We start from the raw sequence: 56,790 nt of genomic DNA on the forward strand, positions 1-56,790 counted from the left end.
AAGCAGGGCAAGAGCATCATCCGCGTGACGATCGAGAGCTGGGGTCCGATCGCGAAGGGCGGCTTCCCCGCCGAACTAGCCTGACCGCCCGCGCAGGAACGGGCAGCCGACCAGCCGGCGCAGCTCCGACGCGAGCTGCGCCGGGCTGTCGACGGACTTCGAGAACGCCAGCCGCACGTCGTGGTCGCCGGTGTCGGACTCGACGCGCAGCCGCAGCCCGAACCGGTCGAGCCCGAGCGGGCGGATCCGGCCGCCGCGCAACGCCGGCGGCAGGTGCTTCGCCAGCTGCTCGACGACGTCGGAGTGGTCGCTTTCCAGGTGCCGCAGCCACTGAGCCTCGTAGTCGTGGAACGGGTCGGGCGGCGCCGCGCTGAACATGTGCGGGCGCAGCGAATGCGTGCCTTCGGCGTCGGCGAGCACGAGGGACGCCGGGGTCAGCCGCAGCAGCGTGACGCCGTGGCCGACGTCGAGGAGCCGTTCGTCCGGCCGCGTCTCGGCGATCGCCACCGCCCGCGCGCGGGCCGAAACCGGCGACAGCGGCCGCAGCCAGCCGGTGATCCACAGCAGCCCGCGGATCGGTTCCCGCAGGTCGACCGGGGCCTGGTCGGCGATTTCCACCATCACGGCCAGCTCGCCGCGATGGGTCTGCTTCGCCGCGCGGACCATCGGGTGGTCGTCGGGCAGCAGCACGCTGACGCTGCCGCTGTGGTACACGTGGTGCAGGATCGGCACGACGCGCTCGCCGCCGGAGTCGGCGCGGTCGCAGGTCGGCAGCAACGACGCGGGGCCGTTGCGGGTCGCGATCGTCTTCGCGCGCTCGGCGGGATTCGGCGCCGGCGGGCGGCGGACGGATGTCGGGGCCTCGGTCACGGCTCACCTCCTACTTAGGTGAGCCTAACCTGAATCCGACGGTCTGGGTAGTCGTGGCGCGCACGTCCCACCCGCTGATCGGCACATCCGGTAACGCCGGTGCCCACTTTGCCGAAAAGCGGTTAACAACCCGACCCCCTGGGGGTTCCGCGTGCCGATCGTCCCGTTCCCCGAGCGCGTCCGCGCTTTCGAACTCGACCCCGCCATGCCGTCCGGGGCCCTCCCGATCTTCGGCGAGTACCTCGACCGCCTCGGCCGCAACGCCGCCAACCAGCGGCTGCTGTCCTGGTTTCTCCTGGCGTTCGGCGTCGCCCAGTTCTTCACCGGCGCCGGGGTGGTGCTGCCGGTCGGCATCCTCGCGCTGGTGGGCTCGGTCGAGGCGTGGTGGCGGTACCGCGCCTACGTCCGCGTGCCCGACACCCGGCTGAAACGCGAGGCCTTCCGGCAGGTCGACATCGCCGCCGACGGCCTGGTCGCCGCCGGGCGGTCGGTCGGGGTGCGGCTGCCCGACGGCCGCTGGCTGCGCGTCCGGCTCGACGAGCCCTACCGGCTGCTGCTGGCCGCGCACCGGCGGGTGTGGCTGCTCGGCCGGGGGCCGAAGGTGTTCGTCGGGTTCCCCGGTGTGATGCGGGTCCGCCGCGCCCGCATCTTCGACGCGCCCCCGGTGGACGCGGCCGTCGTGCCACCCGCGGCGGGGACGTATTCGCCCCGGCTCGACCCGGTGCTGGCCGCACACCGGCTCCGGATCGCCCGCGACCACCGCGCGCTGGCCGCGTTCCTGCTGGTCCTCGCCGGGTTCGCGGGCTGGGTCCGGCTCGACTTCCCGGCCACCGGCTGGATCACCTGGACGCTCGCGGGCGCGGCCCTGCTGACCGCGCTGGTGGCGGCGGCCCGGTCGATCGCCTACCACCGCCCCCTCCCGGCCGACCACTGGACGGAGCTGCGCGCGGTCCTGGACGGTCCGGTCCGCATCGGTCCCCGCGGCGCCCGGTTGAGCGGCTTGACGATGCTCGCGGACGGAACGGTGATCGGCTTCCGCATGCCCACGGCGGACCCTTCGATGGCGGCGAACGTCGCGGCCACCGGCCGGCTCTGGATAGCGGGCGTCCCCCGCCCCGGCGGCGCGACGGCGGGCGTGCCGGGCTACCCGGTGCTGGGCACGGTCTGGCTCGGCTGAACCGGCGTCCGGTCGTGACGGGGCAGCAGGAGCGGCGTCGCCAGCACGAGGACCCCGGCGATCCCGATCGCCCAGCGCGGGCCGGTGAAACCCGCGAGCACACCCCAGAGCGCGGTCAGCGTGGCGATCGACGCCTTCGTGCTGACCGACCACGCCGACAGCGTCCGCGCGACGCGGTCCGCCGGGAGCTGCTCGAGCCGGTAGGTCGCGAGCACCGGGTTGAACACGCTGCAGCTGACGATCAGGCCGAGCTCGACGGCCATCACGTACGCCAGCCCGCCGGTGCCGGGGATGAAGGCGAGCGCGAGCAGCCAGCAGGCCCGGACCGTGCCGGCCGTGACCAGGACGCGGTGCCGCCCGAACCGCGCCACGAGCCTCGGGGTCAGCCGTGAGCCGGCGAGCCCGCCGAGGCACGGGACGGCGAACGCGAGCCCGTACTGCCACGGCGTGAACCCGAGCTGGTTCAGCATCAGCACGGCGAGCAGCGGCTCGGTGCCCATGATCAGCCCGTTGAAGAGCAGGACGTTGCCGAACAGCGGCCGCAGTCCCGGGTGCTTCAGCACGAACCGCCACCCGTCGGCCAGGTCCCGCGCGCGCAGCCGGGTGGTGGTCCGCGGGCGGGGTTCGCCCCCGCCGATCGCCCGGATCCCGAGCGCGGAGAGCAGGAAGCTGACGGCGTTGGCGGCCACCGAGGTCACCGGCCCGAACAGCGCGAACGCGGCCCCGCCGAGTGGCGGTCCGAGCGCGGTGGCGGTCCAGTTCGTGGCCTCGAACCGGCCGTTCGCGACGAGCAGGTCTTCCGGGGGCACCAGGCCCTTGAGGAAGGCACCGCTCGCGGAGGTGAAAGTGATGTCCGCCGCGGCGACGACCACCGAGACGGCGAGGAGCTGGCCGAAGCTCAGCACCCCGAGTGCGTAGGCGGCCGGCACGCTGACCAGCGCGGCGAACCGGACGAGGTCCATGGCGATCAGCACCGGCCGCTTGCGGCGGTGGTCGACCCACGGCCCCAGCGGCACGGCCACCAGGGCCCCGACGGCGGGCCCGACCGCGGCCAGCGCCGAGACGGCCGTGGGCCCGGCGTGCAACACCAGGATCGCGAGCATCGGGAAGGCGCCGAAGCCGAGCCACGTCCCGAACGCGCTCACCGCGTAAGCCGACCAGAGCCACCCGAACCGCGGCCCCAGCGACCGCCCGCGCATCACGTCGGAGATCAAAGCCGGGAACGGCCGCGCGCGGCAAACAACCGACGCGGCGGCGAGCCACAACGCCGCGTTGTGAATCTAGAGTCGGTCGTCGTGGACCTCGACGCCGTGCGCACCTTCGTCGCCGTGGTGGAGGCGGGCCGGTTCCAGGACGCCGCCACCGACCTGGCGATCACGCAGCAAGCCGTGTCGAAGCGCATCGCCGCGCTGGAGAAGGTGCTCGGGGCGCGGCTGTTCACGCGCACCGCCCGCGGCGCCGTGCTGACCGGGGACGGAACGGCCTTCCTGCCGCACGCCCGCGAGCTGCTGGCGGCCGAGCTGCGTGCGCTGGCCTCGGTGCGCAGCGGGCCGCTCCGGGTCGACGTCATCGGCAGGCGGCTGTGCCCGGCCACGTTGCTGCGCGAGTTCCACGAGGCCCACCCGGACGTCGCGCTGGAGGTCGCGACGCTCTTCGACACCGCGATCGGGGCGATCCGGGAGGGCTCGATCGACGCGTCGTTCCGCGCGGTCGTCACGCTGCCCGAGGACCTGGACGCGCAGTGGGTGCTCGACGAGCCCATCCAGCTGTTGTGCGGCCCCGCGCACCCGCTGGCGGAATCGTCCTCGGTGACGCCGGCCGAGCTGGCCGGGCTGCGGATCCGGCTGCCCGGCGTGGTCCCCGGAACCGAGTGGGGCGCGTACTACGCCGAGTTCGCGGCCGCGTTCGGCCTGTGGATCGACGCCGCCGGGCCGAACTTCGGCATCGAGGTGGTGCTGGACACGATCGCGGCGTCGGGGGAGGTGGCGACGTTGCTCGGCGCGGGCAGCCGGGTGTTGTGGCCGCCCGGGCACGACCTGCGGCGCGTGCCGATCGAAGACCCCGTGCCGGTGTACCCGCATTCGCTGGTGTGGCGCCGGGGCAACGCGCACCCCGGGCTCACGGCGCTTCGGCGTCACCTCGCGAAGAGCGAGCGCGTCGCCGGCGCGTGGCGGCCGAGCTGGGCCGCCTAACCCAGCGGCTTCCGCGTCGCCTGCTCGGTTTCCAGGACGCCCTGTCGGATGCCCTCCAGCTGGTCGCTCAGCTCCCGCACCGCGCCGGTGTCCACCGCGACGTCCGTCGTCGCCGCCGTCAGTTCCGCCACCCTGGCCACCAGGCTGTCCAGGCCGAGCGCGCCGGACTGCAGCTGGGCCAGCAGCTTGTCCCGGGCGCCGGACAGCCGCGTGTGCACGTCCGCCTGGGCCTGGACCGCCGTCAGTGCCTGCTCCAGGTCACCGCGCACCTCCGGCCGGGCCGTGCGCAACTCGCGCTGCAGCCGGCGCCGTTCGTGCGCGACGGCGTCGAGGTCGACCCTCGCCAGCGCCTGGCCGGTCGCCGAAGCGCGGCCCGCCAGCCGCTGCAGCGTCGACAGCGTCTCGCGGACCACGGGCTCCATGTCCGCGACGCGCTCGGCGAGCGGGCCGGACGCCAGCGAGCCGCTCAGCGACGCGAACCCGTCCGCCGCGGCCGACGCCCGGTGCAGCCACGTCTCCTCGGCCGACCCAGGCGTGACGTCCGGCAGCCGCGCTTCACGCGGGGGCGGTTCCTTCTCGCGGGTGGCCACCGCCACGCCCGCCCACGCGGCGAGCACCGCCACGCCGACTCCGACGGCGGCGACGACCGGCAGCTGCACGGCCCACGCCACCCCGGCCGACGTCGCGGCGAGCAGCAGCCCCCACGGTTCGGCGAGCTCACGGGCGAACTTCATGTCAGAAATTGGAGATCACGGAGGTGAAGACCTGGTTGATCGAGTCCGGTTTGGACGAATCGTACTCCGATCCCGCGGTCGCTTCCGCGATCTGCTTCAGCACGTCCTGGTCGGCGTCCGAGCCGTAGGCGATGGTGAACAGCCGGACCGCCTCCGCGTTGCCCTCCGGTCGCAGCTGCGGCAGCAGGTGCTCGAGGTCGACGCCGCCGGAGTCCTCGTTGCGGCCGTCGGTGAGCACCACCACCGCGTTGATCGCCGTCGGGTCCAGGTGGGCGTTCAGGTACTCGTACGCGGCCAGCGACGAGTCGTACAGCCCCGTGCCGGACTGGGGCGTCAGCCCGCTCAGCCGCATGGCCAGGGTCTCCTTGCCGCTGGTCCCGAGCGCCTGGACCGGGAGCAGCTCCTGGTAGTCCTTGTCGCCGTCGAGGTGGGCCGAGAACTGCCAGAGCCCGACCTGGTCGCGGGGCACGAACTGGCCGAGCGAGTCGATCGCGGCCTGCTTCGCCAGGTCGATCTTGCTCTTGCCGGTGCCCTTCACCTCCTCGCCCATCGAGCCTGAGACGTCCACCACGAGCAGCACGTTCGCCTTCTTGCGCAGGTCGGTCCACGACGTCAGCAGCTTCGACAGCACCGACGGCGACGGCGGCCGCAGGAAACTGATCTTCGCGTCCGGCTGGACGCCGTTGGCGGGCGTCGCCTGCGGTCCCGGCTTGCCGTCGAACGACCGGAAGCCGAGGGCGGCGAACTTCGCCTGGGTCTCGTCCTGGCGCAGGTAGCCGAGGAAGTCCGCAGCGATCTGCTTGCGCGTCTGATCCGCCCAGTTGAGCGTGACGAACGGGTGGTCGGAGTTCAGCGTCCCGTCGCCCGGGTAGATCGCCACCAGCGGTACCTTCGGCGGCCCGTGCTGCCCGACCTTGGCCGGGTCGTTCGTCGGGTTGCCCTGGTTGTAGCCGATCAGCGAGTTCTCCTCGACGGTGACCGCCGAGATGTACGACAGCGCGGCGCCCTTGTCGTCGGCCTTCTGCAGGTTGGTCAGGAAGGTGAGCGTGGTGTCGCCGTAGTGCACGATCGCCTGCTCGATGTTCGTGACGAACTGCTTCGCGTCCGGCTTCTCCAGCGCGGCCGCGGTGAGGTCGGACGACGTGCCGGTGGCCGCGTAGTAGGCGCCGATGGTGGCGTTCAGCCCGGACGTCGAGATGGTCGGGTTCGTCTTGCCCAGCCGGAACCTGCCCCACTCCGGGTGGCCGTACTTCGCCCAGCCAGCCGGGTCGGTGGCCAGCCCGGCGAGGTCCTTCCAGCCGATCGATTTACCGGGCCAGCCCAGCGCCTCGGCCATCGGCTTCGGCATCGCGACGACCAGCGGCGCGTTCGCGACCGAGGGCGCGTCGCCGTCCGGCACGAGCGAGCCGGTGTCGCCCTTCGCGTTGACCCGCAGCAGGTTGACCCAGCCGCTCGCGGCCGGCGTCCAGACGTCCGGGCGCGGCCCGTCGGCGGCTTCGTTCCAGCCGTTCGCCAGCGCCTGCATCGCCACGCCGGACGACTTCGATTTCACGATCACGTCGACGCAATGGCCCGCGACCGACCGTCCGGAGTAGGCCTTCGCGGCCTCTTGGACGATTCCGGCCTTCTCCGGAGAAGACGCGACGGTGAGCGCGATCGCGTCCGAGCCCGAGCACTTCGGCGCGTCGGCTTCGTCGCTCGAGCTGCTGGTCCAGTACCGGATGCCGATGATCAACGCGATGGCGACCACGATCGCGGCCAGGAACGGGAGAATCTTTCTCCTGCGCCGCGTTGGTTGGGAATTGATCATCGAATCCTCCCCGTTCCGCCACCCGGAAGTTCATTATCCGGGCGCCGGAACGGGGAAGGGGACGGTAATTCCGAAACTTGACTAGGACTTAGGGCCGCGGCGCGACCACGTCCACGCGTAGCCCGGGTCCTCGGACGCATCGGCGGCCTCGCCGAGCTCCAGCGGCGCGAACGTGTCGACCATGACGGCCGTCTCGTCGAAGAACTCCGCGCCGATCGACGCCTCCGCCGCGCCCGGCTGCGGGCCGTGCGTGAAGCCGGACGGGTGCAGCGAGAGCGAGCCGATCCCGATTCCGGAGCCCTTCCGGGCCTCGTAGTTGCCGCGCACGTAGAACATCAGCTCGTCGGAGTCGACGTTCGCGTGGTTGTACGGCACCGGGATCGCGCCTTCGTGGTAGTCGACCTTCCGCGGGCAGAAGGAGCAGACCACGAAGTTCGGGCCCTCGAACGTCTGGTGCACGGGCGGCGGCTGGTGCACGCGGCCGGTGATCGGCTCGAAGTCGTCGATGTTGAACACCCACGGGTAGAGGCAGCCGTCCCAGCCGACGACGTCGAAGGGGTGCGTCGCGTACGTGTAGCGGGTCAGCCCGGCGCGGTGCCGCACGAGCACCTCGACGTCTTCGCCGTCCTCCAGCAGCGGCTCCTCGGGCCCGCGGATGTCGCGCTCGCAGTACGGCGAGTGCTCCAGGAACTGCCCCTTGGCGGACAGGTAGCGCTTCGGCGGGCCGATGTGGCCGCGCGCCTCCAGCGTGAAGAGGTTGACTTCGCCGTGGGGGACGACCCGGTAGGTGCACGACGTCGGGATGACGACGTAGTCGCCGTCGCCGACCTCGAGGCGGCCGTAGATCGTCTCGAAGGTGGCCGAGCCGCCGTGGACGTAGAACAGCTCGTCGCCGGCCGCGTTGCGGTACAGCGGGCTGGGCGCGGTGGCCGTGACGAACCCGATGGTGACGTCGTTGTTGCCGAACAGGCGGCGGCGGTCGGTCACCGCGTCGGCCTCGCCGCCGAACTTGAGGTCCTGGGTCTTGAACGCCCGCGGCTTGAGCGGGTGGTTCGGGGTGAGCGACCCGCGGTCCTCCTCGACCGCCACCGCGTCGACGATCGCCGTCGGCAGGCCGCGGTGGTAGAGCAGGGCCGAGTCCGCGGAGAAGCCCTCGACGCCCATCAGCTCTTCGGCGTAGAGGCCGCCGTCCGGCTTCCGGAACGCGGTGTGCCGCTTGTGCGGGAGCTCGCCTACTCGCCGGTAGTAAGGCATCGACGTCCCCTTCTGACGTGTCCGTTGTGCGAACGATTTTGTCCTCATGTCGTACGCTACTAGCGTGTCAGTCGTGTCAAGCGCTGTGGAACTCACGCCCCCCGGCCCCCGTGGAATTCCTCCCCTGTTCGCGAGGCTCGTCGACGACTCGGCGCTGTTCCCTCCGGTCGGTGCGGCCATGCCCGAAGCGCTGCGTGCGCACTTCGCCAGCCGGGACTCCGAACACGCCGGTGTACTGGGGGTTTTCCTCTGCCAGGCGTCGCGGCTGCCCGAGCTCATCACCGAGCTGATCAAGATCAAGCCGAAGCAGCCGCTGCCGCTTTCGCTGATCATCGACACCGGCCTCGGCGGCGTCCCGAAGGCCATCTCGATCGTCGAATCGCGCAGTGAGCTGCTCGCGCTGCGGATGGTCGAGATGCCGGCGCCGTCGGACGTCGACGAGGTCTGGCTGGAGCGCGTCTCGGAGTTCGTCCCCGAGGACGTCATCCGGGTGGTCGAGCCGCGGCGCGGCGTCGGCTGGCTCGACGGCGTCCGCAAGGTGATCGAGCACGGCAGCTGGCCGAAGATCCGCTGCGGCGGCCAGGCGGGCGAGAACTTCCCCAGCGTCGACGAGGTGGCGGACTTCCTCGCCGTCGTCAGCGGGTCCACCGGGGCGTCGTTCAAGGCGACGAACAGCCTGCACCGCGCGGTCCGGCACACCGACCCGGACACCGGGTTCGTGCACCACGGCTTCCTGAACCTGCTCGTGGCCTCCGCGCGCAGCCTCGCCGGCGGCGACGTCCGCGGGGCGCTGGAGTCGACCGACGCCCAGGCGCTGGCCGACGAGGCCCGTGCGCTGTCCGAGCCGGCCGCGAAGGCCGTGCGGGCGCTCTTCGCGTCCTACGCCGCGGCGTCGTTCGAGGAGCCGGTCGCCGACCTGGGCGAACTCGGCTTGCTGTGACCAGCCGGGAGGGGTCGCTGACGCTCGACCGGGGCTTGGCGCTGCTGCAGGCCGTGGCCGACGCCGGTGGCGACGCGGCGACCATCTCCGAACTGGCCGTGGCGATCGGGGCCAGCCGTGCGGCCGTCTACCGGCTGCTCGTGCCGCTGTCCGAGCGCGGGCTCGTCTGGCGTGACGGCACGAAGGTCCGGCTCGGCGTCGGGCTGCTGCGGCTGGCCGGACAGGTGCTCCCGCAGCTGCGGGACGCCGCCGGCCCGGTGTTGCGCGAGCTGGCCGAGAAGGTCGGCGCGACCGCGCACCTGTCGGTCGCGCAGGGGACGCAAGCGCTTGCGGTGGCCGTCGTCGAGCCGTCGTGGACCAATTTCCACGTGGCCTACCGGGTGGGCAGCCGGCATGCGCTGACCGCCGGCGCGGCCGGAAAGGCGATGTCGCTGCGGCCGGGCGGCGACGGCTGGGTGACGTCGGCGGGCGAGCTCGAGGCCGGGGCGTCCGGCGTCGCCGCGCCGGTGCGCGGGGTGCCGGGGCTGCGGGCGAGCGTCGGCGTCGTCTCGATGGAGCCGCTGAAGGCGGCCGAGGTGGGTCCTCAGGTCGTTCTGGCCGCCACCCGGCTCGCCGACATCCTGAAGACGGACGGTTAACGCCGCGAAACCGCCACCAGCGGCCGGACCATCGTCAGCAGCAGGGCGACGTCGACGGTGAACAGCAGGCGCTCGAACAGGCCGAGCGTCAGCGTGAAGACGAACCCGCCGAGCACCACGCCGACGGCCGCGAGGCTCGCCGTCGCCAGGCGCCGGATCGTCGTCCGGCGAGGCTCCCAGGGGCAGCGCTCGCGGTTCTTCTTCGTCAGCACGAAGGCGGCCGTGGGCAGGGCGATGAACGCCGTCAACGCGGCGACGTTGTGGACCTGCCCGGCGAGCGACCGCGCCTGGCCGTCCGGGTCGACGGGCACCAGGCCGCACACGAGCAGCCCGGCCGACCAGACCCCGAGCAGCACGCAGACGGCCGTGGTGCCGGGACGGTGGGCCTTCGCGATGCCGGCGAGCAGCGCCACCGAGCCGAGGGACAGCGCCAGGCACATGACGCTGAACAGTGGAGCGGCCGAGGACGTGCCGAGCTTGCCGTAGACGTACTCCGACAGCGTCTGCCAGATCGGGCTGACCTGGCCCGACAGCCGCAGGTGCAGGTCGATCGAGATGGCCACGGCGACGCCGATGCCGCCGAGCGCGACCCGGCCGTGCAGCGGCGAGACGGCGTGCGAGTTCACCTGGTGCTCTCCCTTTCGTTTCCGAAAGGTTACCGGGCGAACCTGTGAAAGATCGGTCAGAAGGCCAGTTGGACCAGGGCGAACGTCGCGAACCCGGCGAACGCGAACCCGGCGCAGCGCTGGATCAGCTTCGGCTTGATCCGGCTGCGGATCTTCGCGCCGATGAACACGGCGAGCCCGGCGACCACGACGAGCGCGGTGAAGGCGCCGACGCCGACGGCGAACGGGTTGCCGATGCGGGCGGCGAGGCTGGCGGTGGCGAGCTGGGAGGCGTCACCCCACTCGGCGGCGAAGAGCACACCGAAGGACGTCATCGCCGAGCGCGTGAAGGACAGCGGCGAGGGGCCGGTGCGCGAAGCGTCTTCGCCTGCTTCGTCGGCTTTGCTGAATCCCTCGCGGAGGAGCATGAAAGAGCCGAGGCCGAACATCGCCGCGACGACCAGCGAAAGGACAACGTCCGGTAACAGCGTCAACACGCTGCCGAACGCGACCGCTATGACGCATTGCACGGCGAACGCGGCGCACACCCCGGCGAAAACCGGCCAGCCGCGGAAACGGGTGGTCAGGACGAGGGTGGCGACGAGCGTCTTGTCCGGCAGCTCCACGGCGAGGACCAGGCCGAACGCGCTGATCAGCGCCACCATAGCGGCAGTCATGAGTATTGTTTCGCCCCTTTCACTGCAACGATAAAGGGGAGTTCGGGAAGTGTGCAAGCAGATGGCTTCCGCGAAATTGCCGGATCGGCGGCCATGAAATTGACGTCGAGGGGTGTCGCACAAATTTCTTCGGCATGCCTGAATTTCGGTTGTGGCCTGCGGTAGGTTCACCGGCATGGGGTCACGGGCGCGGGCTGCGCAGGTCGAAGAGGTCATCCGCCGGGTGGAAGCTCACTACGTCTTCCCGGACGTCGCCGAGAAGCTGGTGAAGCTGCTTCGCGCGCGTCTCGACGAAGGCGCGTACGCGAACCTCGACGACGCGGAATTGGCGACGGCCGTCACAGCGGACCTGCAGTCGGTGAACGACGACAAGCACCTGCGGCTGCGTCACCACGTCGACCCGGTGGCCGAGGACGGTGACGCGGAGCACGCCTCCGAGGACTTCCGGCGTTCCGCCGAGCTGGAGAACTTCGGGATCGCGGCGGTGCGGCGGCTGCCGGGCAACGTCGGCTACCTCGACACGACCATGCTCTACCCGATCGGCCTCGCGGCGCAGTCGTTCGCGGCGGCGATGACGCTGGTCGCGCCGGCCGACGCGCTGCTGCTCGACGTCCGGCGCAACCGCGGTGGCGACCCGGAGACCAGCGCGTTCCTGCAGAGTTACCTCGTCGACGAGCGGACCCACTACCTCGACTTCTATGAGCGCGACGGCGACCGCGTCACCCAGATGTGGACGCTGCCGTACGTCCCGGGGCCGAAGTTCGGCGGCACCAAGCCGATCTGGGTGCTCACCGGCCCGGTGACGTTCTCCGGTGGCGAGGACCTCGCCTTCTCGCTGCAGCGGCAGGGCCGGGCGAAGACCGTCGGCGAAGTGACGCGCGGCGGCGCCCACCCCTGCGACCGGTACAAAGTGGACACCTACTTGGACGTGACCGTGCCGATCGCCCGCTCGTACGACCCGAAGTCGGGGGAGAACTGGGAAGGTTGCGGCGTGTCGCCGGACGTCCCGGTCGCCGCGGACCAGGCGTTCGACACGGCGTACGCGCTGGCCCTGCGGCACGTCCTCGAGCTGGGTGAAGAGGGCCCGCGGCGGGTCGTGGCGGAGGAGGCGCGGAAGGCGCTCGACCAGCTGTAGGACGTTGGTCCCGCCGCGAACGGGACCAGTTGATCTGGCCGCGTCACCAGGCCCGGAGCACGCTGGACCACGTGGAGGTCCTTGAGCTAGCGCGGTGGCAGTTCGGCATCACCACCGTCTACCACTTCCTGATGGTCCCGCTGACCATCGGGCTGTCGATCCTGGTCGCGGCGATGCAGACCCGCTGGGTCCGCACCGGTGAGCTGCGGCACCTGAAGATGACCAAGTTCTGGGGCAAGCTGCTGCTGGTCAACTTCGCCATGGGCGTGGTGACCGGGATCGTGCAGGAGTTCCAGTTCGGGATGAACTGGAGCGCGTACTCCCGGTTCGTCGGCGACGTCTTCGGCGCGCCGCTGGCGATGGAGGGGCTGGTCGCCTTCTTCGTCGAATCGACGTTCCTCGGACTGTGGATCTTCGGCTGGGACCGCCTGCCGAAGAAGGTCCACCTGGCGTGCGCGTGGGCGTTTTCGCTGGCCACGATGGCGTCGGCGTACTTCATCCTGGCCGCGAACTCGTGGATGCAGCACCCGGTGGGCGTGACGTTCGAGAACGGCAAGCCGACCATGAACTCGATCTGGGCGGTGCTGACGAACAACACGGCGCTGGCCGCGATCCCGCACACCCTGGCCGGCGCGTTCTCGGTGGCGGCGGCGTTCCTGGTGGGCGTCGCGGGCTGGCACCTGTGGCGGCGCGGCTCGGATCAGGACGTCTGGCGCTCGTCCCTGCGCCTCGGCGGCTGGGTCGGCGTGGCGGCGTTCGCCGTCCTGGCGATCACAGGTGACGCGCAGGGCAAGCTGATGTTCGAGCAGCAGCCGATGAAGATGGCGTCGGCGGAAGCGCTGTGCCACACGGAACAGCCCGCGAGCTTCTCGATCATCGCGATCGGCGACGTGTCGGGCGCGAACTGCGAGGACGTGAAGACGTTCAACGTGCCCGCGTTGCTGTCGTTCCTGGCGCACAACGACTTCACGACCGAGGTCAAGGGCGTGGAGAACCTGGTCACGGAATACCAGGCCAAGTACGGCACGAACTACCCGGACGACCCGGCGCTGGGGTCGCTGGCGGGCAAGCCGATCGACTACGTGCCGAACCTCCCGGTGACGTACTGGGGCTTCCGCATGATGATCGGCTTCGGCGCGGTCTCGGCGGGCATCGGCGTCCTGGCCCTCTGGCTGACCCGCCGCGGCCGCGTCCCGACCGCCCGCTGGTTCCCGCTGCTGGTCCTCGGCGGCATCGCGACGCCGTTCCTGGGCAACAGCGCGGGCTGGATCTTCACCGAGATGGGCCGTCAGCCGTTCGTGGTGGTCCCCAACCCGACGGGCGTGGACGGCGTGTGGATGTTCACCGCCCAGGCGGTGTCCCGGCTGACCACGGGCGAGGTGTGGACCTCGTTGATCGCCCTGACGACGGTGTACGCGGCCCTCGGCGTGGTGGAGGTGTTCCTGATGCGCAAGTACATCCGCGGCGGCGTGGACGCGGTGATGCCCCCGCCGCAGAAGGACTCCGATGAGGCTGAAGGCGACACGCTCGCCTTCGCGTACTGAGGAGGTCACGATGACAAAACCCCAGCTCAGCGGCTATGCAACGGCCCCTGTCTTACCAAAGACAGCCCCCGCCCTTCCCGGGGGGCGTCCCCGAACCCAGTGTATCGGCTCGATCACTCTCCAGGGTTACCCACAGCAAATCTGTGGACAACTCGACCCGTTGTGGATAACTCATCGCAACCGGGCCGCGGAAGGCGGGACCCGATGACCCTCGCAATCGTCTGGTTCGCCGTCATCGCCTTCTTCTGGCTCGGCTACCTCTTCCTCGAAGGCTTCGACTTCGGCGTCGGCATGCTGCTGCCCGTCCTCGCCAAGGACAACACCGAGCGGCGCGTCATGGTCAACACCATCGGGCCGGTCTGGGACGGCAACGAGGTCTGGCTCATCGTCGCCGGCGGGGCCATGTTCGCCGCCTTCCCCGCCTGGTACGCGGGCCTGTTCTCGGCCGCCTACCTGCCGCTGCTGCTCGTGCTGCTCGCCCTCATCGGCCGCGGCGTCGCCTTCGAATACCGCGGGAAGGTCGACTCCGACCGCTGGCGGCGCAACTGGGACCGGGTCATCACGGCCGGCTCGTGGATCCCGCCGCTGGGCGTCGGCCTCATCCTCGCCACCACCGTGCTCGGCCTGCCGCTCGACGCAGACGGCAACCGCGTCGGCTCCGCGTTCGCCGCCGTCCGCTGGGACACCCTGCTCGGCGCGGTCGCGATCGCCGCCTTCTCGATCACCCACGGCGCCGCGTTCCTCGCCCTCAAAACCAGCGGTGACCTGCGGGAACGGGCGCGCACGTTCGCGCTGAGACTGCTGCCGGTCGCCATGGTGCCGATGGTCGCGTTCCTCTCGGTCGTCCAGTGGCGCGCTGGGACATTGTGGACGCTGCTCTCGTTCGGGATCAGTGCTCTCGCTGCGGCCGTCGCGTGGCTGCGGCTGCGGGCCGACCGCGACGGGCAGGCGTTCGCCGCGCTCGGCGTCGTCATCGCCGGGGCCGCGGTGGTCATGTTCGGCTCGCTGTTCCCGAACGTCCTGCCGTCGACCCTCGACGCCGCCAACACGCTGACCATCGAGGGCGCCGCATCGAGCCCGTACACGCTGACCGTGATGACCTGGGTCGCCGTCTTCGGCGCCCCGGCGGTGCTGATCTACCAGGGCTGGACGTACTGGGTGTTCCGCAAGCGGATCGGCACCCAGCACATTCCGGCGGTTCACGCACCATGAGCAAACTTCCCGGACGCGTCACCCTTCTCGCCTCGGAGTCCACAGTGGACTCGGCGCGGCCGGGAAAGGGCCCGCTCGGCGCGCTGCCGGCCCTCGTGCCGGCCGTGCGCCGGGCGCTGGCCCTGGTGGGATTCCTCGCCTTCCTCAACGCCGCCGCGCTGGTGGCACAGGCATTCCTGCTCGCCGACGTCCTCGCGGCGATCGTCGGAGCAGGTTCCGGGGGACGCACCGCCCAGCTGGCCGCGCTGCTCGCGCTCGTCGCGACGCGCGCGCTGACCGGCTGGGCGGTGCGCACGGTCTCCGCCCGCGCCGCCGCGACCGCGCAACGCGAGCTGCGCACCAAGGCCGTCGACCACGCGCTGCGCCTGGGTCCCGAGTGGATCGCCCAGCGCGGCCACGGTGAGCTGACCGCGCTCACCACCCGCGGCCTGGACGCGCTCGACGCCTACTTCCGCGAGTACCTGCCTGCCTTGGTGACGGCGGCCGTCGTGCCCCTCGGCGCCGGCGCGGCGATCCTGTTCGCCGACTGGCCGTCCGGCGTCATCGTCGCGCTGACCGTCCCGCTGCTGCCGATGTTCGCCATCCTCGTCGGCAAGTACACCGCCGACCGCGTCGCCGGCGCGACCGACGCGACGCACCGGATGTCCGAGCGGCTCCTGGAACTCGTCCGCGTGCTGCCGGTGCTGACCGCGTTCCGCCGCGCCGCGGCGCAGGCCGAAACCGTCCGGCGGCTGTCCGAACGCCACCGCCGCGCGACGCTCAAGACGTTGAAGGTCGCCTTCTCCTCGGCGTTCGTGCTCGAACTGGTCGCGACGCTGTCGGTGGCGCTGGTCGCGGTCGTGATCGGCGTCCGGCTCGCCGGCGGCCACCTGCCGCTGGCCATCGGGCTCGGCGTGCTGATCCTCGCGCCGGAGTGCTACCAGCCGCTGCGCGCGGTCGGCGCCGCGTTCCACGCGAGCGAGGACGGCGTCGAAGCGGTCCGGCGCGTCGCCGACCTGCTGGCCCTCCCGGTGCGCGCCGAAGGAACCGCGACGCCGGCTCGCGGCGAACTGCGCGTGTCGTCCCTGCGCGTTGCGCGCCGCGACGGGTTCGCGCCGGACGGCGAGTCGTTCTCGGTCCGGCCGGGCGAGACCGTCTGGCTCCGCGCCCCGAGCGGCGGCGGCAAGTCGACGACGCTCTCGGCCCTGCTCGGCTTCGTCCCGGCGCACGACGGCGCCATCACGGTCGGCTCGACCGACCTCGCCGACGCCGACCTCGCGCGCTGGCGCGAGCAGGTCGCCTGGGTGCCGCAGTCGCCGGTGTTCACGGGCGGGACGGTCCGCGACGAAGTGGGTGCCTCCGGCACGGTGCTCGCCGAACTCGGGCTGGCCGGACTCGAGGACCGGCCGGTTTCCCAGCTGTCGCTGGGGCAACGCCAGCGCGTCGCCGTCGCCCGGGCGCTGCACCGGGTGCAGCGCGGTGCCTGGCTGCTGCTGCTCGACGAGCCGACGGCGCACCTCGACGAGGCCAGCGCGCGCCTGGTGCTCGACGCGGTGCAGCGCGCCGTCGACAACGGCGCCGCGGCGATCATCGCGGCCCACGAGCGCACGGCGGCCGTCGACTTGCCGTCCGACGTCACTGCTCCCACCGATACGTCCACAGTGGACTCCTCGGGCGCGCCGCTGAAGTGGCGCGCGCTTCTCGACGGACGGCTCTTCGGCGGCGCCGCGCTGGGCGCGCTGGCGCTGCTGGCCGGGGTCGCGCTGACGGCGACGTCGGGCTGGCTCATCGCCAAGGCGTCCCAGCAGCCGCCGATCCTCACGTTGACGGTGGCGGTCGTCGGTGTCCGCGCGTTCGGCCTCGGCCGCGCGGCGCTGCGGTACGTCGAACGGCTGGTCACGCACGACGCCGCGTTCCGCATCGCCGGGCGTCTCCGCGTGCGCCTGTGGAATTCGCTGGTCCGCCTCGGGCCGGCACGTGGCCTGCGCGCGGGTGAGGGCCAACGCCGGCTGGTCGGCGACGTCGACACCGTGCGCGACCTCCTGCCGCGGGTGGTGTCGCCGTTGCTGGTGGTGACGCTGGTCGCGGCCGGGGCGATGGCCGTGCAGACGTGGGTGCTGCCCGCCGCCGGGTGGACGCTCGCGGCGGCGGTGGCACTCGGGCTGTGCGCGCCGTGGGTCGCCCTGCGTGCCGAGCGCCGGGCGACGTCGGCGCTGGCGGACGGCCGTCGCGAGGTGGCCTCGCGAGTGCTGGTGATGTTCGAAGCGGCGGCGGAGCTGCTCGCCTTCGGTACGGCTCGTGAACACCGTCGAGCCCTCGCGGACGCTGACACCCGCCTGGTGACGCAAGCGCGTCGGCAGGCGTTCGGCGCGGGCGCGGCAGAGGCGCTGGTCACCCTGGCCTGCGGCGCGGCTGCGGTCATCAGCACTGCGCTCGCTGCGACGGCGGTGGCGAGTGGACGGCTCGATCCGGTCCTGGCGCCGCTGCTGGCCCTGGTGCCGCTCGCGCTGGCGGAGGTCTTGGCGCTGCTCCCGCCGGTGGCGCAGCACTGGGACACGCTGGACCGCGCCCGTCGCCGCCTCGCCGACGTGCCGGAACGGCCCTCGCCGGTGCCGGGAACGGCGGTTGCGCTGCGGGGAGCGGACCTCGGCTGGCCGGGCGGACCGGTGGTGCTGCACGACGTCGACATCGAGCTCGCACCGGGCACGTACACGGCGGTGGTCGGCCCGAGCGGCGCGGGCAAGTCGACGCTCGTCGCGGCGTTGCTGGGGTTCCTCGCGCCGCGGCGTGGGGTGGTCACCGTGCCGGAGGGGGTGGCTTGGGCCCCGCAGGAGCCGATGCTCGCGGCGACGACGATCGCCGAGAACCTCCGCCTGGCCCGCCCGGCGGCGACGGAGGAGGAGCTGCGTTCGGCGTTGCGCGGCGCGGCGCTGACCGACGTCTCGCCGGAGACGGTGCTCGGCAGCGGCGGCAGCGGACTGTCCGGCGGCCAGGCCCAGCGGGTGGCGCTGGCGCGGGCGTTGCTCGGGGCGTCGTCGGCGGGGCTGGTGCTGTTGGACGAGCCCACCGCGCACCTGGACGAGGAGACGGCCCGAGTTGTCCGGGCGCACCTGCGTGAGGCGCTGGCGGGCCGGACGGTGGTGCACGTGACGCACCGCGCGGACGAAGCGGACGGAGCGGACGTGGTCCTCGAGCTCCGCGACGGCCGGGTCGTCACCCGGGTGCCGGTGCCGTGATCGATTCCGGCTGTGTCCTTGCCGCGCCGCCACCGCGCCGCGCGATAATGACGGAACTCATGGATCCGACGCTAGCCGCGCGGGCACTGTCCGCCGCCACAGAGATCACCAGCACCGCCCTGTCCGGCGATGACCCGGGAGCGGTGCTGGACACGGTCGTGGCCCGAGCAGCCGAACTCGCCGACGCCGACCTGGGTCTGGCGATGGTCAGCACGGAGGACGGCCGGGTGGTGGTCGAGGCCGCCCACTACGCCACCAGCGAGCCGTCCGGCAGCGAATACGCGCGACCCGACGAGGCGAGCGCGGGACCGGGCGCCTCGGCCGCCGGTCCCGAAGCTGACGCACCCGCCGACGACACGTCCGGCTCCGGCGGTAATCCCTCCGCCGACCGGATGTCGGGCGAGGCCCTGCGTGGCCTGGCTCTCCCCGCCGACTCCGCGGCCGGGCAGGTCGCCCGGGGTGGGGAACCCGTCTCCAGCGAGGACTTCACCGTCGATCCGCGGACCGCTCCCTACGTGCCCGCCGAACTCCAAGGCTATGGCCCCTTCGCGGCCGCGCCGTTCGGGTCCGGGGGGCGGGTTCTCGGGTCGCTCACCGTCTACCGGAAGCGCGGGCGGGAGCCCTTCTCCGCCGGGACCGTCGAGATGCTCGTCGCCTTCGCTGCACAGGCCGGCGTTGTGCTCGCCCTCGCCGAAGGCGCCAACGCGCGCCACCGGGTCGCCCTCTACGAAGAGCGCGAGCGCATCGCCCGCGAGCTGCACGACGTCATCGTCCAGCGGCTCTACGGTGCCGGGATGCAGCTGGACCGCGTCCGGCGCAACATGCGCAAGCGGTTCGCCCAAGCCGATGGGGCCCGGCTGTCCGACGCCATCGACCAGCTCGACCAGACCATCGAGGAAATCCGCGGCACCGTGCGCGCGCTGCGGTCACCGGAGCCTCGCCACGACACCGGCACGCCCACCGACCTCGCCGAGTCGGCGCGCGGCGAGGTTCGCATCGCCGGCGAGCTGCTCGGCTACCCGCCGACCCTGGAGCTGTCCGGCGAATTCGCCGACATCCCCGCGGAACGCGCCGACCACATCCGGGCCGCGCTGCGGGAAGCACTGTCCAATGTGGTCCGGCATTCCGGCGCCAGCGAAACCCGCGTGACGCTGACCAGGGACTCCGGCGGGGTCAAACTCCGCGTGCGGGACAACGGTTCCGGTGTTCCCCAAGGCGTGGCCACCCGTGGCCTCCGCCATCTCGCCGAACGCGCGGACGCCGCGGGCGGGAAGTTCTTCCTGAACTCCTCACCCAGCCTCGGCACCCTCGTCGCGTTCGACCTGCCGCTCGACTGACCTGCGTTTCCGCGAATCATCCTTCTCGGGTCATCCAGCCTCCCTTCCACGCCCTCGCCGTTGATCTTACCGGCTCGTCGAACATATATTCGACTCACGTTAGGGTGAATCTCTGCTGGTGAATAGCCTGATCGACGTGGCGGACCGTGACGAGAGGACGAAAAGGTCGCAGCGAACGGCGGATTGCGGCCACGCCGGCCGCGGACGGTTACTTCTCGCGCCGTGCGATCCACGCGGCGGCCTGCGTCCGGCGCTGCATGCCGAGCTTCGCCAGCACCGACGTGACGTAGTTCTTGACCGTCTTCTCCGCGAGGAACAACCGCTCCGCGATCTCGCGGTTCGACAGGCCCTGGCCGATCAGCTCGAGCACGTCGCGTTCGCGCTCGGTGAGCGTCGCCAGCTCGTCCGTCGGCGGGTGCCGCATCTTGTCCAGCACCCGCGCGGTGCTCACCGGGTCCAGCAGCGATCGCCCGGCCGCCACCTCGCGGACCGCGTTCACCACGTCCTGGCCGCGCACCTGCTTGAGCAGGTAACCCGCGGCCCCGGCCATGATCGCGCCGACCATCGCCTCTTCGTCGTCGAACGCGGTGAGCATCAGGCAGGCCGGCGGGTTCGGCTTCGACCGCAGTTCACGGCAGAGCGTGATGCCGTCGCCGTCGCCGAGGCGGACGTCGACCACCGCGACCTCCGGCTCGACGTGCATCGCCACCGCCAGTGCCTCTTCGACGGTGCTCGCTTCGGCGACGACCTCGATGTCGGGCTCGTCGCCGAGGAGGTCGCGGAGCCCGCGGCGGACCAGTTCGTGGTCGTCGACGAGCAGTACCTGGATCGGCATACCTCGAGGTTACGGGGTGCGCGGACGCCGCGGTGGCGGCCGGTCGGCACCGTCACACGTGAATTACCTCAAAGTGTGACCGGGTAACCCGTAACATTCCGGCCGGTACGCATTCCCGGGCGGCAAATCAGCAGGTCAAAGCGGAAACGGCGAAGAATCACCAGACGCGTCGTTCTTCGTGGAGCGCTGGCATTTCCGAAATTCCGGAATGGTCCGTAACGGCACCGCCGACGCGGCGATAGTAACCACGCAATCGCACCGAAATCCGTTCGGAAGGAATTCCGTTGTCCCTGTTTCGCCGTGCCCTGACGACGGCCGCCGCCGTCGCCGGGCTCGCTTTCCTCGGCCCCGTCCCCTTCGCCTCCGCGCAGCTCGCGACGCCTCTCGCCGGCGACAAAGACTGCTCGGACTTCCAGTACCAGGAGGACGCCCAGGCCGTTCTCGACGCCACCCCGGGCGACCCCAACCACCTGGACGACGACAAAGACGGATTCGCCTGCGAAACCCTGCCGTCCCGGCCGAAACAGCCGGCCACCACCGCCACCACACCGCCGACGGCGACGAAAAAGCCCACGCAGACCGCGCCGAAGACGACCACCAAGAAGCCCGCCACCGGCGGCCAGGTGAAGGTCAAGCCGGTCGGCGGCGTCGCCACCGGTGGCGGTGAGCCGGACGACGACGTCCCCGCTTTCCTCGTGCTCAGCGGCACGCTGCTCGCCGCGACGGCGTCCGGCGGCATGGTGCTCTACCTGCGCCGGCGCCCGAGTTGAGGCACCCGCGCCTGTGGCCCGCGGTCACGGCGGTCGTCGCCGCGCTCGGTGTGGTCCTGGCCGTGGCCCTCGTCCTCGTCCTGTCACCGAAGGCGCCGCAGGAGATCGCCCCGCCGAGCCCGGCCGCCACGAACCCGGCGGGTACCGCGAGCGTCACGCACACCCCGCCGCCGTCCGCCGACGGCCTGCCCGCGGCGAAACCGGCGTCACTGACGATCCCGGCGATCGGCGTGCGGGCCGAGGGAATCAAGGACCTCGGCCTCACGCCGGACGGCGCGCTGGAGGTCCCGGGCGACGCCACGACGGTCGGCTGGTTCACCGGCGCGCCGTCGCCCGGGGAGGTCGGCCCGGCGGTGCTGGCCGCGCACGTCGACTACAAGCACGTGCCCGGCGCCTTTTCGCGGCTGAAGGAACTGCGCCCCGGCGAGCAGGCCAGGGTCGGCCGCGCGGACGGCCGGGTCGCCGTCTTCACCGTCTACCGCGTCGACCGCTACCCGAAGGCCACGTTCCCGACCGACGCGGTCTACGGCGACACCCCGGACCCCGAACTGCGGCTCATCACCTGCGGCGGGGCGTTCGACCGGTCGAGCGGCAACTACCTCGACAACGTCGTGGCCTACGCGAGGCTCACCGCCGTCGAGGCCTGAGCCAGCTCGATCCGCGCCAGCTCGAGCCGCCGGTAGGTGCGGTCCCCGAGCGACCAGACGTCCAGGACGTCGCCGTCGAGCTCGGGGTAGGCGATGACCAGGTGCTCGTCGCCGTACGCGATGTCGACCGGCAGCCCGGCTTCGAGCTGCCAGCAGAGTTGCTGCTGCTTCGGGGTGAGCCGTCCCGCGTAGCGGTCGCTCATCGCCCGCGCGAGCTGCCCGCGCAGCAGGACCGGGCCGCTCGACGGGGCGGCCAGCAGCCGCTCGGCGTGACCGGCCGGATCGGGCGGCCCTTCGCCGGGTTCGGGGTCGCGGACGGCCACCGTCGGCTCGGCCTGGTCACGGGCGGGCAGCACGATGCTGCCGTCCGCGGCGTGGCGGGTCGGCGCGTAACCGGCTTCGCGCAACGCCGCCAGCGTCCGGTCGGCGTCCACAATGGACGTCAGCACGGTCGGCGCCACCGCGCGCAGGCCGAGTTTCGCGAGCTTGCGATGCGCCGCGAGTTCGGCCAGCACGGCGGGTTCGCCGACGACGACGCTGGCGACGTCGACCACCTGCGCCTCGCCGTGCCGCCGGGCGACGTCGTTGACCAGGTACACCAGGGGCTGCGGCAGCTCGCCCGTGGCGACGGCGCGCAGGTCCTCGAGCAGCTCGCCGGTCGTCGAACCCTGGTCGAACGCCCGCCGGACGGACGCCGGGGAGAACCGCCAGCTGGTCGCGGTGCCCTGCGCTTCACGGTCGGCGACGCGGTCGAGCAGGGCGGCGAGCCGGGCGTCGGGCGAGCCGGGCACGATCGCCGTCAGGTCGGTGCCGAACAAGGCGGTCGTCCGCGCCCGCGAAACCAGTTCGTCGGTGACTTCGACGAGCCGGTCCGGGGCGAGCAGGGCGCGTCCGGCCGCGGTCGCGGCGCCGTGGGCGAGGACTCCGAGCAGCTCACCCTCGCCGAGCGCATCCCGGACCCGGCCGGCGAAGTCGTCGGACGGCAGCATCGGCGCGTGCCACTCGGCGAGCCGGACCAGCGCGTCCACGTCGGTGATCGCATCGCCGGGATCGAGCCGTGCCGCCAATCGGACGACCAGCCGCCGCACCAGCGCGTCGACGTCCACCTCGAACTCCGGCGGTGCCGGGTCCCACCAGGTCGTCAGCAGCAGGCGGTACAGCAGCGCGGGCGCGGGCCGGGCGAGGTCCGGATCGAGCACGAGCGTGGGCGCGGGTGCCTTCTGGCCGCGGCGCGGCGGCGGAGGCTCGTCGGCCACCAGCAGCCCGGCCTGCGCCGCGAGGTCGATGGCCAGCTCGATCTCCGCCGGGGTGGCCCCGGTGTCCTTGGCGAGCTTCTTGACCAGCCGGGCGCCGATCGTGCCGTCCTTCAGCAGGGGCAACGGCTCCGCGGCGGCCAGGTCGAGCACCGCGGACACCCGGTCGAGCAACCGCAGCGCGGCAGCCGACGCCGCCGCTTCGGCCGCTTCGGCGCCCGTGTGGGTGACTTCGAACGCGGGTTCTTCGGGGGTGAACGGCAGCTGGTGGTCCGGCCCGCGCAGCGCGAGCGACACCTCGATCGGCATGGCCACCGTGCCGTAGAAGGTGCCGTACAGGAAGCCGTGGTCGAACGCCCAGCCCGCCGGGACGAGGCCCTGGACCTCGGGAACGCCGCCGGCCATGTCCAGCAGCAGTTTCCGCGTCTCCTCGGGCGCGGTGGCGAAGAGCTCGCGGACGCGCTCGCCGTCACGGAAGAAGCCGACGAGCCCGAGCAGGAGTTCCGGCTTGCGCGCGGCATCGGGCAGTCCGAGGGCCTTCGACAGCTTCGCCAGCCGGCTCGTGCCGAGCTCGCCGAGCAGGTTCGCGACGGGCTGGCCGAGGCCTTCGGCGGCGAAGCTGTTGCGGCGCAGCGGTTCCGGCAGGGCGATGCCGTCCGCGTCCCACCACAGCAGTGCGCGCTCGGCCAGTTCGTCCACATAGGACCCGACGTCGGCGGCGCCGAGCAGCCGGGACACGTCCTCGACGGGCGCCGGCCGCCGCCCCAGCGCGTAACACAGCTGGACGGCCCGCAGCACCTGCACCAGCGGCATCGGCAACCGCAGCAGCGCCGCATCGATGGACTCGGGCGCCGCCAGCCGCGCGGCGACGACGTCCAGCCGGCGCGGCCACGGCTCGTCGAGCACGTCCGGCCGGTGGGCCAGCACCTTCGCGAGTGCGTCCTTGTCCAGGGCCGCGAGCCGGCCGAGCAGTTCGTCGGCGGTGGTCATCGGCCCAGGCTAGATGCGGTCCACCGGACTGGTCCTAGGGGGTCCGGCCGTTGTTCCTGGGGTCGGTGTCGGTCACCAGTGTCTTGTCGAGCGAGTCGCGCAACCGGTTGAGCTCGCTCTCGCGGCCGCGGTCGGTGAGACTGGACAGCCAGGCCAACCGCATCTCGTGGAGGTCGAAGTCGTCGGCTTCGCTCATCATCCGGCCGACGGCGTTGCGGAACGGGTCGTTGGCGTCGAGCACGGAGCGCCCGACCGGGATGTCGTAGGTGTGGATTTGGCTGAGGACGTCCTGCACCGCTGAGGTGTCGTGGCTGAGCATCATCGCGAGAAGGCTGACCTTGCCCGAATCGATCACCTCGGCGTAGAAGTTGATCCGCTCCCTGTCCATGTCCCGTCGTTCCCGGTCGACGATGCGGGCACGCCGGATCTCCTCCAGGGAGTAGCGGTGCAGTGCACCTTCACCGGTCAACCGGAATTGGGAGTCGACCCGGCCCCAGGAGATCGTCCCCCCGGACAGAGAACGCATGGCCTTCAGCTTCTCGTCGACCTTGATCGCCAGCTTTTCGACCTCGTCGAGGGTCGTCTTGCGCACCAGCGGGCGCAGGATGTCCTCCATGTCGGCCCGGATCACCTCGACGTGATCCGCTTTCGGCTGTTTGATCAGGGCGACCGGGTCCGTGATCCGCCACCGCACGGTGATGGTGCCCTCGACGATCGCGCCTTCCTTGTCGGTTTCGAACACGGTGTGGAAAGTCGACGAGCTGTCGGAAACGTCGACTTCGTACAGCCGGAGAATGCTTCTGGCCAAGCCGAATCCCAGCTTTTGGACCTGCGTTGTAGCGCCGAGGTGGAGGTCGCTCGAAGCCCACCGGCCGTCGTCGCATTCGGCGATGAGGACGGTGCTCCGGCGCTTCCGCAGTTGGTGTCGCAGAATGCTCCGCCTCGGGCGGGTGCAACGGCGCACGCCGCGCCACATGGCGGTTTGGGCTTCTTCATGCATCGGGCAGCTCCCTGAGGACTTCGGCGGTCAAGGCGGAGAGCGGGGCGGTGGCTTTGCGGTTTTCTTCGAAGTACTTGCGCAGGAAGTAGGCGAATCGCTTCACGAGGATTTCGTCCGGTGCGCCCAGCAGCAACTTGAGCACACGGCCGACGTCTCGGCGCAGAGTGGGTCGAGTGCCGGCCCGGATCGCCCAGGTGGTGAGGGCGAACAAGACCACCTCACGATGGCGGGCATCCTCCAGCAGAACGGTGAACAGGATCCGGACGGCCAGGGCTTCCTGGTCACCGAATTGCAGCGGAGTGCTCCCTTCCAGGGAGAGCGCGTGCACGGCGCAACGAGTGGCGATTTTCTGTTGTGTCGCACCCCCGTGGAGGATCCACACGGGAAGCGTGCTGAGGACGAGTCCGCGGTTGCTCGGCTCACCCAGCATCGACTTCAACGATCGGACGATCTCGCGCTGCAGGAAGTCCTCGCAATTGCGGGTCAGCTTCCTCAACTGGGCCAGCGCGAATTCGGGGTGGTTGCGCCCGAAGGTGTTGCGGCACACCAGCGCCGCGGTGAACCGGGTTCCTTCGTCGACCCAGTGGCGCGACCACGAATTCACCCGGTTCTTCGTCCCCTGTACGTAAACGCTGTTTTCACAGAGCCCGCTCAGGATCAACGCGGCCATCGACTGCTGGAAGCGTGTGCCGTCCACCCAGGGCCGGACCCAGCCGAACGGGTTCGGTTCAGCGGCTTTCGCCAGCATCCGGCCGAAGCGGCTCATGGCTTCGTCGTGCCGCGCCGACATCCGGGGCAGTTCGTCGTTCAGATCACCCATCCACGACTGGAGTATCGGCCGGATGCGCTCGTACTCCTTCCAGACGTAGGCCAGCAGCCTTTCTCCCCACCCTGGTCTGCAGAACCTGACTGGTTCGGGGTCGGTCTGCTGCCAGGTTTCGGGTGGCTCGAGCAGCGCGCGTATCCGGCGCAGTCGTTCGGCGCGGGTCTCCGCGAAGAGATCAGGGGGCAGGTAGGGCCACAGTTCGTCGTTTTCCGGGTTGCTGAGGAGGTCCTCGAGCTTCTTCGCCGAGGCTGCGACGACGTTGAAGCCGCTCCCTTCCATCAAGGCAACGGTGATCGCCAAGGCACGGGCGGGGATGTCGGTGTTGTCGGTGAACCACGCGGCGACGTCTTCGTCGCCACGTCGGCGGATAGCCGCCTTGACGTCGTCTTCCGAGAAGCGCCCGTCGTCCATCGCCCCCAGGAGGCGCGCTATCTCGCAGGCTCTCCACGGAGAACAGTCCTTCAAGTCGGCTTCCTGGTCGAGCATCTTCAGCAGGCCGGTGTCGTACCCCGAGGCACGGAGATGGGCACGGACCATGTCGGCGGGGTCGGCCGGTGCCAGTTCGGCGACGTAGGGGCGGGCGCGTTCGAGATCGATGTCTTCGTTGGCGAACGTGACGACCAGGTAAGAGTCGAGTTCGACGAGTGCGTGAGCCAACTGCCCGAGGACGTGGGTGTCGAGTTCGCCGCACCACGCCTCGGCGTTGACGTCGTCCCAGAGATAGCCGCCCGAGTGCTCGGTCCGTCGCAGGTCGAGCAGTTCCCGGGCACTTCGGGTCGGGTCCAGCCGTTTCAGTTCGTGCAGGTTCGCGTCGATCAGCAGCCGAACCCCGGCCAGGCTGCGACCGCTGGACCGGCCGCACAGGAGGACCAGCCGGTGTTCGGCCAGGATCCGGCTGGCTTGGCCGTAGCCGGACGGCGCGCAGAAGGGACCCACCGCCTGTTCGACCAGCGAATCCGAGATCGGCCCGTAGACCAGGCCGGTCTTGACGTCCTCATCTTCGTCCGGCTTCCCCGCGGTGTAGAGGTGGTTGGCGTAGATGCCGTTGTTCGTCAGAACCGTCGGGTTCTCCGGTTCCGGCTTGGCGCCCTCGGACGGGGCCTGATCCGCCGGTGCGGCCACGGGCGGATCCACCTCGGCTGCGGCGGTCATGGGCGGTGCTGGCCGAGCTGGTTGTAGACGATCGAACCGGAGTTCGTCCCGATGATCCCGGTTCCGTGCACCTCGCCGTTGATCACCTGACTGCCTCCGGCCGGGGAAGGCGTGCCCGGTTCGGCCGCCGGTCGATCTGCGGTGGGAGTGGCGGTGGCGGTGGTCAAGTCACCGGCGGCCACGCCGGGTATCCAGACCCACGCCGTCTCTTCGAACTCCTTGTCGGCGACCTGGAGCATGCTGAATTCGTGCGGGTGCAGCCGGTGCGTGTGACCGGCCAGGACCGCCGTCCGGTAGGCCTGCGCCGAGAGAATGGTGGCGACGGTGACCGGATGCCGGTCGGCGAGACGCCGCACTACGTCCTTCACCACCGCGGCGTCCAAGAGGCGGGCGAGTTCGATCACCGGTCGCTGGAAGCTGTCGCCGTCCACCACCGTGACCGGCGCGGCGTGCACGGCGAGCCGCAGGCCGATCGTCGGAAGCATGCGACGGTTGCGCAGGTAGACCTGGCCGTGGAGGAAGTGAGCTGCGTCGACCAGGGCAGGCAAGCTCTCTTCGGGGAACGCCGCCAGGTAGCCGTCCCCGGTGGCCGAGTAGTTGACCCGGGCCGCCACGTCGACGCCGGTGTGCTCGAACGCTTCGCCGACCAGTTCGGTCGCGGCCTGTCGAACCTCTTCGAGCTGGTCGTCGGGGTTGCTCGACGACCCGATCACGTCGAACCCGAACAAGGCCTTCGTCGTGGGCATCGCACTCATCCAGCCGCCTCTCCTCGTCGATGGAGGTCATCTTCAGGACGCCCACGGCGGGTCACCACCGGAAATCCGGGAGACAAACGTGCGGTCCCGTGCTTAAGAGTCGGCGCAGGTCGACTTCCTCAGCCCATCGACGTCCCGCAGCAGGAACCACTTCTTGTCGGTGGCCATGGCGCCTTCCGTCGTCAGAGCCGTGAGCACGTCGTCGACCGTCTTCTCCGAAGCCGCGACGCTTTGGGCCAGATCGCGCCGGGAAAAGCCGGAGACCTCGGTTCCACCGGTGCTTTCCCGGCCGAAGTGATCTGCCCAGTCGAGCAGGGTGCGGATGACCCGCACCCGTACCCCGTCGGAGAGGTAGGAGAGGCGTTCCCGGTCCGCGCGGTGCAAACGGTTCTGCACAGTCCGCAACACGTGTTGCATCGCCGCGGGGTGACGCCCGATGAACGCTCGGAACTCGACGCCGGGAATCTCCGTGACCGTCCCGTTCGTGCGTCCCTTCCCGCTGGCCGAGCGAGGGGCGTGATCCATCGCGCTGAGCTCGCAGAGCAGCTCACCACGGCCGTAGATGCCCAGGATCAACTCCTTACCGTTACCGGCGGTCACATACACCTTGACCAAGCCGGCTTCGATGAGGAATACACTCCCTGGCGCGTCGTGTTCCATGAATAGCTGATCATTTTCACCGAATTTTCGCGTGATTCCCCTTGCTCTTAGCTCGTTCAACGCGTGTGGCCCTACCTTGGCGCCGAATGAATTCGGATAACCCCTGTCCATCGGTCCAGTTTCATCAACTTTCGGCACGGATCAACGACGCCGAACGGGTGGTTCGACCTGCGGGGCCTGCCGCAGTGGCCCGGTCGCCGTCGTGCGGACCGACGGGTGCGCTCCGACGACACCTACGGCGCCGTGCTCGCCCTCCTGCGCGCCGGTCGAGGCGGTCCGGTTCACTGGACTCATGGCAATTCCGGAGCTCGCGCTGCGGCAGATCGAACGGTGGTGCGCGCAGCGCGTCCCCGCGCACCTCCAGGACCGGATCCGGGTCGAGTGCCGGACTCGGGGCCGCTCCGTGACCATCGTCGAACGCCGGGCGCCGTGGTCGGCGCAGGCGGGGCCCGAGTGGAGCGAGCAGAAGATCGCGCAGCTGCGGCTGGACGAGTTCGGCATCTGGTCGGTGTGGTGGGCCGATCGGAACGGGCGGTGGCTGAGCTACCCGGACGCGCCCGTCGCCAGCACGCCGCCCGCGCTGCTCGACGAGATCGACCGCAACCCCGGCGGGGTGTTCTGGGGCTAGGACGGCGGCGGGAAGCGGACCTCGTTGCGGTCGATCTTCGCGTGCGCCGCCGCGGCCAGGTCGACGCCGAGGCGGTCGGCCAGCTGCAGCAGGTACAGCGTGACGTCCGCGATCTCGTCCAGCACCTTCTCCTCCAGCGCCGGATCGGCCCGCCACGCGTCGGATTCCTCGGGAGTCAGCCACTGGAACAGCGCGGTCAGCTCGCCGACTTCGCCGGAAAGGGCCATCACGAGGTTCTTCGGGGTGTGGTACGGCTCCCAGGCGCGGGCCGCCGCGAAGCCGCGCAGGCGCTGGGTCACGTCGTCGAAGGTCACTCGCGCGATTCTGCCCTCGTGGTCACGCAGTGCTAACGGCCGTATGGCGGACTGGCGTTGACCGGTGAATCTCTCACTCAATAGGTTGAACTTCGTCGGGATTGTTGCGGGGACCAAGGCTGGGAAGGGAACGTCTTGAAGTACCTGCGATCCGTCCGCGGCCGCATGCTGGGCATCGCGTTCATCCCCGGCGGCGCGCTCGTCGCCGTGGCTGTCGTGATCGCGATTCTCCTGATCCACCAAGCGGTTCGGACCCGGGACATGGCCGTGGAGACGGCGGCCGCGGCGGACCGGACGGCCCGCGCCGTGGTCGCCCTGCAGGCCGAGCGGAGCGCGGCGATGGCCGCGCCCGACCAACGCAGTGCCGCGTACGCGACTTACACCCAGCGGATCGAGTCCGCCATCGCCGGCCTGCGGGACTACGCGCGCCACGCCCCGGACGCCGAGTCCGCCTACCAGCAGACGACCGCCGTCGAGCTGCTTTCCGTCGCCGAAGGCATGGATCGCTCCGATTCCCTCGCTCTGGCCGGCCTGGACAACGTCACCCGGGGGTCGTTCACCTCCGCCGTCGCCTCCTACCGGGCCGAGCTGGCCCGGGTCGTCCCCCAGCTCACCGAGAGTGGCCGGATGGCGTACGAAACGCTCACGCGTAGCGCCGAATGGAGCAGGCTGGCCGCCGCCGAAAACGCCTTCACCGCCGCCGAACCGCTTCCGCTCCCGGAGCCCACGTGGCGCAGCGCCTCCTACGCCGTGTCCGCCCAGCTCGGCCTGCTGTACACCCAGCAAAGCCAGTACGCCGTGCAGCTGACCCTCGACGACGGCCGCCGCACCCTCGCCGGCGCCCTCGCGGCCGGAACCGCGCTCCTGCTGTTCGCCGTGCTCCTGATGGTGGTGGTGCGGCGGCTGGTCGCGCGGGTTCCGGTGCCGGTCGTGCCGATCATGGTGCCGACGGTCCGCGCGGCCATCCCGCGTCCCCGCCACGCACGGTCACGAAGATCGGGACTGCCGGATCCGTGGCCGCTGAAAGCCGTGTTCGACGACTTGCGACGTCGATGAGGGACTCACGAAGAGTCACTGATTACTCCGAAAAGAGCACGCGGTTGGCCCACACGCGTGGCCGCGGTCGTCGGGCAGACTGGTGCCCGTGAGTCGCCCCTCGGATCTTCGCCCCTACCTGCGCACTTTGGACGTGGAGACACTGGCGGACCTGCTCCACGCCCAGGCCGAGCGCGATCCCGAGCTGCGGCACTCACTCGAACTGCGCGCCGCCACCCAGTCCGGTGACGTCAGCGAGGCGCACCGGCTGCTGGACACCGCGGTCACCGACGGGAACGTCGAGTACACCGCCAAGATCGGTGCGGTCCTCGACACGCTGCAGCGGATGCTCGACGCCGGCAGCCGCGCCGACCTGGGCCCGCTGGCCCGGCGCACGGTCGACGACATCAGCGAAGTGCTGGAGCAGTCCGGCGACCACGCCGGCGACCTGGCCGACCGGCTGGACCGGGCCGTGGAGCTGTACGCCCGCGCGTGCGCCGCCCGGCCGCCGGACCCGGAGAAGCTGGCCGACTGGATCCTCGAGGTCGAGTTCGACGGCCCCGGCCGCCCGGTGATCGACCTCGCCGAGTTCGCGACCGCGCTGGGCGAGCCGGGGCTCCGGCGGATCAAGTCCACTGTGGATGACGTGCTCGCCGCGAACGGGCCTGGTCACCGCCGTGACGTGGCCGAACGGCTGCGCGAGCAGCTGGCCGAGGTGCTCGGGGACGTCGACGAGCTGGTCGCCATCCTCTCGGCCAAGCCGCCGCGGGTGGACGTCAGCCTCAAGATCGTCCGGGTGCTCCGGGCGGCCGGACGGCACAGCGAGGCCATCGCGCACGCCGCCCGCGCGCTCACGCACGACAAGCAGCCGCCGGCTCCGGAGCCGGAAAGCGAAACCGCTCGCCGTCGCAAGGACTTCGACGCCCAGCCGGGTCGCGAGACGTACGCGGCCCTGCGCGAGGCCGCGACGAAGGACGGGAAGTGGACGGTGCAGCGCCGGGAAGCGCTCGCTTGCCTGCGCACCCGCGCGGCCGAGGGGGTCGAGCAGGCGGACGAGCTGGTTCGCGTCCTGCTCGACGACGGCCGTCCCGACGAAGCTTGGCGAGCCTGTGTCCGGTTCGGTGCGTCCGCGGAGCTCAAGCTCGAGCTGGCGGAACAGCGGGCCGCCGAGCACCCGGCCGAGGCGATCCCGGTCTTCCGCGAACACGTCGACGAGCTCATCGAGCGCAAGGACCCGCACGCCTACCAGGAAGCCGCGCGACGGCTGAAGCTGTTGCGCAGCTTGCACAAACGGGCCGAAACGCCGGACGAATTCACCGCTTACCTGGCCGAGCTGGTGGAAAACCACCGGCGGAAAACCCGGCTGATCACGGAAATCCGGACCGCCAGGATCGCCATCCCGAAAGCCGTAACCTCCTCGCGCACCCCTCGTTGACCCGGGAGAACCGGTGATTCACGTGCACCGGGACATCGTGAGCGCGCCAGGCGTCGCGGTGGCCCAGTTCCGCTGTCCGGCTCGGCGCCTCCCCGTCGAGCAGGCGGCGGGACCCGCGCCAGGGCCACCGCGACCCGCTCGCGGTGACAACCGGGGCTTCGCCCCGGGCCGGGGGCTTCGCCACCCGGACCCCCACAAGAAGTGGGTGAAGTGAAAGCATGAGCTCATGAGCCCGGTGAGTCGCGCCCGCAAGAAGGCACCGCAGCCCGTCACGCACAGCGTGACCGGCCTGTTCAAGGACGTCCTGAACGACTTCTCGGCGCTGGGCGCCGACCCCGCGCCCGTCGACGTCGAACTGCTCGCCTCCGAGGTGCTCGGCCAGTTCCACGACGTGCCCGTCGAGGACGGCGAAGAGCCGCTCGGCCTGGAGCTCATCGCTTTCGCCCAGCGCAAGATCACGCCCGGCGCCGCCGCGCTGCTGGCCGCGCTTAAGGTCGTCGCCGAGACCGACGTCGAACGCAAAGCCGCCGACGCCGGGCTGCAGGTCGTCCTCGGCCGCGGCATCCCCGCGCCCGCCTGGGCCGACGGGCTGGGCCGGGTCACCGCCGGCGAGTGCTGGCGCACCGGGGACGTCTACGGCGACGAGTCGTCCCTGCTCTGCGTCTTCTCCCACGGCGACCAGGCGTACGGGCTGCTCGCCCTGCTCGACTTCACCGAGGGCGGCCGGGTGCGGGACCTCGTGGTGATCGACAAGCCCGCCGACGTCGTGGCCGAGATGCGCGAGCAGTCCGACGCCGACCCGGAGCTGGTCGTCTTCGAGGCCGTCGACCCCGCCGAGGCGCACCGCCTGATCGCCGACGGCCTCGCCGCCACCGACCACCTCGACGAGGCCGACGTCAGCGAGGACTACGCCCGCTTCCACGCCGTCGCGCTCACCTGGTGCCGCGCGCTGCCGGAGCCCGCGCTCGTGCCCGAGGTGGCCGAGTGGTCCGATGCCGAGCGCGCCGCCGTCGTCGAGCAGTTCGTCGCCGCGAGCGGTGAGGACGCCGACGCCGCCCGCGCCATCGGCGGTCTGCTGCTGGAGCACGGCCTGCGCACCGACCCGGGCAACCCGCTGCGCGTCGGGCCGGAGAAGATCGCGCGGTTCCTCGAGGGCCTGCTCGGCGAGGAGTACGAGCTCGACGCCGACCACGAGGACGCCGTCGAGCCGGTCGTGCTCGCCTGGGTGCAGTGGACGGGCGAGCGGGCGCACCTAACCGAGACCGCGATCGCGGCCCTCGACGAAGCCGTCCAGGACTACCTGAGCGAGTACGCCGACGAGGACGACTCCCCGCTCGAGCGGTACTTCGCCGACACGAGCGACCTGTCGCCGACCGAACTCGCCGACGCGCTGGAGCGGCGGATGTTCGCCGTGCCGTCGACGACCACGGAGATCGACGAGGAAGAGGTCGACCTCGACCCCACCGACGCCGACCAGCGCCGCGCGCTCGTCATCGCCGAGGCCGACGAGGACGAGGAAGAGCAGCGGCTGATCCTGCGCGCGACCATCGTCGACCAGCTGTGGGACAATGAGCCCGCCGAGGTCTGGCAGGCCGCCGAGCGCCTGCAGGAGGGCGAGCTCGACCGCGACGAGATCTTCGAGCAGCTGATCGACGCCCTGGAAAACAGCCTGCTGGACGCGGAAAACCTCGAATACGACGCCGACGCCTACCTCGAGGCGCTGGCCGAGCTCTGACGGCTAGGGGAGGGGTTCCGCGGACTTGCCGGGAATTCGGGGGCTCCGGGTGGCGAAGCCCCCGGCCCGGGGCGAAGCCCCGGTTGTCACAGTCTTGCTGCGGCGCTCCTGCAGCCGGTCGTCGAAGTCGACGACGAAGGTTCCGGCGGCCATCGCGATCAGCAGAGCCAAACCGAGCACCGCACCGACCCACGTGAGGATCATCGAGAACATCGTGGGCCTCCTCCCCAGCTCAGAGCCGTTTTCCTGACTCCTTCAGGGTCGCTTTCACAGCGGATGCCCGGTATCGGCCAACCGGTTACGGCTGACCGGCCCGCCTCGGCCGAACGGCCGGTTTCCGGCGCGGAGAGTCGCGAGAGCGCGACGAATCGTGGCCGCGCACTCGCGGAGCGTGCGAATGCGCGGCATGTGGGTGACGGCGTGTGTGACGAGCGGGTCAGAGCTTGCGCAGGCGGACCCGGTTGATCGTGTGGTCGCAGTCCTTGCGCAGCACCAGCGTGGCCCGCGGCCGGGTCGGCTTGATGTTCTCCATCAGGTTCGGCTCGTTGATCGAGTGCCACAGGTGCCGGGCCTCGGCGCGGGCCTCGTCGTCGGGCAGGCCGGCGAAGTGGTGGAAGTGCGACGCCGGGTCCGCGAACGCCGTGTGCCGCAGCTCCAGGAACCGCTCGACGTACCAGCGCTGGATGTCGTCGGTGTGCGCGTCGACGTAGATCGAGAAGTCGAAGAGGTCGGACACCATCAGCCGCGGCCCCGGCTGCAGCACGTTCAGGCCCTCGACGATGAGGATGTCCGGCTGCTGCACCACCTGCTCCTGGCCGGGCAGGATGTCGTAGGCCAGATGCGAGTACACCGGCGCGGCGACGCGCTCGGCACCCGACTTGACCTCGGTGACGAACCGCAACAGCGCCCGGCGGTCGTAGCTCTCCGGGAAGCCCTTGCGGTGCATGATCCCGCGCCGCATCAGCTCGGCGCGCGGGTACAGGAAGCCGTCGGTGGTGACCAGGTCGACGCGGGGGTGGTCCGGCCAGCGGGCGAGCAGCGTGCGCAGCAGACGGGCGGTGGTCGACTTGCCGACCGCCACGCTGCCGGCGATGCCGATCACGAACGGGACCTTCGTGCCGCGGGAGTCGTCACCGAGGAACGTCGTCGTCGCTTCGTAGAGCCGCTGGCGCGCGGCGACCTGCAGGTTGATCAGCCGGGACAGCGGGAGGTAGACGTCGGCCACCTCGGCGAGGTCGACCTGTTCGCCGAGACCGCGCAGCCGGACCAGCTCGGCCGCCGTCAACGGCAGCGGCGTCGAACTCCGCAGCTCTTTCCATTGTTCCCGGTGCAGCTCGACATACGGGCTGAGTTCGCGGACCCGGGTCATCGCACACTCCTCCGGCCGTCGCCTGCACTGGCGGACGTTCACCTGCGTGTTCAACGGTAGGGCTTACGGCCGGTTAAAGCGCTGTGACGTAGTCCACCCCCATCCAAGGGTTGATCACCCAGCGTCACGCTCTCCGAAGACCTCGGCCCACGCCGCGGCCACCTGCCGGGCGCAGGTCGCGGGGGCGACGCCGCCGACGCCGGTGCCGAGCCCCGGCATCGCGATCGTGTCGACGAACGCCCGCACCGGGCCGTGGTCGAGCCGGCCGTCGCGCCAGGTCAGGAACACCGCGCGGGCGGCGAGGTACGGGTGGACCGTGTCGGCGGGCAGCCGTTCGCCCGGCTCCCGCATGGTCGGTGCGCTGATCAGCCAGGCCGGCTCGGCTTCGCCGGTCGGCACCACCACGGCGTCGCCGATCGGCAGCTCACCGCCGTGGAAGGCCAGTACCGCGCTCCGGACGCTCTGCTCCACGCCCGGGAACGCCTGCGCGTACACGGCGTCGATCCCGCCGCGCATCCAGCCGTAGGAGTTGGCCGGGCTGACCACGGCCTGGGCGACGACGTCGAGCACCGACCCGCGGTGCACCCGGACCCGGCCGGCCAGCTTCTGCGCGGCGGCGGTCCAGGCCTCGGCGAGTGGTTCATCGACGGCGCACAACACCAGCTCCGGTGCGCGGGGGGCGAGCGGCGGCTTGGCGCCCTCACGTCCGGTGTGCGTGCCCGATTCGGCGGTCACCCGCCCAGCATCGCAAAAAATGCCACCCGGCGTAACCGGTTCCCGTACCGGCTGTCCGAGTGAATGTCGCCACGGTCAGGCCCCGTAGCCTGGGTGCTGTGTCACGGATCGCATACTTCGGCCCCCGAGGGACCTTCACCGAACAGGCCGCGCGGGTGCTCGCCGCCGGCGAAGAACTGATCCCGGTCGAGACCGTCCGGCTGGCGATGACGGCCGTCCGCAACGGCGAGGCGGACGCGGCGTGCGTCCCCATCGAAAACTCGGTCGAGGGCGTGGTGCCCGCCACGCTCGACGCGCTCAGCGAGGCGGCCCCGCTGGTCGCCGTCGCCGAGACCATCCTGCCGATCCACTTCAGCGTGCTGACCCGGCCCGGCGGTGGCGACATCAAGACCGTCGCCAGCCACCCGCACGCACTGGCCCAGGTCCGCGAGTGGCTCGAGGAGAACCTGCCGGACGCGGACCCGGTGGCGTCGTCGTCGACGTCCGCCGCCGCGGTCGGCGTGCGGGAAGGCACCTTCGACGCGGCCGTCTGCGCGCCGGTCGCGAACGAGCACTACGGCCTCGAGGTGCTGGCCGAGGGGGTCGCCGACGTCCCCGACGCGGCGACGCGGTTCCTGCTGGTGCGTGCGCCGGGCGAGCTGCCGGAGCCGACGGGGGCCGACCGGACGTCCGTGGTCGCCGCGGCCGCGAACCGGACCGGAACGCTCGCCGAGCTGCTCACCGAGCTGGCCAGCCGCGGCATCAACCTGACCCGGCTCGACGCCCGGCCGACGCGCAGCAACTTCGGCGAGTACCGCTTCTTCATCGACTTCGAAGGGCACGTGGCCGAGCCGCGGGTCCTCGACGCGCTGACCGCGTTGCGCCGGCACTGCCGCAACCTCCGCTTCCTCGGCTCGCACCCGCGGGCCGACGGGACCCGCACCACGATCGAACCGGGCTTCGGCAACGACGACTTCGTCGAAGCGGCCGTGTGGGCCGACGCGGTCCGCAAGGGGGACCGGGCGTGAGGCTGCTGCTCATTCGCCACGGGCAGACCGACGGGAACGTCCGAGGCGCGCTGGACACCGCCCTGCCGGGCCCGCCGCTGACCGAACTCGGCCGTCAGCAGGCGGACGCGCTCGCGGCGCGGCTGGCGGAGGAGCCGCTGGTCGCGGTGTACGCGTCCCAGGCGACGCGCGCCCAGCAGACGGCGGCCCCGCTGGCCGCGCGGTTTTCGCTGGACGTGCAGGTCGTCGACGGGGTGCACGAGGTCGTCGCGGGTGACCTCGAAGGGGCGACCGACCACGCGTCGATCCCGACCTACATGGACACGGTCCGGCGCTGGACGCTCGGCGAGCTGGCGCCGTCGCTGCCCGGCGGCGAGAGCGGCACGAGCGTGCGCACCCGGATGCTGGACGCGGTCGGCCGGCTGCGCGCCAAGCACGAGCAGGCCGACCCGGACGGCGTGATCGCCCTGGTCAGCCACGGTGGCGCGATCCGGCTGGCCGCGGAGTGGCTGGCGCCGAACGTCCACGCGGACGTCGCCAACGCGGCGCTGATCCCCAACACAGGGCTCGTCGAGCTGGCGGCCCGGCCGGAGGGGCAGTGGCGCTGCCTGACCTGGGTCGACACGCCTCTCTGAAGATCACGAAAGTGTGATCCTGTCACGTTTAGAACACGCCTGGTGGGGAATTTACGAAAGCAGCCAACCCGGCCGCGACCCGGTACGTCTACCCAGTAGCACCACACCAGGGAGGCGATTGTCATGAAGCTTTCACGGTTTTTCCCGGTCGTCGCGGCTTCGGCGGGCGTGCTCGCGCTCTCCGCGTGCGGCGGTGGCGGCACGACGAACGCGGCGAGCAGCTCGACGCCGTCGAGCTCGGTGTCGCCGACCGCCACCACCACGGTCACCACCGCCACCTCGACTCCCGCCACGACCTCGGCTCCGGCCGAGCCGCCCGCCGCCCAGCCCGCCGACAACGGGTTGTGCAAGTCCGGGGACGTCAAGCTGTCCCTCGGCCAGGGCGACGCGGGCGCCGGCTCGGTGTACCGGCCGCTGCTCATCACGAACTCCAGCGGGAAGCCCTGCACCATCCAGGGGTTCCCCGGCGTGTCCTACGTGGCCGGTGCGGACGGGCACCAGGTCGGCAAGGACGCCTTCCGCGAAGGCACCAAGGGCAACGCCGTCAAGCTGAACCCCGGCCAGACCGCGGCCGCGGACATCCAGTTCGTCAACGTGCGCAACTTCGACCCGGGCACCTGCCAGCCGACGGCGGTCAAGGGCCTGCGCATCTACCTGCCGCAGGAAACCGCGTCGAACTTCGTGCCGAGCGAAGGCACCGGCTGCGCGAGCACGAAGATCCCCGGCAACCAGCTCGCGGTGAAGACCGTCCACCCCGCCTAACCCGGACCGCGCCCCATCGCCACCCTCAACGGACGGGCTTCGCCCGGCTGTTCAGATGCGGCCGCAGATCTCCTTGGCCTCGGTGAGGTGCCGCTGGCCGGAGACGTCGCTGAAGTGCAGGCTGAGCACCATCCGGCTGACGCCGTCGATGTGGTCGGCCAGCGGCTGGTAGTTCGCGTTCACCTGGGCGGCGGCCGCCGACAGCTCCCGCGCGGCCACCATCCGGTGCAGCCGCTCCGAGCTGAGGCCCGGTGTCAGCGTGGGCTGGGCGTCCCGGCTCGTGTCGGGCAGCTCGCCCACGCGGTCGAGCGCCTGGCACGCCGCGACGGCGTCGTCGAGGGCGCCCGCGTGCACTCCGGACAGTCCCCACAGGAGTCCGAGCACGCTGCCGCCCAGCACGAACCCGGCCACCGCGCTCAGCACGAGCAGCCGTCTCGACGGCGGCGGTGACGTGGACTCGTCCGACGGCTCGTCGAAGTCGGGATCGGCGTCGGTGCCGGTCCCCGGGTCCACGGTGCGCATGACTGCCTCCTCACCACCTGGGTGAGGAGCTATTTCAGCTCACAATCCCGGATCGTGGTGTGTCAGCGCCGCGGCTGAGTCCGATTCGTCACCGAGGGAGGAGCGCCGCAGCGCGCCGAACGCGACCGCGGCGATCACCAGCATCGCCACGCCGGACACCGCGAACGTCCGCGCCGCCGAGCCGAGCTGCTCGGTCAGCACCCCGCCCAGCAGCGCGCCCAGCGGGATCGCCCCCCAGACGACCGTGCGCCACACCCCGAGCACCCGGCCGAGCAGCTCCCCGGGCACAAGGGTGTGGCGGGCCGTCGCGAGCACGACGTTCACCGCCACCACCGCGGCCGCGAAGAGGCCGAACAGCGCCGCGCCCGCGACCGGCGAGCGCACCAAGCCCATCCCGCCGAACCCGAGGCCGCAGCAGACGATCCCGCCCGTGACCACCGGCAGCCGTCCGGTCGCCCGCACCAGCCGTGGGGCGACACCCGCACCGAGCAGCCCGCCGATACCCCCGACGAACGCGAAGAAGCCGAAGGTCGCGTCGGACAGGTGGAGGTCTTCGAGCGCGTAGAGCACCAGCTGCGCTTGGGCGAGCTCGCTGACCAGGCTCAGCAGCCCCGCGACGACGACCAGCCGAAGCAGCAGCGGGTGCCCGCGCAGCCAGCGCAGGCCGTCGGCAAGTTCGGTGCGCAGTTTCGCCGGTTTGACCGGCGTCTCCGCCCTGGCGCGGTAGGTGCCCGCCAGCCCGAGCAGCACCGCCGCCGCGATCGCGAAGCCCGCGGAGTTGAGGACGAACGGGAAGGCCGCGAAGAGCGCGAAAGTCAGGCTGCCGACCGGGCCGCCGAGGAACGTCTGGCCGACGATTTCGCAGGCCTGCAGCTTGCTGTTGGCCGCGTCGAGCGAGCCGTCGCCGACGACCGCCGGGATCAGCGCGTTCGCCGCGCTGTCCGCGATCGTCTCGGCTGTCCCGATGATCAACGCGGTCAGGTAGACCAGCCAGATCGTCATGCCGCCGACGGCCACGAGCACGGCCAGCACGCCGACCGCGACCGCGCGGGCGCTGTTCGCGACGATCATCGCGCGCCGCCGGTCGATCCGGTCGACCAGCGCGCCGGCGACCGCGGCGAACAGGAGCCAGGGCAGGAACTGGGTGGCGGACAGCCCGGCGATGAGCACCGGATCCCGGGTCAGGGTCGTGGCCAGCAGGGGCAGGGCCACCTTGCCGATGCCGTCCCCCAGGTGGGACGCCGCGCTCGACGTCAGCAGCCACCTGAGTCTTCGGCCGCCTCCGTCGTTCCGGGCTTCGTTCACTGTGCCTCCCCGCACGAATCGATGCCCAACGACTTCGGGTACGAGGATAACCGCGGAGATGGCTGCGCGTGGTCACGTTGTCACTAGCAGTGAATCTCGTGACGGTTTCCGGTAGTGGGCGCGGAATTCGGTGGAACGTGCCGGACCGACGAGGAAATCCGCGCGGGTCAGCCCCAGCCGAGCTCGTGCAGCCGGGCGTCGTCGATGCCGAAGTGGTGGCCCAGCTCGTGCACGACGGTGATCAGGACCTCCTCGACGACCTCGTCCTCGTCCTCGCACATGGCCAGGATCGGCTGCCGGTAGATCGAGATGCGGTCGGGCAGCACCCCGCCGTACGACGACGTCCGCTCGGTCAGCGCGATGCCGTGGTAGAGCCCGAGGATGTCCGGTGCTTCGTCGTTGAACTCCTCGACGAGCACGACGACGTTGTCCATCGCGCGCGCGAACTCGGGCGGCACCTCGTCCAGCGCTTCGGAGACGAGCTCTTCGAACCGCTCCCGGCTCATCTCGACCGGCATCAGCCGCCCTGCTTCGCCGTCGAGGGAGCCGGGTTCTGCGTGGCCGGGCCCCCGCCGCCGTCCGACGGCGGGCCACCGTCCTGGGGCTGGCCGCCGTCCTGGCCGGCCGGGGCGGCCTTGATGCTGCCGGTCACCGCCTGCAGGCCGCTCTTGTCGGGCAGCACCGCGGCCACCTTGCAGTTGACCTTGGTCGAGCCGGTGTCCCAGCTCTCCTGCTCCCGCAGGTCCCAGGTCAGGATCAGCTTCTTCGCGTCGAGGTCGGCGCCGCCGGTGTAGCTGCCCGCAGCCTTGTTGCACTCGGTGTCGAGCCAGGCCTTCTGGTTGTCCTGGGAGGGGTAGCCCTCCTTGAAGTTCGACTTGAGGTCGAGGGTCGCGACGATCTCGTACGAGTGCGGCTTCGTGCAGTCGATCGGATCGCCGACGCCCTTGCCGAGCAGGGCCAGGCAGGTGCCCGGCTCGAAGACCAGCGACTGGTCCTGGTCCTTGGCCGGCCCGGTCGTCGGCAGCAGCCGGCCGCCGGGGCCGGCCCACTGCAGGCCGCACCGCAGCTGGCGGTCGCCGTCTTCCCACTGTGACGGCGTGGGGCGGAGCAGGTTCGTGGTGAGCTTGCCGTAGGGGTCGAGCTTGTGCCCGAGGTACGGCTTCACGTCCGCGGTGCACTTCTGCTGCGCGATCTGCTGCCACTGGTCCAGCGAGGGGACCGGCGCGTCCTCCGGGTACTGGGCGCCGATGTCCACGAGCGTGGTCACCTCGAACAGGTGCGGCTCGGTGCAGGCCACCTTCCGCGCGTCGCTCGCGTCCGGGTTGTCCCAGGTCAGGCAGCTGCCGGGAGGTGAGTGGAACGCCTCCTGGGCCGCCGCGGACAACCGGCCCGCGCCCCCGCCGGACCCGCCGGTGATGCCGTCGCTCCACGAGAAGACGACGCTGAGCGCGAGCGCGATGAGCGCGCCCGCGAAGATCCCACCCATCACGACGCGGGTGCGCAGTGTCTGGGTCGCGGTGGGGAACCGATCGGCGCTGGGAGACATCGCAGTCCATGATGCCCGCGCCGCGCATGACGTGCGCGGTCCGGGTGGTTAGGGTGGTCACGGTTTCGCGGTGGCCGGTGATTACGGAGCGCACATGACGCAGGACAACAATACTGGGGACCAGCCGCCCCCCGAGCCGCCGAAGCGCGGCTCGATGAGGTTTCAGGACTCGAACACCCAGCCTCGTCAGCCTTCGCTGGCCGAGCAGCGGGCCCGGCAGCAGGCGCTGGCCCAGGAGGAACGGAACGAGGAGCTGGCCCGCCAGGCCGACGCCAAGGCGGCAACGCGGCGCAAGGTCCTGATCGGCAGCGGCGTCACGGTCGGGCTCGTCGGCCTGGTCGCGACGTTCTACACGGTGGCGAAGACCGAGAACGTCACGGCGGTCTGCACCGACAAGAACGGCGTCGTCGTCCAGAACGACGACTACTGCGACGACAACTACGTCACCAGCCACGGCGGCTACCACAGCGGTGGCTTCCTGTTCCTGCCGATCCCGGGTGGCGGCTACAACAGCTACCGCTACAACTACGGCGGCACCGGTGTGGTCGGCCAGCGGGTGACCGGTGGCTCGTACGACCCGCCGTCGGCCCGCACCAACGTCACGACGAAGACGGGCAAGTCCGTCCAGCGCGGCGGGTTCGGCATCAGCGGCAAGAGCGGCAGCGGCGGCAGCGGCAAGAGCGGGGGATCGTAGGTGTACCGGGATCGGCGAGAGCCGCGGCGCGACTGGCAGCGGATCGTCGAAGAGCAGGGGCTCGTCTACGGCACGCCGGCCCGCGACAGCAGCGGCCGGGTGCGGCCGTACTGGGACGAGTCCGTGCACTACGTCTTCGAAATGGACGAGGTCCTCTCGCTCGAGGCCGACGTCGAACTGCTGCACTCGATGTGCCTGGAAGCCGTCGACAACGTCGTGACGACCGAGGGCTACCGGCGGTTCGGCATCCCCGAGTGGGTCTGGCCGCACATCGCCGAGTCGTGGAAGCGGCAGGACCCGCACGTCTACGGCCGGTTCGACCTGCGCTACGACGGCAAGTCGCCGGCGAAGCTGCTGGAGTACAACGCGGACACGCCGACCACGCTGCTGGAGGCGTCGCTGCTGCAGTGGCACTGGAAGACCGACGTCTTCCCGGACGACGACCAGTGGAACTCGATCCACGAGAAGCTCGTCGAGCGGTGGACGCAGCTGCAGGACAAGCTGCCGTCGAACGAACTGCACTTCACCTGGTCGGCGGCCGACCCTTCGGGCGAGGACAACGTCACGACGGCGTACCTGCAGGAGACGGCGGCCGAGGCCGGCCTCGACACGGTGGGCCTGGCGATCGAGGAGATCGGCTGGGACCCGGTGCTCAAGCGGTTCGTCGACCTCGAAGAGGCGCAGATGGCGACCGTGCTGAAGCTGTACCCGTGGGAGTGGGTGGTCGACGAGGAGTTCGGCCGCCACGCCGTCGAGTCGCTGCCGCGGACGCTGTGGATCGAGCCGCTGTGGAAGATGATCCTCTCCAACAAGACGCTGCTGGCGATCCTGTGGGAGAACTACCCGGGCCACCCGAACCTGCTGCCCGCGTTCGCCGACGACCCCGGCCTGCTGACGGAGTACGTCCGCAAGCCGAAGCTGGGCCGTGAGGGCGCGAACGTCCAGATCGTCGCGACCGGCTACGAGACCCAGACCGACGGCGTCTACGGTGCTGAAGGCTTCGTCTACCAGGCGTTCGACCCGCTGCCCGAATTCGACGGCTACCGGCCGGCGCTCGGCGCGTGGATCGTCGGCGACAGCTCCGCCGGGCTGGGCATCCGCGAGACCGGCGGCCTGGTCACCGACGACGGTGCGGCCTTCGTCCCACACCGCATCGTCGAGTCGTGATAAAACACCCCATCGCTGACCTTTCGGGAGAAAACTCGTGACCTCGACGCTTGCGCTGTCCGACACGTTCGGCTCCGACCTCGTGCGGGGGATCGGCGCGATCCTGCTGTACGGCGTCATCGGCCTGCTGCTGATGTTCGCCGGCTTCTACGCGATCGACTGGACCACGCCGGGCAAGCTGTCCAAGCTGGTGACGCAGGGCCTGCCGAACGCGGTGATCGTGACCGCGTCCGGGATGCTCTCGATGGCGTTCATCGTCGTGGTGGCGATCTTCAACTCCGCCAGCGACCTCACCGAAGGCCTGATCACCTCGCTGGTCTACGGCCTGCTGGGGATCGTCGTCCAGGTGGTCGCGGTCCGGCTGCTGGAGTGGGCGACCCGCATCGACGTGGCCTCGACCATCGAGAGCGAGAAGTTCGCCCCGGTGAGCATCGTCGTCGCGGCGGCGCACCTCGGCCTGGGTCTCGTGGTGGCGGTCGGCATCTCCTGAGCGGTTCAGGCCGGGCGGCGGGGTCGTTCTCCAGGGGCTTCGCCGCCCTCGAGCTGCCGGAGCACGCCGAGGTCGTCCCGCACCGCCCAGTGTTCGGCCAACCGCCCGTCGCGGACGCGGAAGATGTGCACCGCTTCCGCGACGATCCGCCGCCCGGTCGGCTGCCGGCCTGCGAACTGCGGGAACTCGCTCCCGACGTGCGTGCCGTAGCTGGAGAACCAGATCATCACGACACCGTCGCCGCTGGTGACGGCGTGCACGTCGTAGTTCAGGCCGGCGAAGCTGCGCTCCAGCCAGCCCCGCACGACCCGCATCATGTCGGTGCCGCGGCGTCCGCTGACGTGGTCGAGGAAGTCGGGCGCGAACGCCTCTTCGAGGATGGCCTCGTCGCCGCCGACGAGGTAGTCGACGTACCGCACGGCGAGTTCGGCATCGGACGTCATGGGCGGCCCCTTCCCTCTACCGGAAGTCGTGGGCCGTCCAGGGGCGTTACGGCATGATCGTGGCCGTGCTGGGCTGTTCGCACTAGCGTGGGGTGCGTGCGCCTGCTGAGGACACCGGAAGACCGGTTCACGGACCTGCCCGATTTCCCGTACGAGCCCCGCTACGCGGAGCTGCCGGACCCCCATGGCGGCCGGATCAGAGTGGGGTACGTCGAGGCAGGCCCGGCGGACGGCCCGGTGGTCCTGCTGCTGCACGGCGAGCCGAGCTGGTCGTTCCTGTACCGCAAGATGCTGCCGGTGCTGGCCGCCGCGGGCCTGCGGGCGATCGCCCCGGACCTGGTCGGCTTCGGCCGCTCCGACAAGCCGGGCGACCTGGCGGACCATTCGTACGCCCGGCACGTGGAGTGGATGCGCGCCTTCGCGTTCGACGCGCTCGACCTGCGTGACGTGACGCTGGTCGGCCAGGACTGGGGCGGCTTGATCGGGTTGCGGATGGTGGCTTCGTCGCCGTCCCGGTTCGCGCGGGTGGTGGCTTCGAACACGGGCCTGCCGACCGGGGACACCGACATGCCGCCGGCGTGGCACGCGTTCCGGACGGCGGTCGAGAAGGCGCCGGTGCTGGACGTGGCGCGGTTCGTCCAGTCCGGCTGCGCTTCGGTGCTTTCGGACGCGGAGCGGAAGGCTTACGACGCACCGTTCCCGAACGAGACGTACAAGGCGGGGCCGCGGGCGATGCCGTCGTTGGTGCCGTATCGGCCGGATGATCCCGCTTCGGAAGCGAACCGGGCGGCGTGGAAGACGTTGACGAAGCTGGAGATTCCGTTCCTGGTGGCGTTTTCCGACGGGGATCCGATCACGGGTGGGATGGCGCCGGTGCTGCGGCGGGCCATGCGGGGGGCTGCTGGGGTGGAGCATCCGGTGATTGGCGGGGCGGGGCACTTTCTGCAGGAGGACAAGGGGGAGGAGCTGGCGGAGCACGTGGCGAGGTTTGTTCGGGGCTGAGAAAAGAAAAGACTGTCCTCGCCGGACGGGCAGGCTCTGGGATGACCAGCCTGCTCCTTCTGTTTCAGAGGGCTGCGTGGGTTGCTGCCAGTGCGTCCACCAGGATTTCCAAGCCCTCCTGGGCTTCCTCGGCCGTCAGGGTCATCGGCGGGCCCAGCCTCAGTACGTTGCCGTGCAGGCCTCCCTTTCCGATCAGGAGTCCTCGCTTCTTCGTCTCCTCCAGCATCCTGGCCGCTGCTGGGACGTTCGGGTCCGTTGTTCCCGGCTTGATCAGCTCGACGCCGATCATCAAGCCCTTGCCGCGGACCTCCGCCACGATCGGCGAGTCGGCCGCCCGGAGGCCCGAGAGCAGTTGCGCCCCTCGGGCCGCGCAGTTCGCCTGGAGATCGTGGTCCTTGATGTAGTCCAGGACCGCCGTTGCGCCCGCCATCGATACCGGGTTGCCTCCGAACGTCGAGAACGACTGGGCCTGGAAACAGTCCAGCACGTCTCCGCGGGCCACGACCCCACCCACCGCCAGGCCGTTGCCCAGGCCCTTGGCGAACGTCATCATGTCCGGGGTCACGCCGTGGGCTTCGATGCCCCAGAAGTGCTCGCCCGTGCGGCCCCAGCCCGTCTGGACCTCGTCCGAGATGAACAGGACGCCGTACGAGTCCAGGACCTCCTTCATCGCCCGGAACAAGCCGTCCGGCGGGAGGCTGAAGCCGCCCACGCCCTGGATCGGCTCGGCGATCAGGCAGGCCACGTCGCCCGCCGTTGCCGTGTCGAGGACGTCCACCAGGTCCGCGACGCACGCGTCGATGTACTCGGCGTCCGGGAGCGAACGGAACGGGCTTCGATACCGGTAGCCGCCGTGGACGTAGTTGACCTTGACCGGGCTGAGGGCCGAGGCCGACCAGCCGCGGTTGCCGGTGATCGCGACCGTTCCGAACGAACGACCGTGATACGAATTGCGCATCGCCAGCACCTGGTTGCTGCGCCTGAACTGCGTGGCCAGCATCAGGGCCGTGTCGTTGGCCTCGCTGCCCGAGTTCGTGAAGAACACCTTCGCGTCCGGGATGTTCGACAGCTTCGCGATCCGCTCGGCCAGCTCGACCTGGGACCGGATCAAATAGAGGGTCGACGTGTGGAGGATGCCCGTGTCGAGCTGCTTGCGGACCGCGTCGCCGATCTCGGCGACGTCGTAGCCCATCGAGTTGGTCAGCACCCCCGCGAAGAAGTCCAGGTAGGTGCGGCCCTTCGAGTCCGTCATCCGGCGGTCGTGCGCGTGCACGATCTCGATCGGCTCCTCGTAGAGCAGCGACATCCAGGACGGCATGACTGCGCGGTGCCGGGCCAGCAGCTCATCGGTCATCGAACGCCTCCTCGGGGTCTCAAGCGAGTATGAGGAGGCCGTGAACAGCGCTTCAACGATCAGACTGTCGGGATAACCCAGTAGGGCCGCACAGTCTGTACGGACTACCCTCTGACCCGTGATTGACCCCAGGACTCTGCGCGATGACCCGGAAGCCGTGCGCGCGTCGCAGCGCGCTCGTGGTGAAGACGAGGGAGTGGTCGACAAACTGCTCTCCCTCGACACCCGGCGCCGGTCTTCGATCGCGGCCGCCGACAAGCTGCGCAACGAGCAGAAACTCCTGGGCAAGCAGATCCCGAAGGCGCCGCCGGAGGAGAAGCAGCAGCTGCTGGCCACGGCCAAGGAGCTCGCCGCGCAGGTCAAGGCGGCCGAGGCGGAGCAGAACACCGCGTCGGAGGAGTTCGACCAGCTCTTCCGGACCCTGCCGAACCTCGTCCACCCGGACGCCCCTATCGGCGGCGAGGACGACTTCACCGTCCTCAAGCACGTCGGCGAGCCGACGAAGCTCGGCTTCACCCCGAAGGACCACCTCGAGCTGCTCGAAGGCCTCGGCGGCGTCGACATGGAACGCGGCGCGAAGGTCTCGGGGTCGCGGTTCTACTTCCTCACCGGCGTCGGCGCGCAGCTGCAGCTCGGCCTGCTCAACATGGCCATCGCGCAGGCTCTCGAGAACGGCTTCACGCCGATGATCACGCCGTCGCTGGTCCGCCCGGAAATCATGGCCGGCACCGGCTTCCTCGGGCAGCACTCGAGCGAGATCTACCACCTCGAGGACGACGACCTCTACCTCGTCGGCACGTCCGAGGTGCCGCTCGCGGGCTTCCACGCCGACGAGATCCTCGACCTCGAAAACGGTCCGAACCGCTACGCGGGCTGGTCGTCCTGCTACCGCCGCGAGGCCGGCTCGTACGGCAAGGACACCCGCGGGATCATCCGCGTCCACCAGTTCGACAAGGTCGAGATGTTCGTCTACGCCAAGCCGGCCGACGCCGAGGCGGAGCACGAGCGGCTGCTCGGCTGGGAAGAGCAGATGCTCGCGAAGATCGAGGTGCCCTACCGGGTGATCGACACCGCGACCGGCGACCTCGGCACGTCCGCGCACCGCAAGTTCGACTGCGAAGCGTGGATCCCGACCCAGGAGACCTACCGCGAGCTGACCTCGACGTCGAACTGCACGACGTTCCAGGCCCGCCGCCTCTCGGTCCGCTACCGCGACGAGAACGGCAAGCCGCAGATCGCCGCGACGCTCAACGGCACCCTGGCCACCACCCGGTGGATCGTCGCGATCGTCGAGAACCACCAGCAGGAGGACGGTTCGGTCCGCGTGCCGGAGGCGCTGCGCCCGTTCGTCGGCGGCAAGGAAGTCCTCACGCCTCGCTGAATCGGGCGGATCCGCGGTGCTGCTCCGTTCGTCCCAGTACAGTCCGGGCCGAACGGGAGGACTTCATGCGCATGAGGTGGCAGGTGGCGGTGGCGCTGGTGGCCGTGACGGTGGTGACCGGCTGCACGGTGACGGTCGGCGGTTCGGCGTCGCCGGTGCCGGGCCAGGGCCCGGTCGTCAAGGCCGTCGACGCCTGCGCGCTGCTCGACGAAGCCCAGGTCGACGCCCTCGGCTACAAGTCCCCGGGTAAGCCGGTCAAGGAGAACAAGGACCGGCTCCAGCCGCCGATGTGCCTGTGGAACTCGAAGGACGACGTCGAGCCGCTGGCCATCCTGAACGTCGGCCTCGCCGCGGACCTGGACTTCAACGAGTACATCTCCGGCGCCGTCAAGAAGTCCGAGCCGCAGCAGATCGGCGGGCTGAGCTGGACGCAGTACGCCTCGATCATGCCGGACGACTGCACGTTCTACGCCTTGCTCGGGGCCAAGTCGTTTGCCTACGTCGGCGTCTCGGCGGGCAAGCTCGACCGGTCGTGCGAGCTGGCCAAGCTCGCGATCCCGCAGGTCGCGGCCCACCTGCCGGGCGGCCAGGACGCGCCACCGATCACGCCGTCGGCGTCGGCGAAGCCCGAACCGAGCGGACCGCTGCTGTCGGCGGACCCCTGCGCCATGCTGAAGCCGGACCAGGTGGCCCAGCTGAAGGACATCTCGCCGGACGGGAAGAAGGACACCTCGTCCACGGTGCCGAACGCGTCGTTCTGCCTCTGGGACGACACCGACGGCGACGGCGGCCAGAAGGCGTTCGAGGTCTGGTTCGGGCCCAGCACGCCGGTCGGGGAGTGGCCGGGCGCGAAGGGCGTCAACCCGACCGAGACCGTCGACGTCGGCGGCCGGAAGTGGGGCCTGTTCCCGAACATGGGCGGCCTGCGGGTGACCTGCGGCGCGACCCTGGCGATCACCGACACGTCGTCGGTGCAGGTGGTCAGCGGCTTCATCGGCGACGACGCGAAGACCTGCGACACCGTGAAGCAGGGCCTGCCGCTGGTGACGGCGAACCTGCCGGGTTAGTCCTTCGACACCTGATCGGCGATGTGGCGCGCGATCTCCAGCGCGCTCGTCGCGGCCGGCGACGGCGCGTTCAGGACGTGCACCTGGTCGCGCGCGGTCTCGATGAGGAAGTCGTCGACGAGCGAGCCGTCGCGGCGCATGGCCTGGGCACGCACGCCGGAGCCGTGCCGGACGATGTCGTCCTCGGTGACGGCCGGGACGAGCCGGACGAGGCTCGCGGCGAAGCGTTTTTTCGAGAACGAGCGGCGGACCTCGTCGAGCCCGGTCGGGAACGCGTACTTGCGGGCGAGCCGCCAGGCGCCCGGGAAGGCGGCGACCTCGGCGACGTCCTTCGCGGAGAAGTCGCGCCACCGGTAGCCCTCGCGGCGCAGCGCGAGCACGGCGTTCGGGCCGGCGTGGACGCTGCCGTCGAGCATGCGCGTGAGGTGCACGCCGAGGAACGGCAGCGTCGGGTCCGGCACGGGGTAGATCAGGCCCTTGACCAGGTGCCGCCGGTCCGGCTTGAGCTCGTAGTACTCACCGCGGAACGGCACGATCTTCGCCGACGGCGTCAGCCCGGCCAGCCGCGCCACCCGGTCGGAGTGCAGGCCGGCGCAGTTCACCAGCGCGTCGGCCTGGACGACGTCATCGCCGGTGGCGACCTCGACCCCGCCGTTGCGCCCGGCTCGGATGGCCACCGCGGGCGAGTCCAGCCGCAGGTCGGCGCCGGTCTCGTCGAGCAACCGGACGAGCGTGTGGCAGACGGCCGGGAAGTCGATGATCCCGGTGGATTCGACCCGCAAGGCGGCCACGCAGGCGACCTCGGGCTCGTACTCACGCGCTTCGGCGGGCGAGATCTGCTTCGCCGGGACGCCGTTGGCCTCGGCGCGCTCGGCGAGGGTGGTCAGGGCGGGAATCTCGCTTTCGCGCGTGGCGACGACGAGCTTCCCGCACACCTCGACGGGCACGCCGTACTGCCGCGCGAAGTCCACGATGGACCGATTCCCGGCCACGGACATCTGCGCTTTGAAGGACCCGGGCTTGTAGTAGAGCCCGGCGTGCACGACGTTCGAGTTGTGGCCGGTCTGGTGGGCCGCCCAGCGGGATTCCTTTTCCAGGACGGTGACGTCCAGCCCGCGCCTGGTCAGCTCCCAGGCCACGGCCAGACCGACGATCCCGCCCCCGACGACTACCACATTACGCACGGTGAGAGGCTACGCGAGTCTCACCAGGTGGTTAAGAAAGGCCCGCCACGCGGTGGCCGGAGGCTGCTGGACGGGCACGAGGTGGCTGTTGCCGTTCAGCGGTAGGTGATCCAGCCCGGTTCCGAAGCGCCCTTCGCCAAGGCAGGATCTGCTGCTCCGAGCAACGACCACCTTCTACGTGTCCGAACTTGTGGACACCTGTCCCTCGATCGAATGCTCCAAGACCTTCTGCGCACTCATCCCCAGCCCCGTCCGGTACGCGCGCTCGAACCCGTCGACCCCCAGCGACTCCACCAGCCGCCCGCGGACCGCCGTCACGTCCGGGTCGCCGCTGATCGCCGTTCCGCGGACCGTTGCCGCCGCGCCCAGGAGCACCGCCGCCTGTTTCGGCTCCGCTGCTCCCGCCAAGCCCTCCAGCGCGAACGCCACCACGTCGCTCGCGTTCCACTGCCGTCCGATCAGCAACGCCGAGCGGTGCAACGAGACTGCCGCGGGCCGGTCGCCCTCCGCCACCGCCAGCCAGCCGAGGGAAACCAACGCCGTCGCGCGGACCGACTCCGCCGCGAACGAACCGCCCGCGCACTCCGCCAACGCGCGCTCGCACAGCTCCCGGGCCGCGGCCAGGTCGCCCGACTGCCGGGTCAAGTTGGCCAAGCCGACGTACGCCGCCGCGCGGGATTCCGGCATGCCCGCACTGCGGGCCGTTGCCGCCGCCAGTTCGTAGTCCGCTCGGGCCCGCGCGTGATCTCCCGACAGCAGGTGGGTCCACGCGCGGCGGCAGATCAGGTCCGCCACGTCGTCCGTGGCGCCGATCTCGTGCATCAGGCCGAGCGCCTCGTCCATCAGCGGCAACGCGGCCGCGTACTCGCCGCGCCAGGTCAGGAGCTGGGACAAGTGGTCCAGCGCCATCGACAGGCCCCACCGCTCGCCCAGCGCGCGGAACTGCGTCGCGCCTTCGCGCAGCCCTTCCTCCGCGCCCGCCAGGTCGCCCGACATCATCGCCCGCAGGCCCATGCCCATCGGCAGCAGCGCCCAGCCCCACGCGTCGCCGGCGGCCAGCAGACTCTTGCCGCGGCCGAGCAGCTCGGCGTCGTCGCCCGGCGGGCCGACCACCACCCCCAGCAGCATCACCAGCATCGGGTTGCGGGGCGCCCAGTTCTCGTCCGCCGCGTACCGGCGGACCAGCGGCAGGTACTGCTCGAGCGACTCGTGCCGCTGCCCGGCGAGGGCGCCGAGCACGCACACCAGGAACTCCTCGACGTACTCCTCGCGCAGCTCGGGCGAACACCGCGACACCACGGCCAGCGACAGCCCGGCGCCCTCGAACCGCCGCCCGCGCATCCACCAGTACATCGCCAGCAACGGCACCAGCCGCAGCGCCAGCGCGACGTCGTGCTCGGTCGACCAGCGCAGCGCGGCCAGGATGTTGTCGTAGTCGGCGTCGATCCGCGCCAGCCAGTCCAGCTGCTCCGCGGTGCGCAGCATCGGGTCCGCTTCGGCCACGAACCGCAGGAAGTACTCGGCGTGCGCGCGGTGGAACGTCTCCGCTTCGCCCGCTTCGGCGAGCTTCTCGCCGCCGAACGCGCGGATCGTCTCCAGCATCCGGAACCGCCCGCCGACGGCCTCCACCAGTGACTTGTCGGCCAGCTCCGGCAGCAGGTCGACGTCCGCGCCGCACACCTCGGCGGCGGCCGCGGCGGTCGCGCCACCGGCGAACACCGCCATCCGATGGGCCAGTGCCCGTTCCTCGTCGGTCAGCAGGTCCCAGCTCCACTCGACGACCCCGCGCAGCGAGCGGTGCCGCGCTTCGGCCGTCCGGCTGCCGCGCGCCAGCAACCGGAACCGGTCGTCGAGCCGGGCCGCGATCTCGCCGAGGGACAGCGTCCGGACGCGCGCTGCGGCCAGCTCCAGGGCCAGCGGCAGGCCGTCGAGGGCCGAGCAGACGTGCTGGACGTCGCCGATCGTCGACTCGTCGAGGGTGAACGCGGGATCGCTCGCGGCCGCGCGGTCCGCGAACAGCCGGACGGCCGCGAACTCCCAGGCCTGCGCGGCGGACGTCCCGGGCGGCGGGACGGGCAGCCGCGGCACCGGCGCCAGCTGCTCGCCGGTAATGCCGAGCGGCTCACGGCTGGTGGCCAGCACCCGCAGTCCCGGGCACGCGGCGAGCAGGCGCGCGGCCAGCCGGGCCGCGGCGTCGACGACGTGTTCGCAGTTGTCGAGCACGAGCAGCACCGGGCGGTCGCGCAGCGCCGACACCAGCCGCTCGACGGGGTCCTGCGGGCCGCCGCGCGAGCTCTCCCGCATGCCGAGTGCCGCCAGGATCGCGCCGGGGATGTCGCTGCCGCCGTGCGGGGCGAGCTCGACGAACACCGCCGGCCCCGCCTGGGCCGCCGCCTCGACGGCCAGCCGGGTCTTGCCGGCGCCACCCGGCCCGGTGAGCGTGACGAGTCGGGCGCGCGCCAGCAGCTCCGCCACCTGCCGCAACTCGGCGTCGCGGCCGACGAAGGTGGTCAGCTGCGCGGGCAAAGCCGGGAGGACCGGCTTCTCCGTTTCGCCGCGAAGCACCGCGAGGTGCGCTTCGGCGAGTTCCGGGCCCGGGTCGGCACCCAGCTCGTCGGCCAGGGTGCGGCGGCCGTCCTCGAACGCGGCGAGCGCGTCGGCGGGCCGTCCGGCGGCGGCCAGCGCCCGGACCAGCTGCGCACGCGGCCGTTCTCGCAAGGGCTTCGCGGCGACGGTCTCCCGCACGCCGGCGAGAACGTCTTCGGCCTGTCCGAGCGCCAGCCGGGCCTCGACGTGGTCGTCCACGGCTTCCGCGCGCAGCTCCTCGAGCCGCGTGGCCTGAACGGCGGCGAACGGCGCGTCCGCCACGTCCGTGAAGGCGGCCCCGCGCCACAACGCCAGCGCCTCGCCCAGGACCGTCGCGGCGCGCGCGTGCTCGCCGTTCTTCAGCAGCGCGCGGCCTTCGCGGGTGAGCCGTTCGAAGCAGTGGACGTCCACTTCGTCCGGTTCGACGGCCAGCCGGTACCCGGCCGCGGTGAACTCGACCGGCGCGAGGTCTTTCAGCGCCGTCCGCAGCCGCGACACCTGCGATTGGAGGGCGTTCGCCGCGCCGTCCGGCGGGTGTTCGCCGTACATGCCGTCGATCAGCCGCTCGGCCGGCACGAACCGCCCGGCCTCGAGCGAGAGCAGCGCCAGCAGCGTCCGCGAGCGCGGGCCGCCCACCGCCACCGGCGTGCCGTCCCGGCGCCACGCGGCGACGGCCCCCAGCACCCCGAATCGCATGGACCCCAGCCTAAGACGTCCCCGACCTGGGGGAAGCGGCACTCCAAACAGGAGTTCGGCGTGGTCCTGTGAATCACCTGAGCGTGCGTCTATACACTTCGGCGGGTCCCCACGCAATGGGAGAGGTATGTCCACCGAGAGCATCGCCCTGGGTCAACCGACCGTGGGGGAAGAGGAGCTCGCTGCCGTCGCGGAGGTCTTCCGCTCCGGTTGGCTCGCGGGTGCCGGACCGGCGTGTCGCCGCTTCGAAGAACGGTTCGCCCAGGTCACCGGCACGGCGCACGCGTTGACGACCGCGAACTGCGGGTCGGCGCTCTTCCTTGGGCTCAAGGTCCTCGGCGTGCAGCCGGGCGACGAGGTGATCGTCGGCGACTACACCTTTCCGGCGACCGGCCACGCCGTCGTCCAGGCGGGCGCGAAGCCGGTGTTCGCCGACATCCGCCCGGACGTCTTCAGCGCGGACCCGGCGCACGTCGAAGCCCTGATCACGCCGAAGACGGTCGGCATCCTCGCCGTCGACGTCGCCGGCCAGCCCGGTGACTTCGACGAGTACCGCGCGATCGCCGACAGGCACGGCCTCTGGCTCTTCGAGGACGCCGCCTGCGCCGCCGGGGCGACGTACAGGACGCGCCCGGCCGGCAGCCTCGCCGACCTCGCCGCGTTCTCCTTCCACGGCCGCAAGGGCATCACCGCGGGCGAAGGCGGCGCGCTGGTCTCCGACCGCGAGGACCTCATCGCGCACGCCCGCAAGCTGCACACGTACGGCATCGAGCCGGCCATCAGCCGCGAAGGCTCGGACACGCTGCCCATCCCGGAGTTCCACGAGCTCGGCTACAACTTCCGGCTCTCGGACGTCCAGGCCGCGATCATGAACGTCCAGCTCGACCGCCTCCCGGACCTCCTCGCCGCCCGCCGCTCGGTCGCGAAGCGCTACCACGAGGCTTTCGCCGACGTCGAGGCGCTGACCGTGCCGGTGGAGCTGCCCGACCGCGAGCACCCGTGGCAGGCGTACCTGCTCACGGTCGCGCCCGAGGTCAGCCGCGACACGCTCGCGCTGCGGATCCGCTCGCAGGGCGTCCAGTGCAACTTCGGCACCTACGCCTCGCACCTGCAGCCGATCTACGGGCCTCAGGCCCCGCTGCCCGTCTCCGCCGACGCCTTCGCGCGTCAGCTCGCCATCCCGATGCACGCCAACCTCACCGACGCGGAAGTCACCCGGGTCGCCGAGGTCGTGCGCGAAGCCGTGCAGTCCCTGTCCTGAAGCCGCCGACCGAGGAGAAATTGGTGTCCGACAAGAAGGTGCTCTTCACCGGGGGTGGCGGGTTCATCGCCGCGCACGTGATCCCGCTGCTGCTCGAGGGCGGCTACACGGTCCGGATCTTCGACAACATGACCCGCGGCGACCGCGCGCGCGTCAACGAGTTCGTGGCCACCGGCAAGGTCGAGCTGGTCGAGAAGGACGTCCGCTACGGCGGTGCGGTGCGCGAGGCGATGCGGGGCTGCACGCACGTCATCCACTTCGCGACGGTGTCGATCAACAAGTCGATCGCCGACCCGCACGAGTCGATCGACATCAACATGATCGGCAACCACAACGTCTTCGCCGCGGCCGCCGACGAGGGCGTCGAGCGGCTGGTGTTCGCCTCGACGGCGTCGGTCTACGGCGACCCGAAGCGGCTGCCGATGCACGAGGACGACGAGCTGCGCCCGCTGACGCCGTACTGCATCTCGAAGCGCGCCGGCGAGGACCTGCTCGCTTTCTACGAGCGCCAGAAGGGCCTGTCCTGGAACGCGCTGCGGTTCTTCAACGTGTACGGCCCCGGCCAGAAGATCGAGGCCTACTACACGTCGGTGATCAACCACTTCATCCAGCGCCTGCGGGCGGGCCAGCCCCCGATCATCGACGGCCGCGGCGACCAGTCGATGGACTTCGTGCACGTCACCGACCTGGCGCGGGCCGTCGTGGCGGCGCTGGAGTCGGAGAAGGCGAACTTGCCGATCAACATCGGCACCGGGATCGACACCTCGATCGCCGCGCTGGCCAAGATCCTCATCGAGGCGGTCGGCGTCGACGTCGAGCCGCTGTTCAACGAGCGTGACGTGCTGGTCTCGCGGCGCGCCGCCGACATCAGCCGGGCGCGGGACGTCCTGGGCTGGGAGCCGCGGATCACCGTCGAGGACGGCATGCGGGATCTGGTCAAGGAAACGGAGTGACCACCGCCGACGTGCTCTTCACAGCGGAGGCGGCATGAACTCCGTCGCCGGACCGGCTCAAGGGCGTGCGATGCGCATCGCGGTGGTGAACAACTTCTTCCCGCCGCGGGTGGGCGGCAGCGCGCACATGGCGGCCTCGCTCGCGGCGCAGTTCGCCGCGGCCGGGCACGAGGTCCTCGCGATCACGGCCGCGTACGACGAGGCCCCGGCCGAAGAGAACCGCGACGGCTACCGCGTCGTCCGGCTCCCGGCGGTGAAGATGCCGCAGATCGGCCTGTCGATCGACTTCGACATGAGCTTCGCGTCGCTGCGGCCGGGCAACTGGCGGCGGCTGTGGAAGCTCCTGGACGAGTTCAAGCCGGACGCGATCCACCTGCACGGCCAGTTCTTCGACCTGTCGTGGCTGGCCGGGATCTGGGCGCGGCGGCACGACGTGCCGGCGCTGCTGACCATCCACACGCTGCTGATCAGCGACAACAAGCTGTACGGCGGCGTGTTCCGGCTGCTCGACGCGGTCCTGGTGCGGCCGATCCTCGCGTACCTGAAGCCGAAGTACGTGATCCTGGACAAGCTGGGCGTCGACTACTGCGTCGCCCGGTACGGCACGAGCGACGCGAACTCGGAGTACTTCCCGATCGCCGTCGACACCGGTCACTTCGCGAAGCCGGTGACGAAGGACATCCGCGCGGAGCACGGGATCGGCGACGCGCCGCTGATCGTGTCCCTGGGCCACGTGATCCCGCTGCGCAACCGGCTGCCGCTGATCGAGGCACTGCCGTCCATCTTGGACAAGCACCCCGGCGTCCGGGTGGCCGTGGTCGGCCGCGTGTACCACGACGCGTTCCTGAAGCGGGCCGCCGAGCTGGGCGTCTCGGACGCGCTGATCGTGACGGGCGCGGTGCCGAAGGAGGACGTCCCGGCGTACTTCGCGGCGGCGGACATCGTCACGCACGACCTCAACGGCGGCTGCGGCACGGCATCCCTGGAGGCGATGCTGTCCGGCACGGCGACGATCGCGTCGGTGACCGAGGACAACTACCCGGGCATCGAGCTGCGCAACGGCGAGAACGTGCTGCTGGTGCGCCCGGACGACGCGGAAGCGGTGGCGCGCACGGTGATCGAGCTGCTCGACGACCCGGAGCGCCGGGCCCTGATCGCGCAGCGGGCGTCCGAGATGGTGCGGTCGAACTTCGGCCTCGACGTCGTTGCGGAAGAGCACCTCAGGACCTTCGAGAAGCTGGTGTCGGAAGCCGATGTTCTTCGATGACGAGCGCAGC

General features: G+C 71.0%; 54 protein-coding genes (2 of these 54 running past the window's edge). 29 read left to right on the forward strand and 25 right to left on the reverse strand.

The window, feature by feature from the left end; all coding sequences use genetic code 11:
• On the forward strand, positions 1–84 hold the 3' portion of the coding sequence (locus IE317_RS10740) for a PPOX class F420-dependent oxidoreductase (RefSeq protein WP_191308850.1). The gene continues 378 nt to the left of window position 1, outside the view; the window shows 84 of its 462 coding nt (coding positions 379–462); the start codon falls outside the window, past its left edge; the stop codon is at positions 82–84.
• Here the strand turns inward: IE317_RS10740 and IE317_RS10745 are convergent.
• Entirely contained in the window at positions 76–870 is a 795-nt protein-coding gene (locus IE317_RS10745; protein ID WP_191308852.1) for a DUF2470 domain-containing protein, read from the reverse strand. The two genes, IE317_RS10740 and IE317_RS10745, sit on opposite strands and share 9 nt — an antisense overlap.
• 151 nt (positions 871–1,021) lie before the next feature.
• On the opposite strand from IE317_RS10745, the gene IE317_RS10750 reads away from it, so the two are divergent.
• Entirely contained in the window at positions 1,022–2,047 is a 1,026-nt protein-coding gene (locus IE317_RS10750) for a hypothetical protein (RefSeq protein WP_191308855.1), read from the forward strand.
• On the opposite strand, the gene IE317_RS10755 is transcribed toward IE317_RS10750, so the two are convergent.
• Complete coding sequence (locus tag IE317_RS10755) at positions 2,014–3,249, reverse strand: MFS transporter (protein ID WP_229902630.1); 1,236 nt, start codon at positions 3,247–3,249, stop codon at positions 2,014–2,016. The genes IE317_RS10750 and IE317_RS10755 overlap by 34 nt on opposite strands.
• 93 nt (positions 3,250–3,342) lie before the next feature.
• On the opposite strand from IE317_RS10755, the gene IE317_RS10760 reads away from it, so the two are divergent.
• A complete protein-coding gene (locus tag IE317_RS10760) occupies positions 3,343–4,239 on the forward strand; it encodes a LysR family transcriptional regulator (RefSeq protein WP_191308857.1) in 897 nt (298 codons plus the stop codon).
• On the opposite strand, the gene IE317_RS10765 is transcribed toward IE317_RS10760, so the two are convergent.
• The 3 genes from IE317_RS10765 to IE317_RS10775 form a co-directional block, all read right to left on the reverse strand.
• Positions 4,236–4,973 carry a hypothetical protein gene (locus tag IE317_RS10765; protein WP_191308859.1) on the reverse strand — a complete coding sequence of 246 codons (738 nt, stop codon included), beginning with the start codon at positions 4,971–4,973 and terminating at the stop codon, positions 4,236–4,238. The genes IE317_RS10760 and IE317_RS10765 overlap by 4 nt on opposite strands.
• 1 nt (position 4,974) lies before the next feature.
• Entirely contained in the window at positions 4,975–6,783 is a 1,809-nt protein-coding gene (locus IE317_RS10770) for a substrate-binding and vWA domain-containing protein (RefSeq protein WP_191308861.1), read from the reverse strand.
• Between the two features lie 81 nt (positions 6,784–6,864).
• Positions 6,865–8,037 (reverse strand): homogentisate 1,2-dioxygenase, encoded by a 1,173-nt coding sequence (locus tag IE317_RS10775; protein WP_191308863.1) that lies wholly within the window; start codon positions 8,035–8,037, stop codon positions 6,865–6,867.
• Between the two features lie 85 nt (positions 8,038–8,122).
• On the opposite strand from IE317_RS10775, the gene IE317_RS10780 reads away from it, so the two are divergent.
• The gene (locus IE317_RS10780) at positions 8,123–8,977 is read left to right on the forward strand and encodes a hypothetical protein (RefSeq protein ID WP_268246867.1); all 855 of its coding nucleotides are present in this window, start codon (positions 8,123–8,125) and stop codon (positions 8,975–8,977) included.
• Positions 8,974–9,615, forward strand: coding sequence for an IclR family transcriptional regulator (locus IE317_RS10785; protein ID WP_191308867.1), 642 nt, complete (start codon positions 8,974–8,976; stop codon positions 9,613–9,615). The genes IE317_RS10780 and IE317_RS10785 overlap by 4 nt, the downstream gene beginning before the upstream one ends.
• Here the strand turns inward: IE317_RS10785 and IE317_RS10790 are convergent.
• Positions 9,612–10,241: a DUF998 domain-containing protein gene (locus tag IE317_RS10790; protein WP_191308869.1), complete on the reverse strand. Its 630-nt coding sequence runs from the start codon at positions 10,239–10,241 to the stop codon at positions 9,612–9,614. The two genes, IE317_RS10785 and IE317_RS10790, sit on opposite strands and share 4 nt — an antisense overlap.
• Before the next feature lie 56 nt (positions 10,242–10,297).
• Positions 10,298–10,885 carry a TMEM165/GDT1 family protein gene (locus IE317_RS10795; RefSeq protein ID WP_191309136.1) on the reverse strand — a complete coding sequence of 196 codons (588 nt, stop codon included), beginning with the start codon at positions 10,883–10,885 and terminating at the stop codon, positions 10,298–10,300.
• A 187-nt stretch (positions 10,886–11,072) separates the two neighbouring features.
• Here IE317_RS10795 and IE317_RS10800 point away from each other — a divergent pair, with 187 nt between their 5' ends.
• The 5 genes from IE317_RS10800 to IE317_RS10820 all read left to right on the forward strand — a co-directional run bounded on the left by IE317_RS10800 (position 11,073) and on the right by IE317_RS10820 (position 19,340).
• Positions 11,073–12,032 (forward strand): S41 family peptidase, encoded by a 960-nt coding sequence (locus IE317_RS10800; RefSeq protein ID WP_191308872.1) that lies wholly within the window; start codon positions 11,073–11,075, stop codon positions 12,030–12,032.
• Positions 12,033–12,103: 71 nt separating this feature from the next.
• Positions 12,104–13,576, forward strand: coding sequence for a cytochrome ubiquinol oxidase subunit I (locus tag IE317_RS10805; protein ID WP_191308874.1), 1,473 nt, complete (start codon positions 12,104–12,106; stop codon positions 13,574–13,576).
• A 204-nt stretch (positions 13,577–13,780) separates the two neighbouring features.
• Positions 13,781–14,788: a cytochrome d ubiquinol oxidase subunit II gene (gene cydB, locus IE317_RS10810; RefSeq protein ID WP_191308876.1), complete on the forward strand. Its 1,008-nt coding sequence runs from the start codon at positions 13,781–13,783 to the stop codon at positions 14,786–14,788.
• Positions 14,785–18,003 carry a thiol reductant ABC exporter subunit CydD gene (gene cydD / locus IE317_RS10815; protein WP_191308878.1) on the forward strand — a complete coding sequence of 1,073 codons (3,219 nt, stop codon included), beginning with the start codon at positions 14,785–14,787 and terminating at the stop codon, positions 18,001–18,003. Before cydB ends, cydD begins: the two co-directional genes overlap by 4 nt.
• A 59-nt stretch (positions 18,004–18,062) precedes the next feature.
• On the forward strand, positions 18,063–19,340 hold the full coding sequence (locus IE317_RS10820; RefSeq protein WP_191308880.1) for a GAF domain-containing sensor histidine kinase: 1,278 nt from the start codon (positions 18,063–18,065) through the stop codon (positions 19,338–19,340).
• 208 nt (positions 19,341–19,548) lie between these two features.
• Here IE317_RS10820 and IE317_RS10825 read toward each other — a convergent pair whose 3' ends face one another.
• Positions 19,549–20,175, reverse strand: coding sequence for a response regulator (locus IE317_RS10825; protein WP_033261005.1), 627 nt, complete (start codon positions 20,173–20,175; stop codon positions 19,549–19,551).
• A 284-nt stretch (positions 20,176–20,459) separates the two neighbouring features.
• Here IE317_RS10825 and IE317_RS10830 point away from each other — a divergent pair, with 284 nt between their 5' ends.
• Positions 20,460–20,945, forward strand: coding sequence for an excalibur calcium-binding domain-containing protein (locus IE317_RS10830; RefSeq protein WP_191308882.1), 486 nt, complete (start codon positions 20,460–20,462; stop codon positions 20,943–20,945).
• Positions 20,942–21,592 carry a class F sortase gene (locus tag IE317_RS10835; RefSeq protein WP_191308884.1) on the forward strand — a complete coding sequence of 217 codons (651 nt, stop codon included), beginning with the start codon at positions 20,942–20,944 and terminating at the stop codon, positions 21,590–21,592. The genes IE317_RS10830 and IE317_RS10835 overlap by 4 nt, the downstream gene beginning before the upstream one ends.
• On the opposite strand, the gene IE317_RS10840 is transcribed toward IE317_RS10835, so the two are convergent.
• From IE317_RS10840 to IE317_RS10860, 5 genes are all read right to left on the reverse strand, one after another.
• Positions 21,562–23,835 (reverse strand): helicase-associated domain-containing protein, encoded by a 2,274-nt coding sequence (locus tag IE317_RS10840; protein ID WP_191308886.1) that lies wholly within the window; start codon positions 23,833–23,835, stop codon positions 21,562–21,564. The genes IE317_RS10835 and IE317_RS10840 overlap by 31 nt on opposite strands.
• A 34-nt stretch (positions 23,836–23,869) precedes the next feature.
• Positions 23,870–24,643, reverse strand: a complete 774-nt coding sequence (locus IE317_RS10845) for a hypothetical protein (RefSeq protein ID WP_191308888.1) — start codon at positions 24,641–24,643, stop codon at positions 23,870–23,872.
• A 184-nt stretch (positions 24,644–24,827) separates the two neighbouring features.
• Positions 24,828–26,813: a hypothetical protein gene (locus IE317_RS10850; protein ID WP_191308890.1), complete on the reverse strand. Its 1,986-nt coding sequence runs from the start codon at positions 26,811–26,813 to the stop codon at positions 24,828–24,830.
• Positions 26,810–27,568, reverse strand: a complete 759-nt coding sequence (locus IE317_RS10855) for a hypothetical protein (RefSeq protein ID WP_191308892.1) — start codon at positions 27,566–27,568, stop codon at positions 26,810–26,812. Before IE317_RS10855 ends, IE317_RS10850 begins: the two co-directional genes overlap by 4 nt.
• A 93-nt stretch (positions 27,569–27,661) precedes the next feature.
• Positions 27,662–28,339, reverse strand: coding sequence for a Crp/Fnr family transcriptional regulator (locus IE317_RS10860; protein WP_268246866.1), 678 nt, complete (start codon positions 28,337–28,339; stop codon positions 27,662–27,664).
• A gap of 181 nt (positions 28,340–28,520) precedes the next feature.
• Between IE317_RS10860 and IE317_RS10865 the strand changes: the two genes are divergently transcribed.
• Positions 28,521–28,856 carry a DUF3024 domain-containing protein gene (locus tag IE317_RS10865; RefSeq protein WP_191308896.1) on the forward strand — a complete coding sequence of 112 codons (336 nt, stop codon included), beginning with the start codon at positions 28,521–28,523 and terminating at the stop codon, positions 28,854–28,856.
• Here the strand turns inward: IE317_RS10865 and IE317_RS10870 are convergent.
• Entirely contained in the window at positions 28,853–29,170 is a 318-nt protein-coding gene (locus IE317_RS10870; RefSeq protein WP_191308899.1) for a nucleotide pyrophosphohydrolase, read from the reverse strand. The genes IE317_RS10865 and IE317_RS10870 overlap by 4 nt on opposite strands.
• A 135-nt stretch (positions 29,171–29,305) precedes the next feature.
• On the opposite strand from IE317_RS10870, the gene IE317_RS10875 reads away from it, so the two are divergent.
• The 3 genes from IE317_RS10875 (at position 29,306) to IE317_RS10885 (ending at position 33,375) form a co-directional block, all read left to right on the forward strand.
• Entirely contained in the window at positions 29,306–30,226 is a 921-nt protein-coding gene (locus tag IE317_RS10875; protein ID WP_191308900.1) for a nitrate- and nitrite sensing domain-containing protein, read from the forward strand.
• A gap of 88 nt (positions 30,227–30,314) precedes the next feature.
• Positions 30,315–31,640, forward strand: a complete 1,326-nt coding sequence (locus IE317_RS10880; protein ID WP_373309018.1) for a hypothetical protein — start codon at positions 30,315–30,317, stop codon at positions 31,638–31,640.
• A gap of 226 nt (positions 31,641–31,866) precedes the next feature.
• Positions 31,867–33,375 (forward strand): hypothetical protein, encoded by a 1,509-nt coding sequence (locus IE317_RS10885; protein WP_191308902.1) that lies wholly within the window; start codon positions 31,867–31,869, stop codon positions 33,373–33,375.
• Between the two features lie 3 nt (positions 33,376–33,378).
• Here the strand turns inward: IE317_RS10885 and IE317_RS10890 are convergent, their stop codons facing one another.
• The 3 genes from IE317_RS10890 to IE317_RS10900 form a co-directional block, all read right to left on the reverse strand.
• On the reverse strand, positions 33,379–33,579 hold the full coding sequence (locus tag IE317_RS10890; protein WP_191309158.1) for a hypothetical protein: 201 nt from the start codon (positions 33,577–33,579) through the stop codon (positions 33,379–33,381).
• Positions 33,580–33,811: 232 nt separating this feature from the next.
• On the reverse strand, positions 33,812–34,744 hold the full coding sequence (gene coaA / locus IE317_RS10895) for a type I pantothenate kinase (protein ID WP_191308904.1): 933 nt from the start codon (positions 34,742–34,744) through the stop codon (positions 33,812–33,814).
• A 114-nt stretch (positions 34,745–34,858) separates the two neighbouring features.
• On the reverse strand, positions 34,859–35,479 hold the full coding sequence (locus IE317_RS10900) for a macro domain-containing protein (protein ID WP_191308907.1): 621 nt from the start codon (positions 35,477–35,479) through the stop codon (positions 34,859–34,861).
• A 98-nt stretch (positions 35,480–35,577) separates the two neighbouring features.
• Here IE317_RS10900 and pheA point away from each other — a divergent pair, with 98 nt between their 5' ends.
• From pheA to IE317_RS10915, 3 genes are all read left to right on the forward strand, one after another.
• Positions 35,578–36,486 carry a prephenate dehydratase gene (gene pheA, locus IE317_RS10905; protein ID WP_191308909.1) on the forward strand — a complete coding sequence of 303 codons (909 nt, stop codon included), beginning with the start codon at positions 35,578–35,580 and terminating at the stop codon, positions 36,484–36,486.
• A complete protein-coding gene (locus tag IE317_RS10910; protein ID WP_191308911.1) occupies positions 36,483–37,100 on the forward strand; it encodes a histidine phosphatase family protein in 618 nt (205 codons plus the stop codon). Before pheA ends, IE317_RS10910 begins: the two co-directional genes overlap by 4 nt.
• Before the next feature lie 117 nt (positions 37,101–37,217).
• Entirely contained in the window at positions 37,218–37,862 is a 645-nt protein-coding gene (locus IE317_RS10915) for a DUF4232 domain-containing protein (protein ID WP_191309140.1), read from the forward strand.
• A 51-nt stretch (positions 37,863–37,913) separates the two neighbouring features.
• Here the strand turns inward: IE317_RS10915 and IE317_RS10920 are convergent, their stop codons facing one another.
• The 4 genes from IE317_RS10920 to IE317_RS10935 all read right to left on the reverse strand — a co-directional run bounded on the left by IE317_RS10920 (position 37,914) and on the right by IE317_RS10935 (position 41,235).
• Positions 37,914–38,384 carry a hypothetical protein gene (locus IE317_RS10920; RefSeq protein WP_191308913.1) on the reverse strand — a complete coding sequence of 157 codons (471 nt, stop codon included), beginning with the start codon at positions 38,382–38,384 and terminating at the stop codon, positions 37,914–37,916.
• Positions 38,385–38,423: 39 nt separating this feature from the next.
• Complete coding sequence (locus tag IE317_RS10925) at positions 38,424–39,689, reverse strand: MFS transporter (RefSeq protein ID WP_191308915.1); 1,266 nt, start codon at positions 39,687–39,689, stop codon at positions 38,424–38,426.
• Between the two features lie 167 nt (positions 39,690–39,856).
• Entirely contained in the window at positions 39,857–40,207 is a 351-nt protein-coding gene (locus IE317_RS10930) for a metallopeptidase family protein (RefSeq protein WP_020642760.1), read from the reverse strand.
• Positions 40,207–41,235, reverse strand: coding sequence for a septum formation family protein (locus IE317_RS10935; protein WP_191308916.1), 1,029 nt, complete (start codon positions 41,233–41,235; stop codon positions 40,207–40,209). The genes IE317_RS10930 and IE317_RS10935 overlap by 1 nt, the downstream gene beginning before the upstream one ends.
• 94 nt (positions 41,236–41,329) lie before the next feature.
• On the opposite strand from IE317_RS10935, the gene IE317_RS10940 reads away from it, so the two are divergent.
• The 3 genes from IE317_RS10940 to IE317_RS10950 are packed head-to-tail and all read left to right on the forward strand — an operon-like array spanning position 41,330 to position 43,586.
• The gene (locus IE317_RS10940; protein ID WP_229902632.1) at positions 41,330–41,929 is read left to right on the forward strand and encodes a hypothetical protein; all 600 of its coding nucleotides are present in this window, start codon (positions 41,330–41,332) and stop codon (positions 41,927–41,929) included.
• Positions 41,930–43,096, forward strand: coding sequence for a glutathionylspermidine synthase family protein (locus IE317_RS10945; RefSeq protein WP_191308919.1), 1,167 nt, complete (start codon positions 41,930–41,932; stop codon positions 43,094–43,096). It abuts the gene before it with no gap.
• A gap of 37 nt (positions 43,097–43,133) precedes the next feature.
• Complete coding sequence (locus tag IE317_RS10950) at positions 43,134–43,586, forward strand: DUF350 domain-containing protein (RefSeq protein ID WP_191308921.1); 453 nt, start codon at positions 43,134–43,136, stop codon at positions 43,584–43,586.
• A 5-nt stretch (positions 43,587–43,591) separates the two neighbouring features.
• Here the strand turns inward: IE317_RS10950 and IE317_RS10955 are convergent, their stop codons facing one another.
• Complete coding sequence (locus IE317_RS10955; RefSeq protein ID WP_191308923.1) at positions 43,592–44,029, reverse strand: ester cyclase; 438 nt, start codon at positions 44,027–44,029, stop codon at positions 43,592–43,594.
• Positions 44,030–44,125: 96 nt separating this feature from the next.
• On the opposite strand from IE317_RS10955, the gene IE317_RS10960 reads away from it, so the two are divergent.
• The gene (locus IE317_RS10960) at positions 44,126–45,031 is read left to right on the forward strand and encodes a haloalkane dehalogenase (protein ID WP_191308925.1); all 906 of its coding nucleotides are present in this window, start codon (positions 44,126–44,128) and stop codon (positions 45,029–45,031) included.
• A gap of 64 nt (positions 45,032–45,095) precedes the next feature.
• Here IE317_RS10960 and IE317_RS10965 read toward each other — a convergent pair whose 3' ends face one another.
• Complete coding sequence (locus IE317_RS10965) at positions 45,096–46,385, reverse strand: aspartate aminotransferase family protein (RefSeq protein WP_191308927.1); 1,290 nt, start codon at positions 46,383–46,385, stop codon at positions 45,096–45,098.
• A gap of 118 nt (positions 46,386–46,503) precedes the next feature.
• Between IE317_RS10965 and serS the strand changes: the two genes are divergently transcribed.
• Both serS and IE317_RS10975 read left to right on the forward strand, forming a co-directional pair.
• Entirely contained in the window at positions 46,504–47,766 is a 1,263-nt protein-coding gene (gene serS, locus IE317_RS10970; protein WP_191308929.1) for a serine--tRNA ligase, read from the forward strand.
• Between the two features lie 65 nt (positions 47,767–47,831).
• Positions 47,832–48,833 (forward strand): DUF3558 family protein, encoded by a 1,002-nt coding sequence (locus IE317_RS10975; protein ID WP_191308931.1) that lies wholly within the window; start codon positions 47,832–47,834, stop codon positions 48,831–48,833.
• On the opposite strand, the gene lhgO is transcribed toward IE317_RS10975, so the two are convergent.
• The gene (gene lhgO, locus IE317_RS10980) at positions 48,830–50,017 is read right to left on the reverse strand and encodes an L-2-hydroxyglutarate oxidase (RefSeq protein WP_191308933.1); all 1,188 of its coding nucleotides are present in this window, start codon (positions 50,015–50,017) and stop codon (positions 48,830–48,832) included. The genes IE317_RS10975 and lhgO overlap by 4 nt on opposite strands.
• A 174-nt stretch (positions 50,018–50,191) precedes the next feature.
• Positions 50,192–53,299, reverse strand: coding sequence for a BTAD domain-containing putative transcriptional regulator (locus IE317_RS10985; protein WP_191308935.1), 3,108 nt, complete (start codon positions 53,297–53,299; stop codon positions 50,192–50,194).
• A 127-nt stretch (positions 53,300–53,426) separates the two neighbouring features.
• On the opposite strand from IE317_RS10985, the gene IE317_RS10990 reads away from it, so the two are divergent.
• From IE317_RS10990 to IE317_RS11005, 4 genes are all read left to right on the forward strand, one after another.
• The gene (locus IE317_RS10990) at positions 53,427–54,560 is read left to right on the forward strand and encodes a DegT/DnrJ/EryC1/StrS family aminotransferase (RefSeq protein ID WP_191308937.1); all 1,134 of its coding nucleotides are present in this window, start codon (positions 53,427–53,429) and stop codon (positions 54,558–54,560) included.
• Positions 54,561–54,583: 23 nt separating this feature from the next.
• Positions 54,584–55,513, forward strand: a complete 930-nt coding sequence (locus IE317_RS10995; protein ID WP_191308939.1) for an NAD-dependent epimerase/dehydratase family protein — start codon at positions 54,584–54,586, stop codon at positions 55,511–55,513.
• 70 nt (positions 55,514–55,583) lie between these two features.
• Positions 55,584–56,780 carry a glycosyltransferase family 4 protein gene (locus tag IE317_RS11000; protein ID WP_191309144.1) on the forward strand — a complete coding sequence of 399 codons (1,197 nt, stop codon included), beginning with the start codon at positions 55,584–55,586 and terminating at the stop codon, positions 56,778–56,780.
• Positions 56,767–56,790, forward strand: partial view of an acyltransferase gene (locus IE317_RS11005; protein WP_191308941.1) — the beginning only. The gene runs 603 nt beyond the window's last position; 24 of the gene's 627 nt are visible here — the first part of the coding sequence; it begins with the start codon at positions 56,767–56,769; its stop codon lies beyond the right edge, outside the window. The genes IE317_RS11000 and IE317_RS11005 overlap by 14 nt, the downstream gene beginning before the upstream one ends.

The sequence above is a fragment of the Amycolatopsis bullii genome (genome assembly GCF_014654205.1).
GTDB lineage: Bacteria > Actinomycetota > Actinomycetes > Mycobacteriales > Pseudonocardiaceae > Amycolatopsis > Amycolatopsis plumensis.

Coding starts and splice junctions, on each gene's coding strand:
- IE317_RS10930 (WP_020642760.1), bottom strand. CDS start 40,207: ATGCCGGTCGAGATGAGCCGGGAGCGGTTCGAAGAGCTCGTCTCCGAA.
- IE317_RS10770 (WP_191308861.1), bottom strand. CDS start 6,783: ATGATCAATTCCCAACCAACGCGGCGCAGGAGAAAGATTCTCCCGTTC.
- coaA (WP_191308904.1), bottom strand. CDS start 34,744: ATGACCCGGGTCCGCGAACTCAGCCCGTATGTCGAGCTGCACCGGGAA.
- IE317_RS10940 (WP_229902632.1), top strand. CDS start 41,330: ATGACGCAGGACAACAATACTGGGGACCAGCCGCCCCCCGAGCCGCCG.
- cydD (WP_191308878.1), top strand. CDS start 14,785: ATGAGCAAACTTCCCGGACGCGTCACCCTTCTCGCCTCGGAGTCCACA.
- IE317_RS10865 (WP_191308896.1), top strand. CDS start 28,521: ATGGCAATTCCGGAGCTCGCGCTGCGGCAGATCGAACGGTGGTGCGCG.
- IE317_RS10795 (WP_191309136.1), bottom strand. CDS start 10,885: ATGGTGGCGCTGATCAGCGCGTTCGGCCTGGTCCTCGCCGTGGAGCTG.
- IE317_RS10935 (WP_191308916.1), bottom strand. CDS start 41,235: ATGTCTCCCAGCGCCGATCGGTTCCCCACCGCGACCCAGACACTGCGC.
- IE317_RS10920 (WP_191308913.1), bottom strand. CDS start 38,384: ATGCGCACCGTGGACCCGGGGACCGGCACCGACGCCGATCCCGACTTC.
- IE317_RS10820 (WP_191308880.1), top strand. CDS start 18,063: ATGGATCCGACGCTAGCCGCGCGGGCACTGTCCGCCGCCACAGAGATC.
- IE317_RS10955 (WP_191308923.1), bottom strand. CDS start 44,029: ATGACGTCCGATGCCGAACTCGCCGTGCGGTACGTCGACTACCTCGTC.
- IE317_RS10840 (WP_191308886.1), bottom strand. CDS start 23,835: ATGACCACCGCCGACGAACTGCTCGGCCGGCTCGCGGCCCTGGACAAG.
- IE317_RS10775 (WP_191308863.1), bottom strand. CDS start 8,037: ATGCCTTACTACCGGCGAGTAGGCGAGCTCCCGCACAAGCGGCACACC.
- IE317_RS10800 (WP_191308872.1), top strand. CDS start 11,073: ATGGGGTCACGGGCGCGGGCTGCGCAGGTCGAAGAGGTCATCCGCCGG.
- IE317_RS10890 (WP_191309158.1), bottom strand. CDS start 33,579: ATGATCCTCACGTGGGTCGGTGCGGTGCTCGGTTTGGCTCTGCTGATC.
- IE317_RS10990 (WP_191308937.1), top strand. CDS start 53,427: ATGTCCACCGAGAGCATCGCCCTGGGTCAACCGACCGTGGGGGAAGAG.
- IE317_RS10885 (WP_191308902.1), top strand. CDS start 31,867: ATGAGCCCGGTGAGTCGCGCCCGCAAGAAGGCACCGCAGCCCGTCACG.
- IE317_RS10985 (WP_191308935.1), bottom strand. CDS start 53,299: ATGCGATTCGGGGTGCTGGGGGCCGTCGCCGCGTGGCGCCGGGACGGC.
- IE317_RS11000 (WP_191309144.1), top strand. CDS start 55,584: ATGCGCATCGCGGTGGTGAACAACTTCTTCCCGCCGCGGGTGGGCGGC.
- IE317_RS10975 (WP_191308931.1), top strand. CDS start 47,832: ATGCGCATGAGGTGGCAGGTGGCGGTGGCGCTGGTGGCCGTGACGGTG.
- IE317_RS10855 (WP_191308892.1), bottom strand. CDS start 27,568: ATGAGTGCGATGCCCACGACGAAGGCCTTGTTCGGGTTCGACGTGATC.
- IE317_RS10825 (WP_033261005.1), bottom strand. CDS start 20,175: ATGCCGATCCAGGTACTGCTCGTCGACGACCACGAACTGGTCCGCCGC.
- IE317_RS10765 (WP_191308859.1), bottom strand. CDS start 4,973: ATGAAGTTCGCCCGTGAGCTCGCCGAACCGTGGGGGCTGCTGCTCGCC.
- IE317_RS10850 (WP_191308890.1), bottom strand. CDS start 26,813: ATGACCGCCGCAGCCGAGGTGGATCCGCCCGTGGCCGCACCGGCGGAT.
- cydB (WP_191308876.1), top strand. CDS start 13,781: ATGACCCTCGCAATCGTCTGGTTCGCCGTCATCGCCTTCTTCTGGCTC.
- IE317_RS10860 (WP_268246866.1), bottom strand. CDS start 28,339: ATGGACAGGGGTTATCCGAATTCATTCGGCGCCAAGGTAGGGCCACAC.
- IE317_RS10965 (WP_191308927.1), bottom strand. CDS start 46,385: ATGACCGATGAGCTGCTGGCCCGGCACCGCGCAGTCATGCCGTCCTGG.